General features: G+C 65.4%; 59 protein-coding genes. 36 read left to right on the top strand and 23 right to left on the bottom strand.

The window, feature by feature from the left end; genetic code table 11:
- Window positions 1-125 precede the first annotated feature (125 nt).
- The 18 genes from motA (at window position 126) to AB4Y34_RS25695 (ending at window position 21,115) form a co-directional block, all read left to right on the top strand.
- Window positions 126-986, top strand: coding sequence for a flagellar motor stator protein MotA (gene motA / locus AB4Y34_RS25780; RefSeq protein WP_176109966.1), 861 nt, complete (start codon window positions 126-128; stop codon window positions 984-986).
- Window positions 987-1,008: 22 nt separating this feature from the next.
- Entirely contained in the window at window positions 1,009-2,019 is a 1,011-nt protein-coding gene (gene motB / locus AB4Y34_RS25775; RefSeq protein ID WP_176109967.1) for a flagellar motor protein MotB, read from the top strand.
- A gap of 83 nt (window positions 2,020-2,102) precedes the next feature.
- On the top strand, window positions 2,103-2,480 hold the full coding sequence (locus AB4Y34_RS25770) for a response regulator (RefSeq protein ID WP_176380048.1): 378 nt from the start codon (window positions 2,103-2,105) through the stop codon (window positions 2,478-2,480).
- A 96-nt stretch (window positions 2,481-2,576) separates the two neighbouring features.
- Complete coding sequence (cheA, locus tag AB4Y34_RS25765; RefSeq protein ID WP_368717622.1) at window positions 2,577-4,916, top strand: chemotaxis protein CheA; 2,340 nt, start codon at window positions 2,577-2,579, stop codon at window positions 4,914-4,916.
- A gap of 78 nt (window positions 4,917-4,994) precedes the next feature.
- Window positions 4,995-5,528 (top strand): chemotaxis protein CheW, encoded by a 534-nt coding sequence (locus AB4Y34_RS25760; RefSeq protein WP_176124465.1) that lies wholly within the window; start codon window positions 4,995-4,997, stop codon window positions 5,526-5,528.
- A 39-nt stretch (window positions 5,529-5,567) separates the two neighbouring features.
- Window positions 5,568-7,430, top strand: coding sequence for a methyl-accepting chemotaxis protein (locus AB4Y34_RS25755; protein ID WP_368717621.1), 1,863 nt, complete (start codon window positions 5,568-5,570; stop codon window positions 7,428-7,430).
- A 204-nt stretch (window positions 7,431-7,634) separates the two neighbouring features.
- The gene (locus AB4Y34_RS25750) at window positions 7,635-8,597 is read left to right on the top strand and encodes a CheR family methyltransferase (protein ID WP_368717620.1); all 963 of its coding nucleotides are present in this window, start codon (window positions 7,635-7,637) and stop codon (window positions 8,595-8,597) included.
- On the top strand, window positions 8,594-9,307 hold the full coding sequence (gene cheD / locus AB4Y34_RS25745) for a chemoreceptor glutamine deamidase CheD (protein ID WP_176367764.1): 714 nt from the start codon (window positions 8,594-8,596) through the stop codon (window positions 9,305-9,307). Before AB4Y34_RS25750 ends, cheD begins: the two co-directional genes overlap by 4 nt.
- Before the next feature lie 5 nt (window positions 9,308-9,312).
- Window positions 9,313-10,401, top strand: coding sequence for a chemotaxis response regulator protein-glutamate methylesterase (locus AB4Y34_RS25740; protein ID WP_368717659.1), 1,089 nt, complete (start codon window positions 9,313-9,315; stop codon window positions 10,399-10,401).
- 61 nt (window positions 10,402-10,462) lie between these two features.
- Window positions 10,463-10,858, top strand: coding sequence for a chemotaxis response regulator CheY (gene cheY, locus AB4Y34_RS25735; RefSeq protein WP_018418782.1), 396 nt, complete (start codon window positions 10,463-10,465; stop codon window positions 10,856-10,858).
- Window position 10,859: 1 nt separating this feature from the next.
- Window positions 10,860-11,570 (top strand): protein phosphatase CheZ, encoded by a 711-nt coding sequence (gene cheZ, locus AB4Y34_RS25730; RefSeq protein ID WP_176109974.1) that lies wholly within the window; start codon window positions 10,860-10,862, stop codon window positions 11,568-11,570.
- Window positions 11,571-11,905: 335 nt separating this feature from the next.
- Complete coding sequence (locus tag AB4Y34_RS25725; protein WP_176380052.1) at window positions 11,906-12,451, top strand: DUF2844 domain-containing protein; 546 nt, start codon at window positions 11,906-11,908, stop codon at window positions 12,449-12,451.
- Between the two features lie 14 nt (window positions 12,452-12,465).
- Window positions 12,466-13,782, top strand: coding sequence for a DUF3443 domain-containing protein (locus AB4Y34_RS25720; protein ID WP_368717619.1), 1,317 nt, complete (start codon window positions 12,466-12,468; stop codon window positions 13,780-13,782).
- A gap of 175 nt (window positions 13,783-13,957) precedes the next feature.
- On the top strand, window positions 13,958-15,193 hold the full coding sequence (flhB, locus tag AB4Y34_RS25715; protein WP_368717618.1) for a flagellar biosynthesis protein FlhB: 1,236 nt from the start codon (window positions 13,958-13,960) through the stop codon (window positions 15,191-15,193).
- On the top strand, window positions 15,190-17,292 hold the full coding sequence (gene flhA, locus AB4Y34_RS25710) for a flagellar biosynthesis protein FlhA (protein WP_368717617.1): 2,103 nt from the start codon (window positions 15,190-15,192) through the stop codon (window positions 17,290-17,292). Before flhB ends, flhA begins: the two co-directional genes overlap by 4 nt.
- 249 nt (window positions 17,293-17,541) lie before the next feature.
- The gene (gene flhF / locus AB4Y34_RS25705; RefSeq protein ID WP_176380055.1) at window positions 17,542-19,488 is read left to right on the top strand and encodes a flagellar biosynthesis protein FlhF; all 1,947 of its coding nucleotides are present in this window, start codon (window positions 17,542-17,544) and stop codon (window positions 19,486-19,488) included.
- On the top strand, window positions 19,481-20,350 hold the full coding sequence (locus tag AB4Y34_RS25700; RefSeq protein ID WP_176367758.1) for an AAA family ATPase: 870 nt from the start codon (window positions 19,481-19,483) through the stop codon (window positions 20,348-20,350). The genes flhF and AB4Y34_RS25700 overlap by 8 nt, the downstream gene beginning before the upstream one ends.
- 30 nt (window positions 20,351-20,380) lie before the next feature.
- On the top strand, window positions 20,381-21,115 hold the full coding sequence (locus AB4Y34_RS25695; protein ID WP_013090888.1) for an RNA polymerase sigma factor FliA: 735 nt from the start codon (window positions 20,381-20,383) through the stop codon (window positions 21,113-21,115).
- A gap of 94 nt (window positions 21,116-21,209) precedes the next feature.
- On the opposite strand, the gene AB4Y34_RS25690 is transcribed toward AB4Y34_RS25695, so the two are convergent.
- The 5 genes from AB4Y34_RS25690 to flgA all read right to left on the bottom strand — a co-directional run bounded on the left by AB4Y34_RS25690 (window position 21,210) and on the right by flgA (window position 24,605).
- Window positions 21,210-21,620 carry a type II toxin-antitoxin system HicB family antitoxin gene (locus AB4Y34_RS25690; RefSeq protein WP_176380056.1) on the bottom strand — a complete coding sequence of 137 codons (411 nt, stop codon included), beginning with the start codon at window positions 21,618-21,620 and terminating at the stop codon, window positions 21,210-21,212.
- Window positions 21,617-21,799, bottom strand: a complete 183-nt coding sequence (locus tag AB4Y34_RS25685; protein WP_176380057.1) for a type II toxin-antitoxin system HicA family toxin — start codon at window positions 21,797-21,799, stop codon at window positions 21,617-21,619. The genes AB4Y34_RS25690 and AB4Y34_RS25685 overlap by 4 nt, the downstream gene beginning before the upstream one ends.
- A gap of 290 nt (window positions 21,800-22,089) precedes the next feature.
- Complete coding sequence (locus AB4Y34_RS25680) at window positions 22,090-22,536, bottom strand: flagella synthesis protein FlgN (RefSeq protein ID WP_176109983.1); 447 nt, start codon at window positions 22,534-22,536, stop codon at window positions 22,090-22,092.
- 94 nt (window positions 22,537-22,630) lie between these two features.
- Window positions 22,631-22,990 (bottom strand): flagellar biosynthesis anti-sigma factor FlgM, encoded by a 360-nt coding sequence (gene flgM, locus AB4Y34_RS25675; RefSeq protein WP_368717616.1) that lies wholly within the window; start codon window positions 22,988-22,990, stop codon window positions 22,631-22,633.
- A gap of 127 nt (window positions 22,991-23,117) precedes the next feature.
- Window positions 23,118-24,605, bottom strand: coding sequence for a flagellar basal body P-ring formation chaperone FlgA (gene flgA, locus AB4Y34_RS25670; protein WP_368717615.1), 1,488 nt, complete (start codon window positions 24,603-24,605; stop codon window positions 23,118-23,120).
- Between the two features lie 218 nt (window positions 24,606-24,823).
- On the opposite strand from flgA, the gene flgB reads away from it, so the two are divergent.
- The 12 genes from flgB to flgL all read left to right on the top strand — a co-directional run bounded on the left by flgB (window position 24,824) and on the right by flgL (window position 37,179).
- Window positions 24,824-25,324: a flagellar basal body rod protein FlgB gene (gene flgB, locus AB4Y34_RS25665; protein ID WP_368598766.1), complete on the top strand. Its 501-nt coding sequence runs from the start codon at window positions 24,824-24,826 to the stop codon at window positions 25,322-25,324.
- A 128-nt stretch (window positions 25,325-25,452) separates the two neighbouring features.
- Entirely contained in the window at window positions 25,453-25,878 is a 426-nt protein-coding gene (gene flgC, locus AB4Y34_RS25660; protein WP_013090881.1) for a flagellar basal body rod protein FlgC, read from the top strand.
- A gap of 10 nt (window positions 25,879-25,888) precedes the next feature.
- Window positions 25,889-26,599 (top strand): flagellar hook assembly protein FlgD, encoded by a 711-nt coding sequence (locus tag AB4Y34_RS25655; RefSeq protein WP_176109987.1) that lies wholly within the window; start codon window positions 25,889-25,891, stop codon window positions 26,597-26,599.
- A gap of 43 nt (window positions 26,600-26,642) precedes the next feature.
- Window positions 26,643-28,157: a flagellar hook protein FlgE gene (locus AB4Y34_RS25650; protein WP_176380061.1), complete on the top strand. Its 1,515-nt coding sequence runs from the start codon at window positions 26,643-26,645 to the stop codon at window positions 28,155-28,157.
- Window positions 28,158-28,174: 17 nt separating this feature from the next.
- Window positions 28,175-28,933, top strand: coding sequence for a flagellar basal-body rod protein FlgF (gene flgF / locus AB4Y34_RS25645; protein WP_176124484.1), 759 nt, complete (start codon window positions 28,175-28,177; stop codon window positions 28,931-28,933).
- Between the two features lie 54 nt (window positions 28,934-28,987).
- Window positions 28,988-29,776, top strand: a complete 789-nt coding sequence (gene flgG, locus AB4Y34_RS25640) for a flagellar basal-body rod protein FlgG (RefSeq protein ID WP_176109990.1) — start codon at window positions 28,988-28,990, stop codon at window positions 29,774-29,776.
- A 29-nt stretch (window positions 29,777-29,805) separates the two neighbouring features.
- Entirely contained in the window at window positions 29,806-30,504 is a 699-nt protein-coding gene (flgH, locus tag AB4Y34_RS25635) for a flagellar basal body L-ring protein FlgH (protein WP_176124629.1), read from the top strand.
- 2 nt (window positions 30,505-30,506) lie between these two features.
- A complete protein-coding gene (locus AB4Y34_RS25630; protein WP_368717614.1) occupies window positions 30,507-31,676 on the top strand; it encodes a flagellar basal body P-ring protein FlgI in 1,170 nt (389 codons plus the stop codon).
- 12 nt (window positions 31,677-31,688) lie between these two features.
- Complete coding sequence (flgJ, locus tag AB4Y34_RS25625) at window positions 31,689-32,705, top strand: flagellar assembly peptidoglycan hydrolase FlgJ (protein WP_176380062.1); 1,017 nt, start codon at window positions 31,689-31,691, stop codon at window positions 32,703-32,705.
- Between the two features lie 237 nt (window positions 32,706-32,942).
- Window positions 32,943-33,716 (top strand): flagellar brake protein, encoded by a 774-nt coding sequence (locus AB4Y34_RS25620; protein ID WP_176380063.1) that lies wholly within the window; start codon window positions 32,943-32,945, stop codon window positions 33,714-33,716.
- 227 nt (window positions 33,717-33,943) lie between these two features.
- Window positions 33,944-35,938 carry a flagellar hook-associated protein FlgK gene (gene flgK, locus AB4Y34_RS25615; protein ID WP_368717613.1) on the top strand — a complete coding sequence of 665 codons (1,995 nt, stop codon included), beginning with the start codon at window positions 33,944-33,946 and terminating at the stop codon, window positions 35,936-35,938.
- 11 nt (window positions 35,939-35,949) lie between these two features.
- On the top strand, window positions 35,950-37,179 hold the full coding sequence (gene flgL, locus AB4Y34_RS25610; protein ID WP_368717612.1) for a flagellar hook-associated protein FlgL: 1,230 nt from the start codon (window positions 35,950-35,952) through the stop codon (window positions 37,177-37,179).
- A gap of 76 nt (window positions 37,180-37,255) precedes the next feature.
- Here the strand turns inward: flgL and fliR are convergent, their stop codons facing one another.
- The 7 genes from fliR to fliL are packed head-to-tail and all read right to left on the bottom strand — an operon-like array spanning window position 37,256 to window position 41,709.
- Window positions 37,256-38,038, bottom strand: coding sequence for a flagellar biosynthetic protein FliR (gene fliR, locus AB4Y34_RS25605; protein ID WP_176124498.1), 783 nt, complete (start codon window positions 38,036-38,038; stop codon window positions 37,256-37,258).
- 31 nt (window positions 38,039-38,069) lie between these two features.
- Window positions 38,070-38,339: a flagellar biosynthesis protein FliQ gene (gene fliQ / locus AB4Y34_RS25600; protein ID WP_176367750.1), complete on the bottom strand. Its 270-nt coding sequence runs from the start codon at window positions 38,337-38,339 to the stop codon at window positions 38,070-38,072.
- 34 nt (window positions 38,340-38,373) lie between these two features.
- Complete coding sequence (gene fliP / locus AB4Y34_RS25595; protein ID WP_013090868.1) at window positions 38,374-39,183, bottom strand: flagellar type III secretion system pore protein FliP; 810 nt, start codon at window positions 39,181-39,183, stop codon at window positions 38,374-38,376.
- Window positions 39,183-39,698: a flagellar biosynthetic protein FliO gene (gene fliO, locus AB4Y34_RS25590; RefSeq protein ID WP_176109998.1), complete on the bottom strand. Its 516-nt coding sequence runs from the start codon at window positions 39,696-39,698 to the stop codon at window positions 39,183-39,185. Before fliO ends, fliP begins: the two co-directional genes overlap by 1 nt.
- Window positions 39,695-40,159, bottom strand: a complete 465-nt coding sequence (gene fliN, locus AB4Y34_RS25585; protein WP_176380068.1) for a flagellar motor switch protein FliN — start codon at window positions 40,157-40,159, stop codon at window positions 39,695-39,697. Before fliN ends, fliO begins: the two co-directional genes overlap by 4 nt.
- The gene (gene fliM, locus AB4Y34_RS25580) at window positions 40,152-41,150 is read right to left on the bottom strand and encodes a flagellar motor switch protein FliM (RefSeq protein WP_013090865.1); all 999 of its coding nucleotides are present in this window, start codon (window positions 41,148-41,150) and stop codon (window positions 40,152-40,154) included. Before fliM ends, fliN begins: the two co-directional genes overlap by 8 nt.
- 58 nt (window positions 41,151-41,208) lie before the next feature.
- Window positions 41,209-41,709: a flagellar basal body-associated protein FliL gene (gene fliL / locus AB4Y34_RS25575; RefSeq protein ID WP_176109999.1), complete on the bottom strand. Its 501-nt coding sequence runs from the start codon at window positions 41,707-41,709 to the stop codon at window positions 41,209-41,211.
- Between the two features lie 39 nt (window positions 41,710-41,748).
- On the opposite strand from fliL, the gene AB4Y34_RS25570 reads away from it, so the two are divergent.
- Window positions 41,749-41,967, top strand: coding sequence for a hypothetical protein (locus AB4Y34_RS25570; protein WP_176380069.1), 219 nt, complete (start codon window positions 41,749-41,751; stop codon window positions 41,965-41,967).
- A 496-nt stretch (window positions 41,968-42,463) separates the two neighbouring features.
- On the opposite strand, the gene AB4Y34_RS25565 is transcribed toward AB4Y34_RS25570, so the two are convergent.
- The 6 genes from AB4Y34_RS25565 to fliF all read right to left on the bottom strand — a co-directional run bounded on the left by AB4Y34_RS25565 (window position 42,464) and on the right by fliF (window position 49,640).
- Window positions 42,464-44,035, bottom strand: coding sequence for a flagellar hook-length control protein FliK (locus AB4Y34_RS25565; RefSeq protein WP_368717611.1), 1,572 nt, complete (start codon window positions 44,033-44,035; stop codon window positions 42,464-42,466).
- Window positions 44,036-44,096: 61 nt separating this feature from the next.
- Window positions 44,097-44,546, bottom strand: a complete 450-nt coding sequence (fliJ, locus tag AB4Y34_RS25560) for a flagellar export protein FliJ (RefSeq protein WP_176380071.1) — start codon at window positions 44,544-44,546, stop codon at window positions 44,097-44,099.
- Between the two features lie 17 nt (window positions 44,547-44,563).
- Window positions 44,564-46,189 (bottom strand): flagellar protein export ATPase FliI, encoded by a 1,626-nt coding sequence (fliI, locus tag AB4Y34_RS25555; protein WP_368717610.1) that lies wholly within the window; start codon window positions 46,187-46,189, stop codon window positions 44,564-44,566.
- Window positions 46,183-46,866, bottom strand: a complete 684-nt coding sequence (gene fliH, locus AB4Y34_RS25550) for a flagellar assembly protein FliH (protein WP_176110004.1) — start codon at window positions 46,864-46,866, stop codon at window positions 46,183-46,185. Before fliH ends, fliI begins: the two co-directional genes overlap by 7 nt.
- On the bottom strand, window positions 46,859-47,854 hold the full coding sequence (gene fliG / locus AB4Y34_RS25545; protein ID WP_176124506.1) for a flagellar motor switch protein FliG: 996 nt from the start codon (window positions 47,852-47,854) through the stop codon (window positions 46,859-46,861). Before fliG ends, fliH begins: the two co-directional genes overlap by 8 nt.
- Window positions 47,844-49,640, bottom strand: coding sequence for a flagellar basal-body MS-ring/collar protein FliF (gene fliF / locus AB4Y34_RS25540; protein ID WP_368717609.1), 1,797 nt, complete (start codon window positions 49,638-49,640; stop codon window positions 47,844-47,846). Before fliF ends, fliG begins: the two co-directional genes overlap by 11 nt.
- A gap of 237 nt (window positions 49,641-49,877) precedes the next feature.
- Between fliF and fliE the strand changes: the two genes are divergently transcribed.
- From fliE to AB4Y34_RS25515, 5 genes are all read left to right on the top strand, one after another.
- The gene (gene fliE, locus AB4Y34_RS25535; RefSeq protein ID WP_176380076.1) at window positions 49,878-50,213 is read left to right on the top strand and encodes a flagellar hook-basal body complex protein FliE; all 336 of its coding nucleotides are present in this window, start codon (window positions 49,878-49,880) and stop codon (window positions 50,211-50,213) included.
- 271 nt (window positions 50,214-50,484) lie between these two features.
- Complete coding sequence (fliS, locus tag AB4Y34_RS25530; RefSeq protein ID WP_368717608.1) at window positions 50,485-50,919, top strand: flagellar export chaperone FliS; 435 nt, start codon at window positions 50,485-50,487, stop codon at window positions 50,917-50,919.
- On the top strand, window positions 50,916-51,242 hold the full coding sequence (locus tag AB4Y34_RS25525) for a flagellar protein FliT (RefSeq protein ID WP_368717607.1): 327 nt from the start codon (window positions 50,916-50,918) through the stop codon (window positions 51,240-51,242). Before fliS ends, AB4Y34_RS25525 begins: the two co-directional genes overlap by 4 nt.
- A gap of 106 nt (window positions 51,243-51,348) precedes the next feature.
- The gene (locus AB4Y34_RS25520; protein WP_368717606.1) at window positions 51,349-52,776 is read left to right on the top strand and encodes a flagellar hook-length control protein FliK; all 1,428 of its coding nucleotides are present in this window, start codon (window positions 51,349-51,351) and stop codon (window positions 52,774-52,776) included.
- Window positions 52,776-53,144 (top strand): EscU/YscU/HrcU family type III secretion system export apparatus switch protein, encoded by a 369-nt coding sequence (locus AB4Y34_RS25515; protein WP_176380078.1) that lies wholly within the window; start codon window positions 52,776-52,778, stop codon window positions 53,142-53,144. Before AB4Y34_RS25520 ends, AB4Y34_RS25515 begins: the two co-directional genes overlap by 1 nt.
- Window positions 53,145-53,346: 202 nt before the next feature.
- On the opposite strand, the gene AB4Y34_RS25510 is transcribed toward AB4Y34_RS25515, so the two are convergent.
- From AB4Y34_RS25510 to AB4Y34_RS25490, 5 genes are read right to left on the bottom strand one after another with little or no spacing between them, the layout of a single operon-like run.
- Entirely contained in the window at window positions 53,347-54,075 is a 729-nt protein-coding gene (locus AB4Y34_RS25510; protein ID WP_368717605.1) for an immunity 52 family protein, read from the bottom strand.
- A gap of 6 nt (window positions 54,076-54,081) precedes the next feature.
- Complete coding sequence (locus AB4Y34_RS25505) at window positions 54,082-54,705, bottom strand: restriction endonuclease fold toxin 5 domain-containing protein (protein ID WP_368717604.1); 624 nt, start codon at window positions 54,703-54,705, stop codon at window positions 54,082-54,084.
- Window positions 54,705-55,049: a hypothetical protein gene (locus AB4Y34_RS25500; RefSeq protein WP_368717603.1), complete on the bottom strand. Its 345-nt coding sequence runs from the start codon at window positions 55,047-55,049 to the stop codon at window positions 54,705-54,707. The genes AB4Y34_RS25505 and AB4Y34_RS25500 overlap by 1 nt, the downstream gene beginning before the upstream one ends.
- A complete protein-coding gene (locus tag AB4Y34_RS25495; RefSeq protein ID WP_368717602.1) occupies window positions 55,006-55,539 on the bottom strand; it encodes a DUF4123 domain-containing protein in 534 nt (177 codons plus the stop codon). Before AB4Y34_RS25495 ends, AB4Y34_RS25500 begins: the two co-directional genes overlap by 44 nt.
- Complete coding sequence (locus AB4Y34_RS25490) at window positions 55,539-55,898, bottom strand: hypothetical protein (RefSeq protein WP_368717601.1); 360 nt, start codon at window positions 55,896-55,898, stop codon at window positions 55,539-55,541. Before AB4Y34_RS25490 ends, AB4Y34_RS25495 begins: the two co-directional genes overlap by 1 nt.
- Window positions 55,899-56,127: the final 229 nt, after the last annotated feature.

Genomic DNA, 56,127 nt, shown 5'->3' with positions numbered 1-56,127 from the left:
TGAGGCAGCGCAAGCCTCTGGTTTACACCGGACGCGAGCGCCGTCTTTTTCCCCAAAGTTTTCCGCCTCGGTGCCGTAAACCTGACTAACGACGGTGACCGTCGCATTTTTGTGAGGGCTCGGCAGTGCTGATATTCGTGGGAACACTCGTGACGCTGTTGTCCGTCTTCGGCGGTTACGCGCTGGAAGGGGGCCATCTCGGCGCGCTGCTGCAACCCGTTGAGGTGCTGATGATCGCCGGCGCCGGACTTGGCGCGTTCATTCTCGGTAACGGGATGAAGACGATCCGGGCGACACTGCGCGTCATTCCGACCCTGTTCAAGGGCGCGAAGTACAACAAGGACGTCTACATGGAGCTGATGGGGCTCCTGTACGTGCTGCTCGCGAAAGCGCGCAAGGAAGGCACGCTGACGCTCGAGGCCGACATCGACGATCCGTCGAAGAGCCCGATCTTCACGCAGTACCCGAAGATCCTCGCCGACAAGCACATCATCGAGTTCCTGACCGACTACCTGCGGCTGATGGTCGGCGGCAACATGAATGCGTTCGAGATCGAAAGCCTGATGGACGAGGAGATCGAGACGCACCACCAGGAAGGCGAGGCGCCCGCCCAGGCGCTGAGCAAGGTTGGCGACGCGATGCCGGCGTTCGGTATCGTCGCCGCGGTGATGGGCGTCGTGCACACGATGGCCTCGGCCGACAGGCCGCCCGCGGTGCTCGGCGAGATGATCGCGCAGGCGCTGGTCGGCACCTTCCTCGGCATTCTGCTTTCGTACGGGCTGATCGGACCGCTCGCGAGCGTCGCCGAACAGCGCGTGACCGAGTCCACCAAGATGTTCCAGTGCATCAAGGTGACGATCCTCGCGAGCCTGAACGGCTATGCGCCGGCGATCGCGGTCGAGTTCGGCCGCAAGGTGCTGTTCTCGACCGAGCGCCCGTCGTTCGCCGAGCTCGAAGAGCACGTGCGCCGCGTCAAGGCGAAATAAGGCGGCGACGGGAACCGAATCGATGAGCAGCAAGGACAAAGACCGCGCAATCGTTGTCAAGCGCTCGGCGCCGAAGAAGCATGGTCATCACGGTGGCGCATGGAAGCTCGCCTACGCGGACTTCATGACCGCCATGATGGCGTTCTTCCTGCTGATGTGGCTGCTGAGCTCGGCCTCCACCGTGCAGTTGAAGGGCATCGCCGAGTACTTCAACCAACCGCTGAAGATCACGCTGTGGGGCGGCGACCGCAGCGCCGAAGACTCGAGCATCCTGAAGGGCGGCGGGCGCGACATCTCGACCGACGCGCAGGGCGTGACCCGCTCGACCGACGGCAGCAGCAACCGCGCCGAGCGCACCGCGTCGCGCAACAACGAGGAAGCGGTGAAGCAGTTGCAGGGCGAGCTCGAACGCCGCGAGCAGGTGCGCCTGCACGATCTGCAGGTCAAGCTGATGGCCGCGATCGAGGCGAACCCGGTGCTGCGCCAGTTCAAGCAGCAGATCCGTATCGACTCGACCCTGACCGGCCTGCGCATCGAGATCGTCGACTCGCAGAAGCGGCCGATGTTCGCGACGGCGCGCGACGTCGTCGAACCGTACATGCGCGACATTCTGCGCGAGATCGGCCACACGCTGAACGACGTGCCGAACCGCATCATCGTCCAGGGCCACACCGACGCCGTGCCGTACGCGGGCGGCGAGAAGGGCTATAGCAACTGGGAGCTGTCCGCCGACCGCGCGAACGCGTCGCGGCGCGAGCTGGTCGCGGGTGGCATGGACGAAGCGAAGGTGATGCGCGTGCTCGGTCTCGCGTCGACGCAGAATCTGAACAAGGCGGACCCGCTCGATCCGGAGAACCGTCGCATCAGCATCATCGTGTTGAACAAGAAGTCCGAGGCGGCGCTCGATCACGACGATTCGACGACCACCACGCTGTCGGACGACGCAGCCGGCTCGAAGCCGCTGCTGCAAAAACTTGCGCAGCCGGTGACGGTTGCACCGAAGTTGCCGGCGGCGGCGCCGCCGGCAAAGTAACAGACCGCGGCCGCCGGGCCGGGGCCCGCGCCCGAGCGGCGCACCCCGGCAGGCGGCCCAGTGTTTAGCGCAGCGAGGTTTTCATGATCAGGCACATCCTGGCAGTCGACGATTCGGCATCGATGCGGCAGATCCTCGCCGCGACGCTGACGGGCGCCGGCTATGAGGTCACGCTCGCGGCGGACGGTAACGAAGGGCTCGAAAACGCGCTCGCGATGGCGTTCGATCTCGTGTTGACCGACCAGCACATGCCCGGCAAGACCGGTCTCGATCTGATCACCGCGTTGCGCGGAAATCCGGCCTATCAGGCGACGCCCATCCTCGTCCTCACGACGGAATCGGGCGAACCCTTCAAAGAGGCGGCGCGCGCAGCGGGCGCGACCGGCTGGATCGAAAAGCCGCTCGACCCGGACATGCTGACCGAGCTGGTGGCGGCGCTGGCCGAACCGGAGCCGGATTGATCCGCGCAATCAATACCTTTAGACCCAGTACAGATAGCTCTCGACGCGCCTCTCCGGCAACTCACGCCAGACAGGCACTCTCGCGGTGAACCAGGCATGACACTCGACATCACACAGTTCTATCAGACGTTCTTCGACGAAGCGGACGAACTGCTCGCGCAGATGGAGCAATTGCTGCTCAATCTCGACGTGGCCCGCCCGGACCCCGAAGACCTCGCGGCGATCTTTCGCGCCGCGCATTCGATCAAGGGCGGCGCGGCGACGTTCGGCTTCACCGCGCTCACCGAGACCACGCACATTCTCGAGTCGCTGCTCGATCGCGCGCGCAACAACGAGCTGGTGCTGCGCAAGGACATGATCGACACGTTCCTCGAGACCAAGGACGTGCTGTCCGGCCAGCTCGCCGACTACCGCGCGAGCGCCGAGCCCGACGCCGAGGTGGCGCGTGCGATCTGCGCGAAGCTCGAGCAGCTGCACGCGGAAAGCCGCATGGGCGGAGCGCCGGCAGCGGCAGCCGTCCAGACCGCGCCGGCCGCGGCGCAGCCGCCGGCAACGCAAACAACAACAGCAACAACCGCGGTACAGCAGCAAGGCGGCACCCCGCCCGAGCACGTCGTCGAACAGGCGGTGCAAATGGCGGGCGAATGGATGGACGGCGAACCGGCACAGACCGGGCAGGCCGCGGGCACGGACGACAGCGCCGGCCCACATCTGAAAATTACGCTACGGGGCGTGGGAGAGAAAGACCAGGAACTGCTCGCCGAAGAGCTGGGCAACCTGGGCAATATCGTCGGGCAGGTCAAGAGCGGCGGCGATCTGATGCTGTGGCTCTCGAGCGACGTACCCTCCGACGACATCATCGCCGTGTGCTGCTTCGTGATCGACGAAAGTCAGATCACGATCGGCCGTGGCACCGCGCCGGCGGACGACGCGCAGCAGGGCGAACCTGGAACGCCCGCCGCTGCCGCCGTTCCGACGCCGGCGCAAAGCGCGCCTGTCGCCCCCGCCGCTCCCGCGGCGCAAGCGCAGGCGCAGCCGGTGGTTCATGCGGAGCAGGCGGCATCGTCGGCTCCGGCGGCTCACGCCGCTGCGCCGGCAAGCGCGGCCAGTCACACCGACAGCATCGAGCCGCCGCCAGCGCCGCCCGCGGCGGCTCCGGCGGCAGCCAAACCGGCTTCGGCCGGGTCCGCCGAACACGACCGCAAGGCGACCCGCCCGGCCGCCGCGGCGGCGGCCGGCGAAGGCAGCTCGATTCGCGTCGGCGTCGAGAAGGTCGATCAGCTGATCAACCTGGTCGGCGAGCTGGTGATCACGCAGGCGATGCTCGCGGAGACCACCAGCACGTTCGATCCGGCGCTGCACGACCGGCTCTTCAACGGCATGGCGCAGCTCGAGCGCAACGCGCGCGATCTGCAGGAAGCGGTGATGTCGATCCGCATGATGCCGATGGATTACGTGTTCAGCCGCTTCCCGCGTCTGGTGCGCGATCTCGCGGCGAAACTCGGCAAGGAGGTCGAACTCGTCACCTTCGGTCAGGCGACCGAACTCGACAAGAGCCTCATCGAACGGATCATCGATCCGTTGACGCACCTCGTGCGCAACAGCCTCGACCACGGCATCGAAACCGTCGAGGCACGGCGCGCGGCGGGCAAGGATTCGACCGGTCAGCTGGTGCTGTCGGCCGCGCACCACGGCGGCAACATCGTCATCGAGGTCAGCGACGACGGCGCGGGCCTGCGTCGCGACAAGATTCTCGCGAAGGCGGCCAAGCAGGGCATGCAGGTCAGCGAAACGATGACCGACGAGGAAGTCTGGAACCTGATCTTCCTGCCGGGCTTCTCGACCGCCGAGCAGGTCACCGACGTGTCCGGCCGCGGCGTCGGCATGGACGTGGTGAAGCGCAACATCCAGTCGATGGGCGGTCACGTCGAAATCACGTCGCACGCGGGCAAGGGCAGCACCACGCGGATCGTGTTGCCGCTCACGCTGGCGATTCTCGACGGCATGTCGGTGAAGGTCGGCAACGAGATCTTCATCCTGCCGCTGAACTTCGTGATGGAGTCGCTGCAGCCGCAAGCCGAAGACATCTACACGGTCGCCAACGGCGAGCGCGTGGTGCGCGTGCGCGGCGAATACCTGCCGCTCGTCGCGTTGCATGAAGTGTTCAACGTGTCGGAGGCGAAGCAGGAGCCGACCCAGGGCATCGTCACGATCATGCAGACCGAGGGACGGCGCTTCGCGATGCTGATCGACGAACTCGTCGGCCAGCAGCAGGTGGTCGTGAAGAATCTGGAAACGAATTACCGCAAGGTGCACGGCATTTCCGCGGCGACCATTCTGGGCGACGGCAGCGTCGCGCTGATCGTGGACGTCGCGGCGCTGAACCGCGAATCGCGTCATGCGCATGGGCATGCGCAGGCGATGAGCCTCGCGTGACGCATGCAGCAAACGCCTCAATGACAGACATCGCAACACAACTTCAACTCAATTTATCCCAACCGTTTGGGGGCTAACGTGGCAGAAGTCCAATCCATCAATTCGAGCGTCGCAAATGCGAGCGGTACGAATGGCCGCCGCGACGCGCAGGCGGACGCCGGCGGTCAGGAATTCCTCGTCTTCACGCTCGGCGCGGAAGAGTACGGCATCGACATCCTGAAGGTGCAGGAAATCCGCGGCTACGACAACGTGACGCGCATCGCCAATGCGCCCGAGTTCATCAAGGGCGTGATCAACCTGCGCGGCATCATCGTGCCGATCGTCGACATGCGGATCAAATTCCATCTGGGCCGCGTCGAGTACGACCATCAGACCGTCGTGATCATCCTGAACGTCGCGCATCGCGTGGTCGGGATGGTCGTGGACGGCGTCTCGGATGTGCTGACGCTGGCGGTCGACCAGATCATGCCGGCGCCGGAATTCGGCGCGACGCTGACGACCGAATACCTGACCGGCCTCGGCACGGTCGACGGCCGCATGCTGATCCTGATGGACATCGAGAAGCTGATGACCAGCTCCGAGATGGCGCTGACCGAGACGCTCGGCATCTGACGGCAGGCAGTAACGGAACCCGGCACAAGGAGCATCAACATGCTGAGCAGGTGGTCGATCCGCACATCGCTGACGATGGTGGGGATTCTTCTGGTGACGCTGACCGTGGCGGTCGGCGCGCTCGGGCTGACCGCGCTGAATCGCGCGAGCGGCTCGCTCGATCGCATCGCGCGCGGCGAACTGGTCGCGATTCATGCGCTCGACGACGCGTCAGCGTATCTGCTGCGCTCGCGCATCGCGATCGAACGCTTCAACACACTGACGGCGGCCGGCAACGCGGACGAGGCGAAGAAGGCACTCGATCGTGCGCAGGAGCTGCTCGGCAAGAGCAATCAGAGCTGGCAGGCGTATCTCGACGCACCGAAGCACGGCGTCGAGCAGCCCTTGCTCGACGATGTGCTCGCGAGGCATACGACGGTGATGCACGACGGCGTCGACGTCGAATTCGCCGCATTGAACGCGAACAATCTCGACGCATATCACGCGGTCGCGGACACCAGGATCAGCCCGATGTTCATCGCCTACGACGCGGCGGCGGCCGCGGTGATCCAGGCGCTGCAGCAGAGCGTGGCCGATCAGGAGGCGAGCGCGCAGTCGAATACATCGCTGATGATCACGCTGATCAGCGTGATCACGGCGTTCGCGCTGCTGGTGGTGGTCGGCATCAGCTTCGCGCTGCGCGGGCTCATCGTGCAGCCGCTGAAAGACGCGACCGCATGCTTCGAGCGGATCGCCGCGGGCGACCTGTCCACCCCGGTCGAGGCATTCAGCAACAACGAAATCGGCCGCCTGTTCGCGGGCATCAAGCGGATGCAGGAAAGCCTCGCGACGATGCTGCGCGCGGTGCGCAGCGGCACCGAATCGATCGACACCGGCGCACGCGAAATCGCAATGGGCAACACCGATCTGTCGCAGCGCACCGAGCAGCAGGCGGCGTCGCTGCAGGAAACCGCGTCGAGCATGGATCAGCTGACCGGCACCGTGCGGCAGAACACCGAGAACGCGCGCCAGGCGAGCCAGCTCGCCGTCAACGCGTCGGACATCGCGACCCGCGGCGGCGAGGTGGTGAGCCAGGTCGTCACGACGATGCAGGAGATCGCGACCAGTTCGAACAAGGTCGTCGACATCATCGGCGTAATCGAGGGCATCGCGTTCCAGACCAACATCCTCGCGCTGAACGCGGCGGTCGAAGCCGCGCGGGCCGGCGAACAGGGCCGCGGCTTCGCGGTGGTCGCGGGCGAAGTGCGCAGCCTCGCGCAGCGCAGCGCGAGCGCCGCCAAGGAGATCAAGGAGCTGATCGGCGATTCGGCCGACAAGGTGAAGAGCGGCTCCGAGCTGGTCGGCCGCGCCGGCACGACGATGGACGAAATCGTCCAGGCGGTGCGTCGCGTGACCGACATCATGGGCGAGATCAGCGCGGCGTCGGAAGAGCAGTCGAGCGGCATCGAGCAGGTCAATCGCGCGGTCGTGCAAATGGATTCGGTCACGCAGCAGAACGCGGCGCTGGTCGAACAGGCGGCCGCCGCGGCGGCGTCGCTCGAAGATCAGACGCGGCAGTTGCAAGCGGTGCTGAGTGGCTGGAAGGTGGCCGGCGGCACACCGGCGCGTCAGAGCGCACCGGCGACACCGCGTTCGCAAGCCTCCGCGCAGGTCGCCAAGGCGGCACGGCAAGCAGCGAGCGCGGCGACTCCGGTGCACCCGGCCGGCGCGAGCAGCGAAGTGAAGGCAACTGCTGCGGTCCCGGCGGCCCCGAGCCAGCACGATGCAGCCGCACGCGTCGAACCGGCCTTGAAGTCCAGGCCGGCCGCAGCAGCGGCTCGCGCGACGACCGACACGCCCGCGCGCGCCGCTCCGGCGAGCACGGCGAAGGCAAGCTCGGACGCGGACTGGGAAACGTTTTAGGCAACGGCAGAGTGATATGTGGTCAACCGGCATCGCGCCCGCGGATGGGCGAAGCATCGAAGCACGCGCAGCACGCGTGTCGCGAGCCGGCCGTATGTCGATGGTACTTGCGGGAGGGCGCGACCCCGCGAAGACAATTCCTACCACCCAGCCAGTGCGGCTGGGCGGCGAGCGTGATGGCTCATATCGCAGACAGGAATTTTGATGATGGCAACGCGCGCAACACAACGCCCCGTGCGGGCGGCACCTGACGGCATGGAGCCGGCCAGGTCCGTCGAGACGGGACGCGATTTCGAATTCACGGCGGCGGATTTCGCCCGCATCCGCGATCTGATTCATCGCGTGGCGGGCATCTCGCTGTCGGACCACAAGCGCGACATGGCGTATAGCCGCCTCGCGCGACGCTTGCGGGCGCGCGGCATCGATACGTTCCGCCAGTATCTCGATCTGCTCGAAGCGGAAAACGATCCGGCCGAGTGGGAAGCGTTCACCAATGCGCTGACCACCAACCTGACCGCGTTCTTCCGCGAAGCCCATCACTTTCCGATCCTCGCCGAGTTCGTGCCGCGCCGTTCGCAACCGGTGTCCGTGTGGTGCTCGGCGGCATCGACCGGCGAGGAGCCGTACTCGATCGCGATGACGCTGATCGAAGCGCTCGGCGAGACCGGCGCGCGCCAGGCATCGGTGCTCGCGACGGACATCGACACCCAGGTGCTCGCGAAGGCCGAGGCCGGCGTCTACCAGTTCGATCAGGTCAAGCACCTGTCGCCCGAGCGCCTGAAGCGCTTCTTCCTGAAGGGCACGGGCGCGCACGCGGGGATGGTCAAGGTGCGTCCCGAGGTGCGCGCGCTCGTGCGCTTCGAGCAACTAAATCTGACCGATCGCGATTACCAGTTGCGCACGCAGTTCGACGCGATCTTCTGCCGCAACGTGATGATCTATTTCGACAAGCCGACGCAGGCGCAGGTGCTGGCGCGCTTCGAGCCGCTGGTGAAGCCGGGCGGCCTGCTGTTCGCCGGCCATTCGGAAAACTTCACGTACGTGACGCAGGCGTTCCGCCTGCGCGGCCAGACCGTCTATGAACTGACGCGGGACGCCAGCGGCGCGCGCGCGCCGTCGCGCGCCCACGCGCATGACGCGCTTCAATCGAGCGGGGTGGCCGCATGAGCAGCACGCTGCCGATCGCTACCAACCTGTACTACGACAACCACTTCCAGCGCCCCGGCGTGAAGCTGTTGCCCAACGAGTTCTACACGACGAGCGAAGACATGGTGCTCGTGACCGTGCTCGGCTCGTGCGTCGCGGCCTGCATTCAGGACCGCACCGCGGGCATCGGCGGCATGAATCACTTCATGCTGCCCGACGACGGCGCCGATCTCGCGCAGGCCGCGTCGGACTCGATGCGCTACGGCGCCTACGCGATGGAAGTGCTGATCAACGAACTGATCAAGGCGGGCGGCCGGCGCGAGCGCTTCGAGGCCAAGGTGTTCGGCGGCGGCGCGGTGCTCGCGGGTATGACGACGATGAACATCGGCGATCGCAATTCGGAGTTCGTGCGCCGCTATCTGGCCACCGAAAAGATCCGCATCGTCGCCGAGGACCTGCAGGGCTCGCATCCGCGCAAGGTCGCGTTCATGCCGCGCACCGGTCAGGTGATGGTGAAGAAATTGCGCTTGCAACAGGAAGCGGGCGTCGCCGAGCGCGAACAGGCGCTCGTGCGGCAGAGCGCCGAAGCGCGCGCCGAGCGGCTCGCCGCGGCGCGCAGCCGGGTCGAGCTGTTCGCGAAGCCGGCCGCCGCGCGGCCGAAAATCGAACTGTTCGGCGCGAGCCCGCGCCCGACTTATTCCAACAACGCCAGAACCACAGAGGAGGCGTGAGCGCTGTGCAAAAGATCAAGGTATTGTGCGTCGACGATTCGGCGCTGATCCGCAGCCTGATGACCGAGATCATCAATGGCCAGCCGGACATGACGGTGGTGGCGACGGCGCCCGATCCGCTCGTCGCGCGCGAGCTCATCAAGCAGCACAACCCGGACGTGTTGACGCTCGACGTCGAAATGCCGCGCATGGACGGCCTCGATTTTCTCGAGAAGCTGATGCGTCTGCGGCCGATGCCGGTCGTGATGGTGTCGTCGCTGACCGAGCGCGGCAACGAAATCACGCTGCGCGCGCTCGAACTCGGCGCGGTCGATTTCGTGACCAAGCCGAAGGTCGGTATTCGCGACGGCATGCTCGACTACGCTGAAAAGCTCGCCGACAAGGTTCGCGCGGCGGCCCGCGCACGCGTGCGCCAGGCCGCGCCCGCGCAGCAGGCGGCTGCGCAGGCGACGCATGCGCCGGTCGGCTCGGCGCCGCTCTTCAACAACCCGCTGCTCAGTACCGAGAAGCTGGTCATCGTCGGTGCGTCGACGGGCGGCACCGAGGCGATTCGCGAAGTGCTGGTGCCGCTGCCGCCCGATGCGCCGGCGGTGCTGATCGCGCAGCACATGCCGCCGGGCTTTACGAAATCTTTTGCGCAACGCCTCAATGGTTTGTGCCGGATTACCGTTAAAGAAGCAGAGCACGGCGAGCGGGTGCTGCCGGGGCACGCGTACATCGCGCCTGGCCACGCGCACCTGTTGCTCGCGAGGAGCGGTGCGAACTATATTGCGCATCTGTCCGACGACCCGCCGGTGAATCGGCATCGTCCGTCGGTCGATGTGCTGTTCCGCTCGGCCGCGCAGCATGCGGGCAAGAACGCGGTCGGCGTGATTCTGACCGGCATGGGGCGCGACGGCGCGGCCGGTCTGCTGGAGATGAGAAAGGCCGGTGCCTACACGCTGGCGCAGGACGAGGCGAGCTGCATCGTGTTCGGCATGCCGCGCGAGGCGATCGCTCTCGGTGCGGCCGACGAAATCGCCTCGCTGCCGGACATGAGCCGGCGCGTGATGGCGCGTTTGTCGTCGATGGGTGACCGCGTTCAGCGGGTATGATGCGTGCCGGATGGAATGACGCGGTTCAACGCCGCAACATGGATCAAGCAAAGGGAAAGAAATGGACAAGGGAATGAAGATTCTGGTGGTTGACGATTTTCCGACGATGCGCCGGATCGTCCGCAACCTGCTGAAGGAACTGGGCTACTCGAACGTCGACGAGGCGGAAGACGGCGCGGCCGGTCTCGCGCGTCTGCGCAGCGGCAGCTACGAGTTCGTGATCTCGGACTGGAACATGCCGAACCTCGACGGCCTCGCGATGCTGAAGGAAATTCGCGCCGACGCGAGCCTCGCGCATCTGCCGGTGCTGATGGTGACGGCCGAGTCGAAGAAGGAAAACATCATCGCGGCGGCGCAGGCCGGCGCGAGCGGTTACGTCGTCAAGCCGTTCACGGCCGCGACGCTCGACGAGAAGCTCAACAAGATCCTCGAGAAGATGGCGAAAGCCGGGAGCTGACGTGACGCCGCCGACCCAAACGCCTGGCGCCGAAGCGGGCAGCGATAGCGGCGACTTCGCGTCGGACCGCATCCTTGCTCGCATCGGTCAACTGACGCGCACGTTGCGCGATTCGATGCGCGAACTCGGGCTCGACAAGCACGTCGAGCGAGCGGCCGAAGCCGTGCCCGACGCGCGCGACCGGCTGAAGTACATCGCCAACATGACCGAGCAGGCCGCCGAGCGCGTGCTGTCGGCGATCGACATCGCGAAGCCGATCCAGGAGCAGTTGCAGAAAGATGCATGCACGCTCGACGCGCGCTGGGAGCAGTGGTACGCGGCGCCGATCGAACGCGAGGAAGTGCGCGCGCTGATGAACGACACGCGCACCTTCCTGCGCGGCGTGCCCGACTCGACCAGCGCGACCAACTCGCAGCTGATGGAGATCATGCTCGCGCAGGACTTCCAGGATCTGACTGGCCAGGTGATCAAGAAGATCACCGAGGTCGTCTATCTGATCGAGCAGCAACTGCTCGGCGTGCTGGTCGAGAACATCGCGCTCGAACGGCGCGAGCAGTTCGCGGCGCACGCGGCGGCTCTGAAGGCCGAGGTGTCGTCGACGGGCAGCCCCGAGCATCTGCTCAACGGTCCGCAGATCAATCCGGAAGGCAAGACGGACGTGGTCCAGGATCAATCGCAGGTCGACGATCTGCTCGCGAGCCTCGGTTTCTGAGTAAACGATTCGGCCCGGCAGGCGCCGGGCTGGTGCTTTCTCCGCGATTTACGCCAAACACGCGGTCAATCGGCACCGACTCCCCATCTTCCTTACGATTTCCTGCTAGTAGTAGGCGGTAAGTCGCACGTGCGGGCGCACCTTGCGCCGGCTGTAAGAATCCGCAGGCATACTACGAGGTCAAAGCGGTACGGCACCCGGCCCGCGCAACGCCGGGCAGTCGCGTGGCGAGGAGATCCCTCGGCATTGCGGCCGCGGTGGCGCCGTATCATCTGCCTATAAGCGGCCGCTTCGTGTAACCGGCGAAGCGTGCCGCGGCCCGGAAGGAGCTTCTCATGTGGAGTCGTATTGGTCGCGCCGGAATCACGGCGCTCGTGTTGCCATGTTCGTTACTGGCCCTGACGGCCGCGCAATCAGCCCATGCGGCGCTGGGCAGCGCGCCGCTTACCCCCCCGTCCGACGCGTCGGTGTCGTCCCGCGTGGTGCAGCCCGCCAGCGGATCATCGCAAAGTGTGATGCGTTCTCAAGCGAGCGGGGCATCTTCCACCTCTTCCACACCCGCTTCCTACACGGTACGCGAGACCACGTTCGGCAACGGCACCGTGGTGCGCGAATATCTGAGCACGAGTGGCGCGGTATTCGGCATTGCGTGGCGTGGTCCGCAAATGCCCGATCTCACTGATCTGCTCGGCAGTTATTTCCCGCAGTACGTGGCCGGCGTGAAGGCCGCTCGGGCCGCGCGCGGCAACGCGCGGGGGCCGGTCGCCGTGAACGACGGCAACATCGTGGTGCATTCGGGCGGCCACATGGGCGCGTTCAGCGGCGTCGCGTGGCTCCCGTCAGCGCTGCCGGCCGGCGTCAGCGGTTCCGACATCCAGTAACGGCGAGGACGACGATGCGAATCATGCTCACGACCGCGAATCTGAAAGGCTGGATGCAGGCCATGCTTGCCGTGCTGCTGGCGGCGACGCTCGTCGCCTGCGGTGGAGGCGGCAGTGATGACAACTCCAGTTCCAACAATGGCGGCGGCACGTCGAACGGACTGAACGGCGGTTCGCTGCCGCCCAGCCCGACCCAGCAGCCGATTGCCGCGAACGCGTCGAACACGGTGCCGATCACGGTCGGCCGGGGCGTGGCCGGCGTCATCAACATTCCGACCGTCAGCGTGACGATCTGCGCGCCGGGCTCGACCACCAACTGCCAGACCATCAACAACATCCAGCTCGACACCGGCTCGTTCGGCTTGCGCGTGGTCAGCTCGGTGCTCAATTCGACGCTGCTGGGCGCGCTGCCAAACAGCACACTCGGCAGCGGCGGCCCGCAGCTCGCCGAGTGCGCGACGTTCGCGGACGGCTTCACGTGGGGCTCGGTGCGCACCGCGCTCGTGACGATCGGCGGTGAAACGACGACCGGCGCCATCCCGCTGCAGATCATCGGCGACAAGCCCACGAGCACGGTACCCACGAGCGGCTGCGGCAGCGGTTCGCCCCAAAACACGGTCAGCGATCTGGGCGCCAACGGCATTCTCGGCGTCGGCACCGCGCTGACCGATTGCGGCGCGACTTGTGCGAACCCGGCGACCGCGGCGACCTACAGCAACTACTTCGCCTGCCCGAACGGCACGTCGTGCACGCGCACCGCGGTGCCGCTCAACCAACAGGTGGCCAACCCGGTCGCGAACTTCCCGCTCGACAACAACGGCGTGATCGTACAGATGGCACCCGTGTCGAACTTCGGGCAGGCGTCGGCGACCGGCACGCTGGTGTTCGGCATCGGCACGCAGGGGAACAACTCGCTTGCGGCCGCGCAGGTCTTCACGACCGGCCCATTCGGCGATCTCGACAACAGCAGCTTCAACGGCACGACGGTCCAGGCGTTCCTCGATTCCGGCTCGAACGGCTATTTCTTCACCGATGGCTCGATCACGCTGTGCGGCAGCCAGTTCCCGGGCTTCTATTGCCCGTCGTCGGCGCAAACCCGCACGGTCACGCTGGTGGGATTGAACAAGGTATCGGCGGTCGCGAGCATCGGCATTCTGAGTGCGCAGACGCTGTTCGCGAACGGCAGCAACTTCGCGTTCAACAACCTCGCCGGTCAGATCAGCGGCAACGCCAGCTTCGACCTCGGTCTGCCGTTCTTCTACGGCCGCCACGTCTACTACCACCTCGATCAGACCGCGAGCGGCGGTCCCTCCCCGTTCGTCGGCTACTGAAGCCGCACGTCTATCCAATGCCGGACGGCGCGCGTGAGATACGCGCGAGCCGTCCGGTCATCTGTCGAAATACCCCGGTTTCTCCTTCTTTATCCGCCGATCGGCGCTTGCGTCGAGCAGGAATAATCGCTCTCACTGGAAAGAGGCGCCGTGCCTCGGCCGACTGGAGAGCTTTGTGGCAGAGGACAGCGACCTCGAAAAAACCGAATCAGCCACCCCTCGGCGCCTGCAGAAGGCGCGCGAGGAGGGGCAGATCGTGCGTTCTCGGGAGCTGTCGACCTTCGCGCTGCTCGCGGCCGGGTTCTACGGTGTATGGGGCATGTCGGGCAACATCGGCGACCATCTGCAGAACATGGTGCGGGCGTCGCTGATGTTCAATCATGCGAGCGTGTTCGACACCAACCGCATGCTGATTGGCGCGGGCACTGCGGGTCGCGAAGGGCTGTACGCGCTCGTGCCGGTCCTCGGCGTCACCGGACTGGCCGCGCTGCTCGCACCAATGGCGCTGGGCGGCTGGCAGCTGTCGGCGAAGGGGCTCGAGCCCAAGTTCAACCGTCTCAACCCGATCGAGGGCTTCGGCCGCATGTTTTCGATCAACGGACCGATCCAGCTCGGCATGTCGCTCGCGAAGACGCTGGTGGTGGGCCTGATCGGCGGCACGGCGATCTGGAATCGCCACGAGGAATTTCTCGCGCTCGCGACGCAGCCGCTCGAAGTCGCGCTCGCCAACTCCATGCATCTGATCGCGGTGTGCTGCGGCATGACGGTGGCCGGCATGTTCGCGGTGGCCGCACTCGACGTGCCGTATCAGCTGTGGTCGTTCCACAAGAAGCTGCGCATGACGAAGGAAGAAGTGAAGCGCGAGCATCGCGAGAGCGAAGGCGATCCGCACATCAAGGGCAAGATTCGCCAGCAGCAGCGCGCGATCGCGCGGCGCCGCATGATGGCGCAAGTGCCGAAGGCCGACGTGGTCGTGACGAACCCGACGCACTTCGCGGTCGCGCTGCAATACACGGACGGCGAGATGCGCGCGCCGAAGGTGGTCGCCAAGGGCGTGAACCTCGTGGCCGTGCGGATTCGCGAGGTCGCCACCGAAAACAACGTGCCGCTGCTCGAAGCGCCGCCGCTCGCGCGGGCGCTTTATCACAACGTCGATCTGAATCGCGAGATTCCGGGGCCGCTCTATGGCGCGGTCGCCGAAGTGCTCGCATGGGTCTATCAGCTGCGCCGCTTCAAGGCCGAAGGCGGCGACGTGCCACTCGCGCCGACCGAACTCGACGTGCCGCCGGAACTCGACAAGGGCGGCGTGTCGGACCAGGACGCCGCCGAAGAAGCCGCCGACACGCTGAACCCGACCGCCGACAACGCCAACGATGCCACTAGCGGCGACAACAACGGAGCCTCCGCATGAACGCTCGCGCCGGTTTCCTCGCCCGACGGCCGGATGCGCTGAGCAGCACCAACCTGCGCGCCCTCGCCGGGCCGGTGCTGATCTGCATGATCCTCGGCATGATGATTCTGCCGTTGCCGCCGTTCCTGCTTGATCTGCTGTTCACGTTCAACATCGCGCTGTCGGTGATGGTGCTGCTCGTCAGCATGTACACGATGAAGCCGCTCGACTTCGCGGCGTTCCCGAGCGTGCTGCTGTTCTCGACGCTGCTGCGGCTGTCGCTGAACGTCGCCTCGACGCGGATCGTGCTGCTCGAAGGCCATACCGGTCCCGATGCGGCCGGCCAGGTGATCGAGTCGTTCGGCCACTTCCTCGTGGGCGGCAACTTCGCGGTCGGTATCGTCGTGTTCGTGATCCTGATGGTGATCAACTTCATGGTGATCACGAAGGGCGCGGGGCGGATCGCCGAAGTGTCCGCGCGCTTCACGCTCGACGCGATGCCCGGCAAGCAGATGGCGATCGACGCCGATCTGAACGCCGGCCTCATCAACGAAGAGCAGGCACGCAAGCGTCGCACGGAAATCTCGCAGGAAGCCGAGTTCTACGGCTCGATGGACGGTGCGAGCAAGTTCGTGCGCGGCGATGCGATCGCCGGTCTGCTGATCATGGTGATCAACATCATCGGCGGACTGATCGTCGGGATGGTCCAGCACGACATGAGCTTTGCCGCGGCGGGCAAGAACTACACCCTGCTGACGATCGGCGACGGCCTCGTCGCGCAGATTCCGTCGCTGGTGATTTCGACGGCGGCCGGCGTGATCGTGTCCCGCGTCGCGACCAACGAGGACATCGGCACGCAGCTGACCGGGCAGCTCTTCACGAACCCGCGCGTGCTGATGATCACGGGCTGCATTCTCGTGCTGATGGGCCTGATCCCGGGCATGCCGCACTTCGCTTTCCTGATCCTGGGCGGCGGCCTGATCCAGCTCGGCCGCACGATGAAGAAGCGCAACGAGGAGCGCAAGAACGCGCCGGCGCTCGTCGACGTCGCGCCGGCCGCGCTCGCGCCGGTCGAAAACGCCGAGGCGAGCTGGGACGACGTGACGATGATCGACACGCTCGGCCTCGAAGTCGGCTACCGGCTGATCCCGCTCGTCGACAAGAACTCGGACGGCGAGCTGCTCAAGCGCATCAAGAGCATCCGCAAGAAGTTCGCGCAGGAAATCGGCTTCTTGCCGCCGGTCATTCATATCCGCGACAACCTCGAATTGCGGCCGAACGGTTATCGGATCGCGTTGAAGGGCGTCGAGGTCGGTTCGGGCGAGGCGTACCCGGGCCAGTGGCTCGCGATCAACCCGGGCCAGGTATCGGCCGCGCTGCCGGGCACGCCGACCCAGGACCCGGCGTTCGGCCTGCCCGCGATCTGGATCGATACGAACCTGCGCGAGCAGGCGCAGGTATACGGCTACACGGTCGTCGATTCGAGCACGGTGGTCGCGACGCACCTGAATCACCTCGTCGTCACGCACGCGTCGGAGCTGCTCGGCCGCCGCGAGGTGCAGTCGCTGGTCGAGCGGATGCAGAAGGACACGGCGTCGCTGGTCGACGATCTGGTGCCGAAGATGCTGCCGCTCACCACGCTGCAAAAGGTGTTGCAGAACCTGCTCGAAGAAGGCGTGCCGATCCGCGACATGCGCACGATCCTCGAAGCGCTCGCCGAGCACGCGACCAAGATCACCGACCCGCACGACCTGACCGCCGCGGTGCGCCTCGCGCTGGGTCGCGCGATCACGCAGCAGTGGTTCCCCGGCACCGCCGACATGCAGGTGATGGGCCTCGACGCGAACCTCGAACGGGTGCTGTCGCAGGCGCTCTCGACCGGACCGAACCCGGGTCTCGAACCGGGTCTCGCGAACACGCTGCTTACCGAAACGCAGAAGGCGATGATGCGTCAGCAGAATCTCGGCCTCGCTCCGGTGCTGCTCGTGCAGCACGCGCTGCGGCCCATGCTCGCGCGCTTCCTGCGCCGCAGCCTGCCGCAGCTGAAGGTGCTGTCGTATGCGGAAGTGCCCGATACGCGCAACGTCAAGGTGGTGAACCTGATCGGCGCCCGGGGCTGACGCAGGCCGCTCGCTCGTGACTGTCGATACGACGAAAACCGGCGCTCCAATGGGGCGCCGGTTTTCGTTTGCACGCGCCTTTCAGCGCTCGTTGAACGATGCGTCCGCCGTGTGTCCATCGCGCGAATTGCCCGCCTTTAACGGTCTTTATCCATCGATCGTGGCCCGACGCGTTTCGCAATAATTGATCGCAATGGGAAGCGGTGTATTGCCGGTCCTTCAGTCCGTATACCTCATCGGGGGTCCAGCTTGAACATTCGTAAATTTGTCGGTGCTACCAGTCGCGATGCGTTGCGTCTCGTTCGCGAAGCACTTGGCCCCGATGCGGTCGTGCTGTCGAATCGCACGATGGACGACGGCAGCGTCGAAATCGTCGCGCTCGCGGATAGCGATCTCGCCGCCATCACGCCGAAAGCGCGCGAAGGCGCGGCATCGACGGCGGGGCCGCGCGGTTTGTCCACAGCGCCGATGAATCCATATGCGAGCGCCATGCCGGACGTGTTTTCGTCGGTGTTCGGCGCGAGCCCGGAAGCGGGTGCCGAAGCGATGCCGGCGATCGTGCCGGCGAATGCGGCCGCGGATTCGGTGGCCGGCTCGCCGAACAAGACGGCGCTCGATTCTGCGGTCGGCCAGGCGGTCGACATGCAGTCCGCGAGTGAAGCAGCGCCGGCCTCGTTGCCGGCCGGTTCGCAAGTTGGTCCGGCGATGCTGGCTGCGAGCGGCGCGTCCGCGGCCATCGCCACAGGCGCCGCGCCCGTCGCAAGCCAGCCCGCTTCCGCCGCGCCTTCCGGCGCGAGCGCCCGCGCCGCATCCACGCGCCTGTCGAAAGACATCCGCGCGGATCTGCTGAAAGCCGCCGGCGTGCCGGTACCGCCGGCCGTCGCATCGAGCGAGGCCGCCGCGCCGCGCACGATGGCCGAATCGAATCCGTGGCTCATCGATCACGCGCGCCGCATCGCGGCCGAGCAGCAGCAACAACAAGACGGCCAATACAGCGCGCGTCCCGCCGCCATGACACCCGCCGTCGCGACCGCCAAAGGCCTCGGCAACGCGGTCGACGCGCGGCCGGTGATGGACACGCCCGACTGGGCGCGCGAAGCCGCCGAAGTCGCCGCGCGCCGCAGCGCGCAGAAGATCGCGCCGGCGTCCTCCAGCGACGAGGGCCGCACGCCGGCCGCCGTCGCGGAAGCAATCAAGGGGCGCATGGAGCAGGTCGTCAGGGACACCGTGATGAACGAGCTGTCGTCGATCCGCGACATGATGGAAGAGCAATTCGCGGGTCTGCTGTGGGGCGATCGACAGCGCCGCAGTCCGGCACGCGCCGCACTCACCAAGCATCTGTTCGCCGCGGGCTTTTCCGCGCAGCTCGTGCAGATGCTGGTCGACAACATGCCCGAAGCCGTCGACACGATGGACGGCGGCATGGACTGGGTGCGCTCGGTGCTCGAATCGAACCTCCCGGTGATGGAGAACGAAGACGCGCTGATGGAGCGCGGCGGCGTGTTCGCGCTGATGGGGCCGACCGGCGTCGGCAAGACGACGACCACCGCGAAGCTCGCCGCGCGCTGCGTGATGCGCTTCGGCGCGAGCAAGGTAGCGCTGCTGACGACCGACAGCTACCGCATCGGCGGTCATGAACAGCTGCGCATCTTCGGCAAGATTCTCGGTGTTTCGGTGCACGCGGTGAAGGACAGCGCCGATCTGCAACTCGCGCTCTCGGAATTGCGCAACAAGCACATCGTGCTGATCGACACGATCGGCATGAGCCAGCGCGACCGCCTCGTGTCGGAGCAGATCGCGATGCTGAGTCGCGCCGGCCAGCCGGTGCAGCGTCTGTTGCTGCTCAACGCGACGAGCCACGGCGACACGTTGAACGAAGTCGTGCAGGCCTATCAGCGCGCGCCGGACCAGCAGCCGCTCGCCGGCTGCATCCTGACCAAGCTCGACGAAGCGACCAACCTCGGCGGCGTGCTGGATACGGTGATCCGCTACAAGCTGCCGGTGCATTACGTATCGACCGGACAGAAGGTGCCGGAGAACCTGTACGTCGCGACGAAGAAATTCCTGATCAAGAGCACCTTCTGCATTCCGCGCGACAACTCGCCGTTCGTGCCGCACGACGACGACATCCCCGCTTTGCTGTCCTCGCTTTCCGCACGTTCGACGGCCGAGCTGCACGAGGTTCGCTTTGGATAAGTTCGGTTCAGATCAAGCCGAAGGGTTACGGCGGCTGCTCGCGCGCGGCGGTGCGCGCGTGATCGCGTTGGCGGGTGCATCGTCGGGCGTCGGCAATACGACCGCGGCGGTCAACCTCGCCGCGGCGCTCGCGCAGCAGGGCAAGGACGTGCTGGTGATCGACGAATGCGTCGGTGAGAACTCGGTCAGCGCGATGCTTGGCGGCTTGCGCGGCGCCGGCAATTTCGCGGCGGTGATGCGCGGCGACACCCCGGTCGACTTCGCCGCCGCGCGTCACGCGCTCGGCTTTTCGGTGCTGGCCGCGTCGCGCAACAACCGCGAGGGGCACACGGAAGCCGAGCTCAGCGTGCTGCTCGGCGGCTCGGCCGACATCGTGCTGATCGACGCGCAGCTCGACGTCGAAGGGCATCTGTCGCCGCTCGCGAAGCAGGCGCACGACGTGATGATCGTCGCGCGCATGTCGGGCGAGGCGATCACCGACGCGTATGCGTGCATCAAGCGCTTGCACTACGCGCACGCGATCGCGCAGTTGCGCGTGCTCGCCAATCACGTGCAAAGCGCCAACGACGCGCAAGCCGCGTTCGCGAAGCTCGCCGGCGTGGCCGGCCGTTACCTGACCGTCGCGTTGGAATGCGCCGGCTGCATCGCGGCCGACGTGCGCATGGCGCGGGCGCTGGAGCTGTCGCGCTGTGTGGTCGACGCGTTTCCGTCGACACCGGCCGCGCGCGACTTCCGCCATCTCGCCGCCGAATTGCAGTACTGGCCGATGCGGCCAGCGATGTCGTCGCAAACGCCCTGGCGGGCGCCTGCGACAGTTACAGCGGCGCACCACGCCGACCAACCGTCCGCGCATCACGCTTAAAAGGCGTGCACGAAGGATAAGGGGAGCACGATGTACAACGCTCAGGGAAAGATTTCTCAGGCCGACGTTCTGACGAAGTACGCACCGCTCGTGCGTCGACTCGGTTTGCAGCTCGTCGCGAAAATGCCGGCGAGCGTCGATCTCGACGACCTGATCCAGGCCGGCATGATCGGCTTGCTGGACGCCGCCGGCCGCTATAAGGAAGACCAGGGCGCGCAGTTCGAGACCTATGCCAGCCAGCGGATTCGCGGCGCGATGCTCGACGAGCTGCGCAGCAACGACTGGTTGCCGCGCAGCCTGCGCCGCACCTCGCGCGAAGTGGAAACCGCGGTGCACAAGGTGGAGCAGAACCTCGGCCGCTCGGCGAGCGAGGCGGAGGTCGCCGAGCACCTGCAGATGCCGCTCGACGAATATCAGTCGATGCTGCAAGACCTGCACGGCAGCCAACTGATCTACTACGAAGACTTCGACCGCTCCGCCGACGATGAACCTTTTCTGGACCGCTACTGCGTCGATCATTCCGATCCGCTGTCGGCGCTGCTCGACGACAGCTTGCGCTCAGCGCTCATCGAAGCGATCGACCGCTTGCCGGAGCGTGAGAAGCTGCTGATGTCGCTCTACTACGAGCGCGGCATGAATCTGCGCGAGATCGGCGCGGTGATGGAAGTCAGCGAATCGCGCGTATGCCAGTTGCACAGCCAGGCGGTGGCACGCCTGCGCGCCCGGCTGCGCGAAATGGCCTGGGCGAACGCCGAAACGAACTGACGCCACCGCGGGGCAGGCCGCCGATCTTCAAGCGCTGCCGTTCACATGCGGCGGTGCGGCGATGCCGATGCACGCCGGTGCCGCCCGCCGTTGCTCAAGCGTCCGCCATCTCATGCTCGGCGGCGAGCGCGAGAAACGCCGAGCGCGACATGCCGCGCGCCTGTGCATACGCGTCGATCTCCTGCACCAGCACCTCAGGCAGCGAGATATTGATGCGAACCGCCTTCTTCAACGCCGGAATATTGCGCGTTGTCACGAAACCCCATGTGAACCCCTCGAACTCGGGATTGCGCCGATGCTCGCCGAGCGTGAGCGGCTCGGGCAGCGGCAACCCTTCGTCGAGCAAGGTTTCGAGATGCGATTCGATTGCTTCCTTCGCGTTCGCATACGCTTCTTCGAGCGTGTCGCCCGCGGAGTAGCAGCCCGGGATATCGGGCACCACGACGCCGAACGCGTGCGTGTTGTCTCCGGGTTCGATGGCGATCGGAAAGATCAGATGCTTCATTTGAGCCCCGTCTGTTTCAGAATGCTGTTCAGGGTGCCGGCCGGCAAATCTTTTTTCGGATGGGGGACGGTGACGAGCCCCCGTTTTCCCGCGTGCCTGAAATGATGGTGACTGCCCGCTATGCGGACGAGCTGCCAGCCATTTGCTTGAATCAATTTGACGACCTCGGCACTGTTCATACATCACACCCTCCATTATACACACGCATACACAATCCAGCCAGCAAACAAGATTTCGCCTGTCGATGCGCGGCCCCGTCGAAGTCGCGGCGTCAGTGAAACCTTGAACGAAGTCATCATTTCAACGTGATGAGGTGGATTAGCGCCAGCTAGCCGAACGGCTAACGCGGCGTGGAATGCGGAGGGACGTGGATGAAAAAGCTGTGGCGAAAAATGAAAAGGCCCGTCGTCGACGGGCCCGTTCATTCATTTCGGATATTGCTGGATTGCGGGCCAGACAGGCGGGCCGATCAAAGTCCCGAATAAGCCGGAATTCGTCCGTCCGGCCCATACAGATTCGTCTTGCGCGGCACGTTGACTTGCAGCGCTTTTAGCGCGCGCTGGTTGTAGTCCATCCGCACGCGGATCAGCTCGCCGTTGTTGGTGTTGACGCGCCGAGCGCGATCCGCGGCTTTCTGCAGCAGCTTCCATTGCGTCGCGACGCGCGCGTCGGTGCTCGCCGCGAGTTCCATGCCGGACCAACCGGTCGGAAAGCCGAGTTCGGTCAGATGCGCATCACGCGCGGCTTCGAGCCTCGCGAGCACGCCGATGAGTTCGGTTTTCTTCTCGACGATCGCTGGCAACTGCTCCATTGGCGAGACCGCCGTCAGTGCTTTGGTTTCGAGAGTGAGGATCGAGGCGAATGCCTCGACGGTCGAATATTCTTCGATCAGGGTAGCAACCAGGGCGTCTTTCATGTCAACAACTCGCTACGCACACCGGCTCGCGAACGACGCGCGAACCGCGTTGGTCGAACGCCGCCCGGCAGGTCACCGCGCGGCGCAATGCCGATCAGTGGCCGGTCGACGAGGTTTTGTCCCGCAACAGATCGCGCGCCGTCTGCAGTACGCCGTCGGCGATCTTGCCGGAGTCGATCTGCAGCGTGCCGTCCTTGATCGCCTGCTTGATCGACTCGACGTGCGCGGTGTCGATGTCGGCCGAGCCGGAGGCCGCGAGGCTGCGCAGATGCTGCGACAGACCCGACAGGCTGACGCTCGTGTCGCCCGACGCGCTGCTCGGGGCCGGCGCGGCCGTGCCAGTCGCGCCCTGCGTGGCGCTGGATGCCGGCGTGGCTTCACCGCTCTGCTGCGAACGGGACAAAGCGTCTTTCAACGACGGCAGATTCGAAGAGGTGGTGGGATCGACTTTCACGATTGGCTTCCCTTACGATTTGATCCTGATAACGGCAACTGCTGATCAAAACTTTAGCGCAATCGCTCGACCCCGGCCCGCCGGCGGGCGGCCATCTGCCCCTTTCAATATCCGTTTGTCATTCCGCTCACATCTGGATCTCGACCGTACCGCCGTCCTTGACGATGCCGGAGATGATCTGGCCGTTTGCGGTCTTCACACGCACCTGCTGGCCCGGCGACGCGCTGTTCATCGCGCTGCCCTCGGACGAAATCGAGAACCCGTCGCCGGCCGCGACGACCCGCACGGTCTGGCCGAACACCACCGCCGACGCGCTCTTCAGCATGTCGCGGCGCAGCGGCATGCCGCCCGAGATCCGCACTAGCGAGACCGAACCGACCGCCTGCGACGAGTCGGTGACGATCGCCTGCGGCAGGCCGGTCAGGTCGCCTTCGCGCGCGACGAGGTCGGCGGCCGTGAGCACTTCGCCCGGCGCCATCGCGCGGGCGGCGAGGTAGTAGGTTGCATGCAGCGAGATGCGCGCCTGCAGATAGATGGTCCACGGCCGCTCGCCCGCGCAGCGCACACCGACAGTGAGCCGCCCCCACAAGCGTGCGCCGCTCGGCATGAACGGTTCGAGCGACGTGCACGCGGCGAGGCCGCGCGGAAACGCGGACGCGACCGTGATGTCGGCCTTGCCGGGCAGGCCGACGGCCTGCTGTTTCAGGAACGCGAGCGCGGCTGCGTGAATCGCTTCCGGGTCCTGCTGGCCTGGCAGCGGCGCGGGTTGGGCGGGCGTCGCGGCGGCAGCGGTCTGCGGCGTTCTCTGTGCGACGGCGGTGGCGGTGTTGGCAACTGGTTGGCGCGCCCCGGGCGACGTCGCGGGCACTTTCACACTGGGCAGACGCGGCGGCTGTGCGGCAGCCGCCGCGAGCGGCTTACCATTCGCGCCGAACTCGGGTGGCTCGCCGCGAGCCGCGAGACTGTCGAAGCCATCGCTTTGCGATGCATTTGCGGCGACCGCGGGCGAATTCGCGGCGCCGGCGGCCGCGCCCGCTTCGACATTGACGCGCGCGACGCCCGATGCTCCCGTGCTGGCCGCCGGCGGAATCGTGACGACGCCGTTGGCGTCCGGTTTGAAGTTGGTGCGGATGATGGCCGGCGCGGCGGCTGCGGGCTCGCCCGCGCCCGGAATGACGATCGCGCCGCTTACGCTCGCCGCACGCCCGAAGGTATCGGTGTCGCGCGACGCCGATGCGCGGCCGAGCGACTGCGCGGTCGCCGCCGCGAGCGACGCCGCCGACGCGCTGCGCTGTGCTGGCGTCTGAATCCGCTGCGCAAGATCGTTCAGCGCGGCGGGGTTTTTCTCGGCGGGCCCTGGAATCACGATCGGGCCACCCGCGTCCTGCGCCTTGGTCGTAGCCGGCAGCAACACGATGCCGCCCGCAACCCATACGGCGACGTTGATCACCACCCGCGTCAGGCAACGCGCCACGCACCGCGAGATAGAGCGCGGCAGCGGTTGCGCGAGCACGCCCTCCGAACCATCGACACGCTCATCGGCCCCGCCGCCACCCGCGCGACGCCTCGTCGTGCCGCCCGCAAGCTGCGGCAAGGGGTTGGTGGGCTGGTCCATCGCGGGTCTCCATCGAATGCATCGGTACGCCTTGCATTCTAGTGAGCACCCCTTTCGCGCAAACGTTGAATAGAAGCCCCCTTTCCCGGTTATTCGTCCGATTGCCGCTTGCGCCCGGCCAATAAGATGCATCACATGCAAAAAGGCCTTTGCACCCACTGCGTGTCTTTCACGATGCGCACACGGGACGGCCTTGGAAACGTTCTCGGGAGATTCCGATGCTGGACAAACTCGATGCCGAATTCGCGTTCGGCCGGCAGGCGATGGATGTGCGCGCATACCGGCAGGAACTGTTGTCGTCGAATATCGCGAACGCCGACACGCCCGGCTATAAGGCGCGCGATATCGACTTCGCGTCGTCGCTCGCCGGCGCGCTGAAGAAGACGGGCGGCAGCACCGCCGGGCAGGGCGCATCGAACAACTCGACGCTCGCGATGGCGCAGCCCGCCGGTGTGACGAGCGGCATGTCGATGAACACGACCGAGGCCGGCCACATGAGCGGCAAGGCCAGGCTGAGCGCGACGGGCGGCAGCCCGGACGACTACGGCAACCTGCAATACCGCATGCCGCTGCAACCGGCGCTCGACGGCAACACGGTCGACGTAGACGTCGAGCGTGTGCAGTTCGCCGACAACACGGTGCACTTCCAGTCGGGTATGACGGTCGTGTCGAGCCAGATCAAGACGATGCTGTCGGCGATCACGTCGGGCTCGTCGTAAGCCGGGCACGAGTACGCCGCGCGAGCAGGGCGCATAGCGGCTGAACACAGGCAGCATGCACGCACGAACAGAAACGCTACGGGACTTAACGTGAAGCCGGTGCGAACCGGCAGGAGAGGTCAGGAAACATGCCATCCCTGATGAATATTTTTGGTGTCGCGGGTTCCGCGATGTCGGCGCAGTCGGAGCGGCTCAACGTGACGGCGTCGAACCTCGCCAACGCGGACAGTACGACGGGCCCCGACGGCCAGCCGTACAAGGCCAAGCAGGTCATATTCGCGGTGAACCCGATCGGCGGCGCGCGCACGCGCTCCGGCCAGCAGGTCGGCGGCGTGCGGGTGACCGGCGTGGTCGACGATCCGTCGCCGATGAAGACCGCGTACGACCCCGGCAATCCGGCCGCCGACGCGAACGGCTACGTGACGCTGCCCAACGTCGACCCGGTGCAGGAGATGGTCAACATGATCTCGGCCTCGCGCTCGTACCAGGCCAACGTCGAAACGCTGAACACGGCCAAAACCCTGATGCTGAAAACGCTCACGATCGGAACCTGAGGAGAGAGTCTTGACCACCAACACCACGATCGGCAGCAACGGCACGACCGTTTCGCAGACGCTGCTCGACACGATGAACGGCACGAGCAGCACGAGCTCGACGAGCGGCACCTCGGGCACTTCGGCCTCGGACCTGCAGAACACCTTCCTGCAACTGCTCGTCGCGCAGCTGAAGAACCAGGACCCGACCAATCCGATGGACAGCTCGCAGATGACCTCGCAGCTTGCCCAGATCAGCACGGTGCAGGGCATCAGCAACCTCAATACCTCGCTGACCTCGCTGTCGACGCAGCTGTCGGCCAGCCAGCAGGCGCAGTCCGCGCTGCTGATCGGCTCGACCGTGCTCGCACCGGGCAACTCGGTCACCGTGTCGAGCGGCAAGGCGAACGAGTTCGGCGTCACGCTCGCGAATGCCGTCAGCGACCTGCAGATCGTCGTGAAGAACTCGGCCGGCACGATCGTCAACACGCTGGATCTCGGCAAGCAGTCAGCCGGCACGATTCCGGTTGGCTGGACGCCGACCGACTCGGCAGGCAACACGCTGCCCGACGGCACCTACACGATTAGCGCGACCGGCACGATCAATGGCCAGCAGGCGACGGCCACCACGCTCACCAGCGCGACGGTCCAAAGCATCGTCCAGCAGAGCAGCGGCACGCCGGGCCTCGTGCTGTCGAACGGCACGACGGTCGGCCTGACCAGCGTCGCCGCGATCCTGTAGTCCGGATCCATCCAGTTACGACTTTCCAGATACGGAGTACGTCATGAGTTATCAAACAGGTTTGAGCGGGCTGTCGGCGTCGTCGAGCGATCTCGACGTGATCGGCAACAACATCGCCAACGCCAACACCGTCGGCTTCAAGAGCGGCACCGCGGAATTCGCCGACATGTACGCCAATTCAGTCGCGACCGCGACGAGCCAGCAGATCGGCATCGGTACGAAGCTCTCCGAAGTGCAGCAGCAGTTCTCGCAAGGCACGATCACGACGACGAATCAGGCGCTGAACGTCGCGATCAACGGTAACGGCTTCTACCAGCTGTCGGACAACGGCACGCTGGTCTATTCGCGCAACGGCGTGTTCCAGCTCGACAAGAACGGCTTCATCACGAACGCGCAGGGCTTGCAGCTGATGGGCTACGCGGCCAGTAGCTCGGGCATCATCAACACCGCGCAGACCGTGCCGCTGACCGTGCCGACCGCGAACATCGCGCCGCAGGCGACCACCTCGATCACCGCGGGCCTGAACCTGAACGCGCAGGGCGACATCATGCTCGGCGCGCCGATCGTGACGCCCGGCGCCACGAACTCTAAACCAGGGGTGAGCACGACCGGCGCGACGATTACTGACGCGAGCGCGGGCACCAACACGGACACGTACACGATTAACTTCACCGACGCTACCCACTACACGGTCACGGTCGGGGCCGGCACGCCCGGCGCCGCGCAGCCCTTCACTGCGGGCACCGCGATCACGCTCGGCAACGGCGAGAGCATCACTTTCAGCGGCACGCCGACTGCGGGTGACAGCTATACAGTTGCGCCGAACCCAACCACGTTCAACCAGGCCAGCTCGACGACCTACAACTACTCGACGAGCACGACCGTCTACGATACGCTCGGCGGCTCCCAGACCGTCAACATGTATTTCGCGAAGACGGGCTCGGGCACGTGGAACGTGTACGCGGGCCCGTCGAACGGCACCGCGACGCTGATCGGCACGGCGAACTTCAATTCGTCGGGCACGCTGGTCAGCACGACCGACGCGACGACCGGCCTCGCCACCGCGACGCTCGGCGCGTTCACCATGTCGCTGCCGAACACCGACGGTTCGAGCACGCCGCAGAGCGTCACGCTGAACATGGCCGGCACCACGCAGTACGGCGGCAAGAACGGCGTGAACAGCCTGTCCACCAACGGCTACGCGGCGGGCCAGCTGACCAGCTTCACGGTTGGCTCTGACGGCACGCTGACCGGCAACTACTCGAACGGCCAGACCGCGGCGCTCGGCCAGATCGTGCTCGCGAACTTCGCGAACCAGAATGGCCTCGTCAACCTCGGCAACAACGAGTACGGCCAGACGTCGGCCTCCGGCGTCGCGCAGATCTCGACGCCGGGCTCGACCAATCACGGTGTGCTGCAAGGCGGCGCGGTCGAGAACTCGAACGTCGATCTGACGAGCGAGCTGGTCAACCTGATCACCGCGCAGCGCAACTATCAGGCGAACGCGCAGACGATCAAGACCCAGCAGGCCGTCGACCAGACCCTGATCAACCTGTAAGCCAACGGGACCTCTTCATGGATCGGCTGATCTACACCGCGATGTCGGGCAGCGCGCAAGCGCTCGAACAGCAGGCGATCGTCGCGAACAACCTCGCGAACGCGTCGACCACGGGCTTTCGCGCGCAGCTCGAAACCTACCGCGCCGTGCCGATGTCGTTCGGCGACGGCAGCACGATCAACGACAACACGACCCGCACCTTCGTGCTGTCGTCGACACCGGGCGCCGACTACACGCCGGGGCCGATCCAGCAGACCGGCAATCCGCTCGACGTCGCGATTCAGGGGGCCGGCTGGCTGTCGGTGCAGACCGCCGACGGCAACGAGGCCTACACGCGTGCGGGCAATCTGCACATCGACGAAAACGGCCAGCTCGTGAACGCGACCAATCAGGTCGTGCTCGGCAACGGCGGGCCGGTATCGGTGCCGCCGGGCGCGCAGATCACGATCGGCAAGGATGGGACGGTGTCGGCATTGACGCCCGGCGATCCGCCCACCGCGGTCGTCACCATCGATCAGCTGAAGCTCGTCAATCCCGATCCGCAGTCGATCACGCGCGGCGATGACGGACTGTTCCGCACCGCCGACGGCAACCCCGCCGACGCCGATCCGACCGTAATGCTCGCGCCGGCGTCGCTCGAAGGCAGCAACGTGAATCCGGTCAGCGCGATGGTCTCGATGATCACCAACGCGCGCCAGTTCCAGATGCAGACGCAGTTGCTGCAAAACGCCGACAAGAACGATCAGTCCGCCAACCAGATTCTCAGCTTCAGTTAACGGATTGCCACGGGGCGCCCTACGAGGCTCGCCCCGAGACCAGGAGAACCATAAGTGAACCGCTCACTCTATATCGCCGCGACCGGCATGAACGCGCAACAGGCGCAGATGGACGTGATTTCGAACAACCTCGCGAACGTCAGCACCAACGGCTTCAAGGGCTCGCGCGCGGTGTTCGAGGATCTGCTGTACCAGACCATCCGCCAGCCGGGCGCGAACTCGACGCAGCAAACCGAGCTGCCGTCCGGCATTCAGCTCGGCACCGGCGTGCAACAGGTCGCGACCGAGCGTCTGTACACGCAGGGCAACCTGCAGCAGACCGGCAACTCGAAGGACGTCGCGATCAACGGCGCGGGCTTCTTCCAGGTGCAGATGCCCGACGGCCAGACTGCCTACACGCGCGACGGCTCGTTCCAGACCAATGCGCAGGGTCAGCTCGTCACGTCGAGCGGCTACCAGGTGATACCGGCGATCACGATCCCGAGCAATGCGACCTCGCTGACGATCGGCAGCGACGGCGCGGTGTCGATCACCGTGGCCGGCTCGAGCAATACGCAGCAGCTCGGCACGATGCAGCTCGCGACCTTCATCAACCCGGCCGGCCTCGACTCGAAGGGCGAGAACCTGTTCGCGGAGACGGCTTCGTCGGGCGCGCCGAACGTGGCGCAACCGGGTCTGAACGGCGCGGGCACGCTCAACCAGGGTTACGTGGAAGCGTCGAACGTGAACGTCGTGCAGGAGCTGGTGAACATGATTCAGACGCAGCGCGCGTACGAAATCAACAGCAAGGCCGTGACGACCTCCGACCAGATGCTGCAGACCTTGAGCCAGATGCCGGTTTGAGGACTGGAAATTTAAGGCGGTAAACGATGATGTCGCATTCCACTCGCACTCCGGTTCATTCGCGCACGGCCGTGGCGCTCGTGCAGCTCACGCTGCTCGCCGCGCTCGGCGGCTGCGCGCTCGTGCCGAAGCAACCGATCATCCAGCAGCCGATGACCGCGCTGCCGCCGGTGCCGCCGCAGGCGCAGGCGCCGGGCTCGATTTACAACCCGGGCTTCGCGGGCCGTCCGCTCTTCGAAGATCAGCGGCCGCGCAACGTGGGCGACATCATCACGATCGTGATCGCCGAGAACATCAACGCGACCAAGAACTCGGGCGCGAATGCGAGTCGCAATGGCAGCACGAACTTCAACGTGCCGACCGCGGGCTTCCTCGGCGGACTGTTCGCCAAGACCAACCTGAGCGCGACCGGCACCAACGGCTTTGCCGGCACCGGCGGCGCGAATGCGTCGAATACCTTCAACGGCACGATCACCGTGACCGTGACCGGCGTGCAGGCAAACGGCAACCTGATCGTGAGCGGTGAGAAGCAGATGCTGATCAATCAGGGCAACGAGTTCGTGCGCTTCTCGGGTGTCGTCAATCCCAACACGATTTCCAGCCTGAATGCCGTGTACTCGACCCAGGTCGCCGACGCGAAAATCGAATACTCCGCGAAGGGCTACATCAACGAAGCGGAGACCATGGGCTGGCTGCAGCGGTTCTTCCTCAACGTGGCGCCGTGGTGATCATGGGTACTGTTTTCAACTCGCTGTCGCGCGCGGGGCGCGCACTGATGTTCGTCGCGCTCGCCTGCGCGGCGCTGCCGGCCGCGACGCCCGCGCATGCCGAGCGCCTGAAGGACCTCGCGCAGATCCAGGGCGTGCGCGACAACCCGCTGATCGGCTACGGCCTCGTGGTCGGCCTCGACGGCACCGGCGACCAGACCACGCAGACGCCGTTCACGACGCAGACGCTCGCGAATATGCTCGCGAACCTCGGCATCTCGATCAACAACCAGGCGGCGGGCTCGAGCAACTCGCAATCGTCGCTGTCGAACATCCAGTTGAAGAACGTCGCCGCCGTGATGGTGACCGCGGTGCTGCCGCCGTTCGCGCGGCCGGGCGAAGCGATCGACATCACCGTGTCGTCGCTCGGCAATGCGAAGAGCCTGCGCGGCGGCACGCTGCTGCTCACGCCGCTCAAGGGCGCCGACGGCCAGGTGTATGCGCTCGGCCAGGGCAACGTCGCCGTGGGCGGCGCGGGCGCGAGCGCGAACGGCAGCAAGGTGCAGGTCAATCAGCTGGCCGCGGGGCGCGTCACCGGCGGCGCGATCGTCGAGCGCGCGGTGCCGACCGCGGTGTCGCAGGCGGGCATGATGCAGCTCGACCTGAACGACATGGACTACGACACCACGCAGCGCGTCGTCGCGGCGATCGACAGCGCGTTCGGCAGCGGCACCGCGACCGCGCTCGACGGCCGCACGATCCAGCTGCGCGCGCCGGCCGATCCGCAGCAGCAGGTCTCGTTCATGGCGCAATTGCAGAACCTCGAAGTGCGCCCCGGGCAGGCGGCCGCGAAGGTGATCCTGAACGCGCGCACCGGCTCGATCGTGATGAACCAGATGGTCACGCTGCAGAGCTGCGCGGTCGCGCACGGCAATCTGTCGGTCGTAATCAACACGCAGCCGGTGGTGAGCCAGCCGGGCGCGTTCTCGAACGGCCGCACCGTGGTCGCGCAGCAGTCGCAGATCCAGATGAAGCAGGACAACGGCGCGCTGAAACTCGTGAATGCCGGAGCGAACCTCGCCGAAGTGGTGAAGGCGCTCAACGCGCTCGGCGCGACGCCCGCGGATCTGATGTCGATCCTGCAAGCCATGAAAGCAGCCGGTGCCTTGCGCGCCGACCTTGAAATCATCTAAGGAGCACACGAGATGAATTCCGATCCGACCAATGGCGTCAACTCCGCCGGCGACCTGACCAGCCGGTTCGCGCTCGACGTCCAGGGCTTCGGCGCACTGAGCGCGCAGGCGAAGGCCTCGCCGCAAGCCGGTATGAAGATGGCCGCACAGCAGTTCGACGCCGTGTTCACGCAGATGATGTTGAAGAGCATGCGCGATGCGACGCCGCAGGACAGTCCGTTCGATTCCCACGACACGGCGACATTTACGTCGATGATGGACCAGCAGATGGCGCAACAGCTGTCGAAGCGAGGCATCGGCGTCGCCGACGCGATGCTCAAGCAGTTGATGCGCAACCAGGGCATGCAGGTGGGTGGCGCGAACGGCGCGGGCGCGGCGGGCGGTCTCGCCGGCATGGCCAACGCGCTCGGCGGCGGCAGCGGCGGCAGCGGCGGCGGCGACGAAGGCCAGAGCGCCGCGCTCAACGCGCTCGCGCGCGCCTACGGCAACGCCCAGGCCAACGGCCAGCTCGCGCTGGGCCGCGGCTATTCGGCCAATAGCGCGCTGACGCCGCCGACGCGCGGCGACGGCAGCTCGCCGAAGGTCGATGCGTTCGTCGACAAGCTCGCCGCGCCGGCGCAGGCCGCGAGCGCGGCGACCGGCATTCCGGCGCGCTTCATCATTGGTCAGGCCGCGCTCGAATCGGGCTGGGGCAAGAGCGAGATCAAGAAGGCCGACGGCTCGACCAGCCACAACGTGTTCGGCATCAAGGCGGGCAACGACTGGACCGGCAAGACCGTGTCGACGGTCACGACCGAATACGTGAACGGCAAGCCGCATCGCACGGTCGAGAAATTCCGCGCTTACGACTCGTACGAGGAAGCGATGACCGATTACGCGAGCCTGTTGAAGAACAATCCGCGTTATGCCCAGGTGATCAATTCGTCGCGCGACGTGAACGGTTTTGCGAACGGCATGCAGCGCGCCGGTTATGCGACCGACCCGCATTACGCGAAAAAGCTGCTGTCGATCATGCAGAAAATGGGCTGATCGAACGCGGGAAATGGGGCGGATACGCTTTTAACGTTTGCGCGACATTTTCCGGCGAATATTTAAATTGAGCCCCTAAATTTTGGCTCGATGCTGCCGCTAACGAGTTAGACCCGATACCGGAACAGCGCTGCAAGGTCCGGTCGAACGCGTGTGTTGCGGCTTTGCATGAAGACCCTCAGAGTCGATGGCTAGGCCCTGGCACGTGCCCGCAAGAACATGCTTACCGGCAAGCCCATGGATATGAACCAGTCGAACGGCCTGATTGACACGAACGGTCAGCCGCACGTCCCGCAAGACGAGAGCCCTTCCGATTTCGGCCGCCGCAATCCGCTGGAAATCGGCGTGCAGCTGCGCAATATCGTCAATCGCGGCGATTTCCTCACGGTCGAATATGCGGGCGGGCAGCTCGTCACGCGCCTGCTCGACGTCGACGTGCGCGAGCGCACTTTCACCTTCGATTGGGGCGCGCTCGCCGAGCAGAACAAGGGGCTGCTCAGCGCCCCGCGTTGCCAGTTCCACGCGTCGCCCGACGGTGTGCGCGTCGAGTTCACGACGCCGACGCCGCGCGAGACGCGCTTCGAGGGAATGCCGGCGTTCGAGGCCGACTTCCCCGAGGTGCTGTTCTACGTGCAGCGCCGCGAGTACTTCCGCGTCGCCGCGCCGATTCTCGACCCGTTCATGTGTACGGGCCGGCTGCCCGACGGCGACACGTTCCGCTTCGAAGTGCACGACCTGTCGCTCGGCGGCGTCGGCATGCGCACGTCCGACCTGCGTGTCGCCGAGCTGCCGATGGGCGCCCGCCTGATGGACTGCGAGCTCACGCTCGGCGCGCTCGGCCGTCTGTCGCTCGATCTGCAGCTCGTGTCGCATCGCTCGCTCGCGATGCCGAATGGCACGCAGCGCTATCAGCTCGGCTTCCGTTTCCTGTCGCTGCCCGGCAGCGCGGAAAACACGCTGCAGCGGCTGATCACGCAGCTCGAAATGAAGCGCCGCTCGCTGGCGCGCTGAGTCGCGAACCAAACGCGCGGCGGCCGTGCGCGAGACGCGCGGCACCGCGCGAACGTTTTCGGCCGGCGAAGCAAACGTTGCACAAGCAGTGGACGCAATCGCGCGGCAACATCGCGGCGAGCGCAAACGAGGTGGAATGGCCCTCAATTTTTCGCACCACGGGCCGTTAAAGAGGATGTTCCACTAACACGGTGGCATGTCTGCGATGCCGCCCTTCAGGATGACGCATGTCCAGCAATCTGTTGAATATCGGCCTTAGCGGACTCAACGCGGCCCAATGGGGTTTGACGACGACTGGTGAGAACATCAGCAACGCGTCGACGCCCGGCTATACGATGGAAACTCCGGTGTATTCGGAGGTGGGCGGCAACTATACGGGCTCCGGCTACATGCCGATGGGCGTGTCCACCGACACCATCACGCGCGCGTATAGCCAGTACCTGACGACCGAGCTCAACACCGCGCAATCGTGGAGCAGCTCGCTCAGCACGTACAACACGATGATCAGCCAGCTCAACAACCTCGTCGGCAGTCCGACTGGGGGGATTGCGAGCGCGATCAGCGGTTACTTCACGGGGCTGCAGAACGTCGCCAACGACGCGTCGAGCGTGGCGACGAGACAAACCGCGATCAGCGACGCACAGACGCTCGCGAACCAGATCAATGCGGCTGGCCAGCAATACGACCAGTTGCGCGCGAGCGTCAACACGCAGATGAGCGACGCGGTCACGAAGATCAACACCTTCACGGCGCAGATCGCGTCGCTGAATACGCAGATCACGCAGGCGAGCAGCCAGGGCCAACCGCCGAACCAGCTGCTCGACCAACGCGACCTGGCGGTGTCGAACCTGTCGCAGCTGATTGGCGTGTCGGTCGTGCAGGACAACGGCAGCTATAGCCTGTTCATGTCGAACGGACAGCCGCTCGTGCTGGCCGGCAACAGCTTCAACCTCGGCACGGCGACTTCGTCGGCCGATCCGACCGAGCTGTCGGTCCAGTATCTCGGCCAGGTTGGCGCGAAGCCGACCCCCACTCCGCAGACGCTGTCCGACAGCAGCGTGTCCGGCGGCACGCTGGGCGGCCTGCTGCAATTCCGCTCACAAACGCTCGATCCGGCCGAGGCGCAACTCGGTGCGATCGCGACCAGCTTCGCCGCGCAGGTCAATGCGCAGAACGAACTTGGCCTGACGCTGAACGGCACCGCGGGCGGCGCGCTGTTCACCGTCGGCTCGCCGACCGTGTACGCGAACTCGCAGAACAGCGGCACCGCGACGCTCGGCGTCTCGTTCGCCGACGCGAGCCAGCCGACCACGGGCGACTACACGCTGTCGTACAACGGCAGCGCCTACACGCTGACCGACAACCAGACCGGCAGCATCGTCGGCTCGGCGGCGGACCTGACCAAGCCGATCGGCGGCCTGCAGTTCTCGGTCGCGAGCGGCACGATGAACGCCGGCGACTCGTTCACTGTCGAGCCGACCCGCGGCGCGCTGAACGGCTTCGCGCTGACCACCACGGCGGGCTCGGCGATCGCGGCCGCGGCGCCGGTGCTCGCGTCGGCGTCGACGTCGAACACCGGCAGCGCGACGATCACGCAAGGTACGGTATCGGCCGGCTACAGCGCGCCGACCAGCGCGTCGAAGATCATCTACACCGCGGGCACCGGGCTCACCGGTTTCCCGATCGGCTCGGTGGTGACGGTCGCGGGCTCGCCGTCCTCGTCGTACACGATCAACACGGCGGCGGACGCAGTGCCGTACTCGCCGAATTCGGGCGCGACGCTGACCATCACCAACCCGACCAACTCGACGAACGCGGGCGTGATGAACAACGTGACGGTCACGATCAGCGGCACGCCAGCCAACGGCGACTCGTTCACGATCGGACCGAACACCGGCGCGACCAACGACGGCCGCAACGCGCAGCTGCTGTCGAACCTGACCTCGGCGAAGGTGCTGGCAGGAGGCACCGCGACCCTGACGAGCGCGTACGCGAGCTACGTCAACAACATCGGCAACCAGGCCACGCAGATCCAGGCGATGGCGACGACGCAAAGCTCGCTCGTCACGCAGATCACGTCGGCGCAGCAGTCGGTGTCGGGCGTCAATATCAATGAGGAAGCGGCTAACCTGCTTCAATACCAGCAGCTCTATCAGGCCAACAGCAAGGTCATCCAGACCGCGCAGACGCTGTTCCAGACTTTGCTTGGCATCTTCTCGTAAGGCGTTGAACCATGCGAATTTCTTCCCAGCAGTACTTCAGCATGAACGTCGCGAACATGAGCAATCAGCAGGCTCAGTTGTCGCAGATCTACCAGGAAATCTCGAGCGGCCAGAGCCTCACCACGCCCGCAGACAATCCGCTCGGCGCCGCGCAGGCCGTGCAGCTCAGCTCGACGGCGGCCGCGCTGTCGCAGTACACGACGAACCAGACCGCGGCGCTCACGTCGTTGCAGGCCGAGGACTCGACGCTGTCCACCGTCATTACGACGTTGCAAAGCGCGAACACGCTGGGCCTGCGCGCCGGCAACGGCGGATTGAACGACGCCGACCGCACGGCGATCGCCGCGCAGCTGACCACGCTGCGCGACCAGCTCCTCAGCTACGCGAATGCCACCGACGGCTCCGGCAATGCGCTGTTCGCCGGCTTCCAGAATTCGACCCAGGCTTTCTCGACCGATGCGGCCGGCAACGTCACCTATACGGGCGACACCGGCTCGCGCACCGTGCAGGTCACCGATAGCAACGCGGTCGCGACGGGTGACAATGGGCTGGCGGTGTTCATGAGCGTCGGCGCGACCAACGCGCAGTCGATTGCCTCGGGCAATGCGGCCAATACGGGCAGCGGCGTGATCGGCGCGGTGTCGGTCAACGATCCGACCAACGCGGGGAACGCGCACTCGTACCAGATCCAGTTCAGCGGCAGCGGCAGCTCGCTCACGTACACGATCACCGACACGACCACCAACGCCCCGGTTGCTACGGCCCAGCCATACACGTCAGGCTCGGACATCACGATCGCCGGCCAAAAGGTCCAGATCACAGGCACACCGGCCGCCAACGACACATTCACCGTACAGCCGGCCAACAAGGCGGGCACCAATGTCTTCGCGAACCTGAACGCGATGATCACCGCGCTCCAGCAGCCGGTGAGTGGCAACCCCGCGGCCGCGGCGACGCTGCAGAACGCGTTGAACACGGGCCTGTCGCAGCTGGGCAACACGCTGGACAACATCACCGCGGTGCAGGCATCGGTGGGCGGCCGCGAGCAGGAAGTCAAGGCGCTGCAAACGGTCACGCAGACCAACTCGCTGCAAACGCAAAGCAATCTCGCGGACCTGACGCAGACCGACATGGTCTCGACGATCAGCAAGTACACGATGCAGCAGGCGGCCTTGCAGGCTTCGCAGCAAGCGTTCGTGAAGATCCAGAACATGTCGCTGTTCCAGTACATCGGCAGCTGATGCCGCTTCGGCGGCGCGATAAAAAAACCGGCGCGATGAACTCGAGCCGGTTTTTTTATGTTCGCGATTTTCAGGGTTATTTCAGCGCCGCCGCGACCCGTCCCATCTCGTCGATGCCGCTGTCGAACAGCCGCACGAAGAACGGGATCATGTTCGGCAGCATCAGTTGCACGAGCAGCAGGCCGACCAGCATAGTCAGCGGAAAGCCGATCTGGAATACGCCGATCTGCGGCGCCGCACGATTGAGAATGCCGAGCGCCAGATTGGCGATCAGCAGGGCGACGACGACCGGCAACGACAGCAGCAGCCCCGCCGAAAAGATCGAGCTGCCCCAGTTCGCGAGCGTCTGCCAGCCGTGCGGCGCGAGCAGGTTGGCCGACACCGGCACCGACTGGAACGTCGTGACGAGCGCGGCGATCATCTGCAGATGACCATCGACGGCGAGAAACGCCAGCGTCGCGATCGTCGTCATATAGCGCGAGATCACGACGCCCGAGCCGGTCGCCTGCTGGTCGAAGAAGGTCGCGAAGCCGAGACCCATGCCGAGGCCGATGAAATAGCCGGTCGCGTCGATCGCCTGGAACACGATCTGCATCGTCACGCCGAGCGCGATGCCGATCAGGAACTGGTTGGCGAGAATCCACACGCCGTCCGCCGAAAACACGGTGACCTGCGGCAGCGCGCCGATGGTCGGCGCGACGATGATCGTCGTGAACGCTGCGAGGCCGATCTTCACCCGCGAGGGCAGCGACGAATTGCCGAACACCGGCGCGGTCGCGATCAGCGCGGCGATGCGCGCGAACGGCCACAGGAACGCGGTCAGCCAGACGTTCAGTTGCGCGTAGGTGACCGTGAACATGGAGCGGGGAGGGCGGACGTGCGAGCAGCGCTCAGTTGACGAGCGTCGGAATGCTGGTGAGCGTGTGGCGCAGATAGTCGAGCATCGTGGTCAGCATCCACGGCCCCGCGATCACCAGCGTGGCTGCGATCGCGAGCAGCTTCGGGATGAACGACAAGGTGCTCTCGTTGATCTGCGTGGCCGCCTGGAACAGGCTCACGACCAGACCGACGACGAGCGCGACGAGCAGCAGCGGGGCGGCCATCAAGAGGCCGACATACATGGCCTGGTGGGCCAGCGTCATGACTGCTTCGGGTGTCATCGTGAGTACCTGAAGAACGAGGAGTCGAAAATAATCAGACGAAGCTCTGCGCGAGCGAGCCGAGCAGCAACTGCCAGCCGTCGACGAGCACGAACAGCATCAGCTTGAACGGCAGCGAAATCGTCGCCGGCGACACCATCATCATACCCATCGACATCAGCACGCTCGCGACCACCATGTCGATGATCAGGAACGGAATGAAGATCGTGAAGCCGATCGTGAAGCCGGTCTTCAACTCGCTCGTCACGAACGACGGCACCAGCAGCGACAGCGGCACGTCTTCAGGCCCCTGCATCGGCGCCGCGTGCGAGATGCGCGCGAACAGTGCCAGGTCGCTTTCGCGGGTCTGACGCAGCATGAAGGTCTTGAACGGCGCGACGCCGCGCGACACCGCCTGGTCCATCGGCAGCGTGCCTTCGGAAAACGGCTTGTAGCCTTCGTTATAGGCCTTATCGAGCACCGGCGACATCACGAAAAACGTCAGAAACAGCGCAAGACCGACGAGCACCTGGTTCGGCGGCGTCGTGGTCGTGCCGAGCGCCTGGCGCAGCAGCGACAACACGATCACGATGCGCGTGAAGCTCGTCATCATCAGCACCATCGCGGGCAGGAACGACAGCATCGTGAGCAGCAGCATCGTCTGCACGCTCAGCGAGTAGGTCGTGCCGCCGTTCGGGCCGGGGCTCGTCGTGAAGGCCGGCAGGCCGGCGGTTTGCGCGAACGACAGCGTCGGCAGCGCGACCAGCAGTGCCGGCAGCGCGAGTCGAAGCACTGCGGGGAGCGAGCGCGCCGCACGGCGCGATAGCGTGAAGAACCAACCTGACTGCCTGAAACTGACCTGCATTACCGATCCCCGCCGCGGTGCGCGTTGAAACGTTTGCCCACTTCGCCCTTCATGGCGTCGCGAAAGCGTTGACCAAAGGTGCCGGAAAGCGGTGCGGGCGAAGCAGCAACCGTATCGGCCGCGACGGAACCCGCCGGCATCGTATGCAGCAGCCGCACGTTGCCGGGCGCAGCGCCGAGCACGAGCCACGTATCGCCGATCTCGACGACCGCGACGCGCTCCTTGCCGCCGAGCGAAGCGCCGCCCACGGTCTTCACGAGGCCGCCGCGCTGGCCCGGTTGCAGGCCGAAGCGTCGCGCGAGCCATGCGCAGCCGAACACGAGGCCGATCACGACCGCGAGCCCGACGAAGGTTTGCAGCACCGCGCCGACGCCGAGCGCCGGCACCGCGCTACCCGCGCCGACCCCCGAGGCGATCTTCGCGGCGTTGTTGACCGCGTTCATGTCGGCGGCGTGAGCGACGCTGGACGCGATGAGCGGCGCGAGCAACACGCCGCGACCTGCCAAACGTTTCATCGATTGAGTTTCCGGATGCGTTCGGACGGCGTGATGATGTCGGTCAGCCGGATACCGAACTTGTCGTTGACGACCACCACTTCGCCCTGCGCGATCAGACAGCCGTTGACGAGCACGTCCATCGGCTCGCCGGCCATGCCGTCGAGTTCGACGACCGAGCCCTGCGCGAGCTGCAGCAGATTGCGGATCGCGATCTTGGTGCGGCCGAGCTCGACCGTCATCTGGACGGGGATGTCCAGGATCATGTCGATATCGTTGTGCGTCGCCGTCGGCTCGACCTTCGACAGCGGCTGGAACACACCGGCCGCGGCCGGGTTGACCTCGTCGTTGCCGTTCTGCTCGGCGAGCGCGCTCGCCCAGTCGTCCATCGCCGCGTCGTCTTCCGCGGCGGACAGCCCGCCGGCGGCGAGTTGCTCGGCTGCCTCGAGATCGCTCTCGGGCTTTGCGTTCAGGTCACTCATATCCACCTTCCTTCATCGTGTCGGCTGCGCTGATCATCTTCTGGACCCGCAACGCGTACTGACCATTGAAAATTCCGTAGCCGCATTCCATCACCGGCACGCCGTCGACTTTCGCGGTGATGTGCTCGGGGATGTTGATCGGCAGAACATCGCCTTTGCGCATGTTCAGGATCTGTTCGAACGTGACCGGCACCTGCGCGAGGTCGGCGGTCAGCTGCACTTCGGCAGCCTGCACCTGCTGCGACAGCACGCGCACCCAGCGCCGATCGACGTCCATCGCTTCGCCCTGGATCGGCGATGAGAGCACGTCGCGGATCGGCTCGATCATCGAGTACGGCATGCAGATGTGCAGCGTGCCGCCCGTCGAGCCGAACTCGATCGAAAACTGGGTGACGATGACGATTTCGTTCGGCGTCGCGACGTTGGCGAACTGCGTGTGCATTTCCGAGCGCACGTATTCGAACTGCAGCGGGCGCACGCTCTTCCACGACGCGGTGTAGTGCTCGAATGTCAGATTGAGCAGCTTCGTGATGATGCGCTGCTCGGTCTGCGTGAAATCGCGTCCTTCGACGCGCGTATGGAAACGCCCGTCGCCGCCGAACAGGTTGTCGACCACGAAGAACACGAGGTTCGGATCGAACACGAACAGCGACGTGCCGCGCAGCGGCTTCACGTGGACCAGGTTCAGATTGGTCGGGATCGGCAGGTTGCGCGTGAATTCGCTGTACTTCTGCACCTTCACCGGGCCGACGGAGATTTCCGCCGAGCGCCGCATGAAGTTGAAAATGCCGACGCGCAACAGGCGCGCGAAGCGGTCGTTGATGATTTCGAGGCCCGGCATCCGGCCACGGACGATGCGTTCCTGCGTCGCGATGTTGTACGGGCGTACGCCCGTGCGGTCGTTTTGCTCGGATTCCGTGTCGGATTCGCCGGTGACGCCCTTCAGAAGGGCATCGACCTCCTCCTGGGACATGAACTCTTCATGGCTCATTGCTTATTCCTCGTGCGTCCCTTGGCGATTGATGATGGCAGTGCTGGACAAGGTCACGTCACTGCACGACGAACTCGGTGAACAGCACGTCCTGCACGCGGATCGGTGCGGCGCCCCGCTCGGTCGGCTCGGTGATCAGCGTCTTCAGCTCTTCGGCGAGCGCGCGCTTGCCTTCGAGCGGCGCGAGTTCTTCGGGGTGCTTGTTCGACAGCGCGAGCAGGATGCGGCTGCGCACTTCCGGCATGTGATCGGTGAGCGCCTGCTGGGTGCCGGCGTCGCCGAGCTTCAGCGTGAGGCCGATGCGCAGGAAGTGTTGCTGGCCGTCGTCCGATTGCAGGTTGACGGTCATCGATTCGAGCGGGAAGAACAGCGGCACGGCGGACTGCGCCGGCGCGGCTTCGGCCGATACGGCGACGGGTGCGCGCTTTGACATGAAGAACCACACGCCGGCACCGGCAGCGCCCGCGGCGATCAGCGCAATGAGGCCGATCAGGATGATGCGCTTCATGGGGCCCGGCGAGGCGGGCGCGGCTTGTTGCGGGGCGGTCGTAGTTGCCATTTGGGTTGCCAGCCTGGTGCTGGCGTAGTAAGGGTTAGGGTGATTGTTGTTGATTTGCCTGCGGCGCTATGGGTCGAAAAGAAGGGCTATTTCTGGCTATTTCTGGCTGTTTCTGGTTTTTGGTTGTTTTTCTGGTCTTTATTCTTGGCGGTGTTGGCCTTTCCTTGCTTTCTTATCGGTCTATTAGCGTTGCCCCTGTGCGGGGCGGCACCTACTTTCTTTGCTGCTGCAAAGAAAGTAGGCAAAGAAGACAGCTAAAACCGCCAGCTCATAAGCGGGTCCCGTGGCTTGGTTGGGGCAGTGGTGCATCTGGAATCCGTGCCCCCGCACATTCCCCGTTCGTGACAAAGCCATCATCCATCCCACTCCGCACTACGTGCGTCGCGGACGGGTCTGCCCGGGAAACCGGCGGGCTCGCCCGGGCAGCGGGAGCCCTCGGCTGCGCCTCGGCGACACGCCGAAATGACCAATGGTTTGAGAACAGTGCTTCGGCGCGCGTAGCGCCGCCGGAAGGATGACTGCCTTGTCACTGACGCGGACTGTGCGGGAGCACGGATTCCAGATGCACCACTACCTTGTGTGGACCGAGGGACCCGCTTAAGAGTTAGCGGTTTTAGCTGTCTTCTTTGCCTACTTTCTTTGCAGCAGCAAAGAAAGTAGGTGCCGCCCCGCATAGGGGCAACGCTAATAGACCGACAACACAACAAGGAAAGGCCAACAAAGCCAGAACAACGAAAAAAGAAGCCCGCCTGGCTCAGGCAAACGTATCGACTAATCCAACCTGCTGCCGCACGGCAACATTAGCGATGGCATCGCCAGAGTCCCCCGAGCCGTCCCCTGCAAGGGAGCCACCACTACCACTACCGCCGCCCTTCCCATTCGACCCACCCGCGCCAGCGCTCTGCTGCTGTTGTCCGCTCTGCCGGGCAAACCCATCACTCACACTCGCGCTGCCAAGCCCAATCCCATTGGACTCCATCGCCTCGCGAAGCTTCGGCAACGCCGCCTCGACCGCCTCCCGCACCGACTGGTGCTGCGACACGAACAGCGCATGCGCATGGTTATCCGCAACCTGCAACACGACCTGCAACGGCCCCAGATCCTTCGGATTGAGCGTCAGCTCAGCACTCTGCGAATGCGCATTCGACAAAAACACCACCTTCTGGCTCAACGCTTCTTCCCACGCGCTCGTGCCGACCTGCGGCGTCAACGCATTCGCGGCGGCGGCAGCACTCGCGTTGCCGGTGCTCTGCACCGCCGCCGTCGTACTCGCAGCGTTCGCTGCCGCCTGCGCCGCGGCCAGCGCGCTGTTCGCCGCCTCGGACGCGCTGCGCGCCGATGCGACGTTGTCAGCCTGGCCGCTCGTCGCGGCCGCGGCGCTCATTGCGTCGGCGGCCGACTTCGCTGTCGATGGATCGGCCAGCGCGGTCGCGGCGGCCGTTGCGGTCGTCGGCGTCGTGTGGATGGTCGAGGTGCCCTTGCCGGTGCCGGTGCCCGTGCCGTTGCCGACCGTCTTGTCGTCCGAGGTGCCGTTCAGGTCATTTTTCGTGTTGCTAAGGCCGCGCACCGCGCTCGATACGCTCGCGGCTTTCGCAGCCGCGCCGCTGGCGAGCGCGGCCGCAGGCACCGCGCCCTGGCCGCTCGATAGCGCGGACAGCGCACTCTGCAGCGCATCCTGCAGCGACTTCGGATCGACCGCGCCTTTCCTGCTCGCCGCGGCGGCCGTGAGCGCGCTCGTGGCGGTGCCGGCCAGCGCGCTCACCGCGTTGGCCGCGGAGCTTGCGGCATCGGTCACGGTGGTCGCGTTCGCATCGGCGGCGTTATTGACGGCGGCGTGTGCCTGCGCTTGCGCCTGGGCCTGGGCGGCAGCCGCCGCGGCGGCGAGCGCGCCAGCGTCGGTCTGCGCCTTGGTGTCTTGCTGCCTGGTTTGCGTCGTGGTCGACTGGCTGTTCGATGCCTGCTGCGTGGGTGTCGCCGGCGTTGCGGACGACGATGAAGCGCTGCTGCTCGCCGCGTTGCTCGGCGCGTTGCTCGGCGCGTTGCTCGTCGTGCCGCTGGCGCTCTGGCCGCTGCTCGCGCTCTGCTGCGACGGAGCGGGCGCCGGCGCGGGTGCGGGTGCGCTGGGCGTGCTCGGTGCCGAGGCTTGCGTCGCCTTCGCTGAACCGGTCTGCTGTTGATTCGCGCTGTTCTGCTGGTCGATGCTTTGCTGCAAGGTCTGCGCGAACGGAGTCGAGCTCGCGGCGTTCGCGGCCGCGCTGCTCGACCCATTGCTGCTCGCGTCGAGCAGCGTGCTCAGTTGCGAGCCGATCTGTGAAAGAAGCGACATAAAGAATCCTGTGAATCGGTCAAACGGGTGTGTCGTCAGGCATTAACCGTGAGGCAAGGCCTCACGCGCCGTCGGCTCGCATGCGCAGACTTCGCGCCGCGAATTCGTCGGCGTCGCGCTGTTCGCGCCGCGCCGCAACCTTCGCCTCGGCCGCCTCGCCGCGCGCCTGCAGCACTTCATACGAGCCGAGCTTCTGCTTCTGGCGCTGCCAGTCGGGCTTCGCCGCCTCGACGCGCGCGCTCGCCGCCGCGAGCAGGTTGCGCTGCTGCTCGATCGCGGCGTCGAGCGTGTCGAGGAACGCCTGGAAGTTGCGCATGTTGCCGGCGGGCATGCCCGACTGCGCGCTCGCCGTGAAGCGTGCGTAGTATTCGTTGCGGTACTGCACGAGTGCATCGAGTTGCGCCTCTACGTCGTTGCGCTCGCGCTGCGCGCGGCCGAGCCGCTGCGCGGCGGCGTCCACGTCGTCCTGCGCGAGACCGATCAGCGTCTTGATCGGAAAGTGTTTCGACATCGTCAGCCTCCTCGGCCCTAAGCAAACAGCGCGTTGAGCATGTCGATGCTCGGCTGGAAGTTCGCGCACTCGCGAAAGCCTTGCTGCAGGAACGCTTCCATCCGCGGGTACAGCGCGATCGCGCGATCGAGCAGCGCGTCGCGCCCGGCCGAATAGGCGCCGACGTTGATCAGATCGCGGTTGCGCTGGTAGCGCGACAGCATCTGCTTGAACATACGCGTTTTATTCAGATGGTTATCGTCGATCAACGCGGTCATTGCCCGGCTAATCGACGCTTCGATATCGATCGCGGGGTAGTGGCCGGCTTCGGCGAGCGAGCGCGACAGCACGATGTGGCCGTCGAGAATCGCGCGCGCCGAGTCGGCGATCGGGTCCTGCTGGTCGTCGCCTTCGGTGAGCACAGTGTAGAACGCGGTGATCGAGCCGCCGCCCGCCGGTCCGTTGCCGGTGCGCTCGACCAGCGCCGGCAGCTTCGCGAACACAGACGGCGGATAGCCCTTGGTGGCGGGCGGCTCGCCGATCGCCAGCGCGATCTCGCGCTGCGCCATCGCGTAACGGGTCAGCGAATCCATCAGCAGCAGCACGTGCTTGCCCTGGTCGCGGAAGTATTCGGCGAGCGAGGTCGAGTACGCGGCGGCCTGCATCCGCAGCAGCGGCGACACGTCGGCCGGCGCGGCGATCACGACCGAGCGCGCCAAGCCTTCCTCGCCGAGAATCTGTTCGATGAACTCCTTCACTTCGCGGCCGCGTTCGCCGATCAGGCCGATCACGATCACCTCGGCGCTGGTGTAGCGCGCCATCGTGCCCAGCAGCACCGATTTACCGACGCCCGAACCCGCGAACAGCCCCATGCGTTGACCACGGCCGACGGTCAGCAGCGAGTTGATCGCGCGCACGCCGACGTCGAGCACCTTGTGAATCGGCTCGCGATTGAGCGGATTGATGACCGGCGCGGACAGCGGCGCATCGGTTTGCGTGCCGAGCGGGCCGAGCCCGTCGAGCGGACGGCCCGATGCGTCGAGCACGCGGCCGAGCAATTCCCAGCCGACCGGCAGACGCTTCGCGCCGGCGAGCGGATCGGCGATCGGCGCGCTTTCGAGCGGAAAGACGCGCGCGCCGGGCAACAGGCCGATCACTTCGGTGGTCGGCATCAGGAACAGTTTGTCGCCGGAGAAGCCGACCACTTCGGCCTCGGCCATCGGCAGCGAACTGCCGGGCGGCAGCTCGATCATCACTTCGGCGCCGACCGACAGGCGCAGCCCGACCGCTTCGAGCACCAGACCGGCCGCGCGCGTCAGACGTCCGCACGCGCGCAGCGGCTTTGCGATCGCGTTGCGCGCGCGCAGCGCGTCGAGCTGGCCGCGCCATGCCTGCATATGCGGATTGATGTCGAGCGCGGGATCGTAGGACGGTGCATGCGGCGCGTGAGCGGCGTGGTCCTGCGCGGCGGACGGGCGGCTCACCGCCGCGCCTGTCGCCGGATGCTCACTCGCGGGAGCGCGCCATCCCGCATCCGGTGGCTCCGGAAAACCGGACGACTCGACATCGGCCAGCGCCTCGGCGCCGAACGACGCCAACGCGAGTTCGCGTTCGAGCGGCGTCAGATCGCTCGCGCGGATCTCGTCGAGGGTCGGCTTCACCACGTGCTCACCTTGCCGAGCGCGGCGGCGACGCGCTGCCAGCGCGTGTCGATGCCCGCGTCGACCTCACCGGTGCCGGCCTGCGCGCGGCAACCGCCACGCTCCACCGATGCATCGGTACGCACGGTCCAGCCGCGCGTTTGCAATTCTTCGAGCAGATACGCCTCGACGACCGGCAGATCGGCGGGACTCACGATCAGCGCCGGCGCCCCGGAGAGCGCGGGCTCAGCCGCGAGCACCTCGCGCGCGGCCGCGATCAGCGCGGTCGGGTCGTGCTGCACGTGCTGGCGCACGACCTGTTGCGCGATGTCGAGCGCGAGTGCGATCAGCGTTTCGGAGATCGCGTGCTGCGCGCCATCGAGCGCGGTCTTGAAGGTTTCGGCCAGCGCGGCGAGCCGCATCGCTTCCTCGCGCGCCTCGGTCTGGCCCTGCGCGAAACCCTGCGCGCGCCCCTGGTCGTAGCCCGCCTGATAGCCGAGCGCCTGGCCGGCCACATGACCGGATGCGACGCCCTGCGCATGCGCGGCTTCGCGGCGGCGCTCGAGTTCGGCTTCGAACGCGCGCTCGTCGAACTCGGGTTCGGCCGGCGGGGGCGGCGGCGGGGCCGGGTCGAACGACGCCATCTCCCAGCGCTGGTAAGCCGAGAGGCCGTCCTTTGCCGGGGCGTTCGAATCAGACATATGCGTCTTCCGCCTTGCCGCCGATCACGATCTGGCCGCTCTCGGCCAGGTTGCGCACGATCTGCAGGATGCGGCGCTGCTGCGTCTCGACTTCGGACACGCGCACCGGGCCGCGTGCGTCGAGGTCTTCGGCGAGCAGCTCGGCCGCGCGCTGCGACATGTTCGACAGGAACTTCTGACGCAGCGCGGGCGGCGCGCCCTTCAGCGAGATGATCAGCGCCTCGGATTCGACTTCCTTCAGCAGCAGCTGGATCGCGCGGTCTTCGAGGTCGAGCAGGTTCTCGAACACGAACATCTGGTCGATGATCTTTTGCGCGAGCTCGGCGTCGTACTGGCGCACGTTTTCGATCACGCCTTCCTCGTGGTTGCTCGACATGAAGTTCAGAATTTCGGCCGCCGTGCGGATGCCGCCCATCGGGCTGCGCTTCAGGTTGTCGCTGCCCGACAGCAGGCCGGTCAGCACGTCGTCGAGCTCGCGCAGCGCGGCCGGCTGGATGCCGTCGAGCGTCGCGATCCGCAGCAGCACGTCGTTGCGCAGGCGCTCCGCGAAGCACGACACGATCTCCGAGGCCTGATCGCGGTCCAGATGTACGAGGATCGTCGCGATGATCTGCGGATGCTCGTTCTTGATCAGTTCCGCGACCGCCGACGAGTCCATCCACTTCAGGCCTTCGATGCCGCTCGTGTCGCTGCCCTGCAGGATCCGGTCGATGATCGCGCCGGCCTTGTCGTCGCCGAGCGCCTTGGTCAGCACCGAGCGGATGTAATCGCTCGAATCGAGCGACATGCCGGTGTGCTGCTCGGCCTCGCGCACGAACTCCTGCAGCACCTCGTCGATCTGCTCGCGGGTGACGTTTTTCAGCGCGGCCATCGCGACGCCGATTTTCTGAACCTCACGCGGGCCCAGAAACTTGAACACCTGCGCCGCCTCTTCCTCGCCGATCGACATCAGCAGCAGCGCGCTCTTCACTACGCCTTCAGCGCTCATCGGACACCCAGTTCTTGACGACGGTTGCTACGATCTTCGGATCCTGACGCGCGATGTTGCGCGCGAACTCCAGGTTCCGCTCGTACTTGTGCTTCGCGTTTTCGAGCGCGAGCTTCTCGCTATCCGCTTCGATTTCGACCACCGCGCCATCGCGTTCCTCGGCCGGTATGCCGTCGAGCAGCACCGGTTCGTCGGGCGACATCAGCGCGGGCACCGGCTCGGGCGGCGGCGGGAAGGCGCGGCGCAGCGCGGGCTTCACCATCACGAAGTAGAGGAACAGGGCCACCGCGCCGATGCCGAGGTACGTCGCGATCTGCTTGTACAGCGCGAGCATGTCCGGGGTGCGCCACCATGGCAGGTCGGCGTTCGGATCGAGATCGGTGGTGAACGCGCTGTTGACCACGTTGACCGAGTCGCCGCGCGACGCGTCGTAGCCCATCGCGTCCTTCACGAGCTGCGTGATCTGCGCGAGCTTGTCGGCGCTGACCGGTTGCATCGTCACATGGCCCTTCGGATCGACGACCCGCAGATAGTTGACGACCACCGCGACCGTCAGCCTGCGGATGCCGCCCATCGGCTGGTCGATGTGGCGCACGGTCTTGTCGAGCTCGTAGTTGGTGGTCGAATCCTTGTGATCGCTGATCGGCGTCGTGCTCACCGAGCTCGCGCCGTTGCCGGCCACGATCGGCGCGGAGGCAGGCTGCGGCGGCTGATTCGACAACGCGCCCGGCACCCCCGAGGCGCCCCCCTGCGACATTTCGGTGGCGCTGCTCGTCTGCTGGCTGCGGATCGCGGCGTCCTGCGGATTGGCGTTCGGGCCGTACTTCTCCGAAGTCTGCTCGCTGTGCGAGAAGTCGATGTCGGCGCTGACCTGCGAGCGCGCGTTGCCGGCGCCGAACAGCGGCGCGAGGATCGTGTCGATGCGCTGCTGCGTGTTGCGTTCGATCTGCTGGCGGAACTTCAGCTGGGTTGCATCGAGGCCGCTGCCGTTGCTTGGCTGCGTGAGCAGATTGCCGTCCTGGTCGAGGATCGTCACGCCGTGCACCGGCATTTGCGGCACCGCCGACGCCACCATATGCGTAATCGCGACCACTTGCGCTTCGTCGAGCACGCGGCCAGGGTACAGGTTCACGAGCACCGACGCCGATGGCGGTTCCTTGTCGCGCACGAATACGCTCGGCTTCGGAATCGCGAGGTGCACACGCGCCGATTTGACGCTCGAGATCGATCCGATCGTGCGTTCGAGTTCGCCTTCGAGCGCGCGCTGATAGTTGACCTGTTCGTCGAACTGGCTGATGCCGAATTTCTGGTTGTCCATCAGCTCGAAGCCGACCGAGCCGCTCTTCGGCAGTCCCTGCGAGGCGAGGCGCAAGCGGGTCTCGTGGACCTGCTCGGCGGGCACGAGGACCGCGGTGCCGCTTTCGGACAGCTTGTATGGGATATTGGCCTGCTGCAGCGCGGTGATGATCGAGCCGCCGTCGCGGTCGGACAGATTGCTGTAGAGCACTTTGTAGCTAGGCGCGCGCGACCACAGGAACAGGCCGGCGACGACCGCCACCAGCAGCGCGACCGCGAACACGAGCGGCGCGCGCGGGTTGCCGCGCATCTGCGCGAGTCCGGACAGACGCTGGCCGAAATTGCCGCCGAGACCTCCGAGGCCGCCGAGGCCGCCGAGGTCGGCCGTGCCGCCGGCCTGGCCGCTCGCGGCCTGAGCGGCCGCGGGCTGCGCGCCGGCGAGCCCCATGCGGGCGTCGGGGTTGATCAAAGAGTTGGCTGACGAATCCATGCGTCGGGTTTCTCCGGGGAATGCTTTGGCGTTCTGCCGTGATGCCGCGCCGGGGCTCGGCGGACGGACAGATACTTTCACCTTTGAAATTATCCGCAGCGCCGCTCAACCCGATTGCTTGAATAGAGCCGGGTTTCCCCCCTAGTTTCGGGACTTTCCGCGTGGGGCCGCTGCTATGCTTTCGTCCAGATCGGTACACCTTCCGGTGCTCCGATCGCCTATCCAACGGAGAAGAAGATGATCATGCCCGTGAACGCGCTATCGTCGGCGCTGCAACAGATGCAGGCGATGGCGGCGCAGGCGGCCGGCGGCTCGACCGCAGTGGCGGAGCAATCCGGCGCGGCGACGCCGACCAACTTCGCGGCGGCGCTGAAGGCCTCGCTCGACAAGATCAGCAGCGACCAGCAGAAGGCGATCGGTGAGTCGCAGGCGTTCGAACTCGGCGCGTCGAACGTGTCGCTGAACGACGTGATGGTCGATATGCAGAAGGCCAACATCGGCTTCCAGTTCGGCCTGCAGGTGCGCAACAAGCTGGTCGCCGCGTACAACGACATCGCGCAGATGTCGATCTGAGAGGGATCGCGCGGGACTGCCTGAAGGACTTGCCCGAAGGTCCGCTGGAGTCCCGTCCGACGATCCGGCAAGCCGCTGCCGGTGCTTGCCCCGGCGGCTCGCGCCGCGTCTTCCGTGCCCGCCCAGCGGCGCTTTCGATCCTCCTGACACCGGACTAAAGCTTTGTCGTCGCGCATCCGATAACCAAAGTACATGTCAGCGATTGGCGCGGCGACGCGCCGCGCGGCTACGCCACGACTTAACCGCAGCCAGTATCAGAGGAGGAGCGCCGATGTTTTCCCAAGGACACGCTGGAGCCAACGCGTATGCGCGTGTCGGTATCGAGACATCCGTGATGGGCGCAAGTCCGCATCGTCTGATCGTGTTGCTGTACCAGGGTGCACGCCAGGCGATCGCGCAAAGCCGCCTGCATTTGCAGCAGGGCAACGTGGCCGAGCGTGGCATGGCGATCAGCAAGGCGATCCGGATCATCGAAAGCGGGCTGCAGGCGTCGCTCAACCTCGAGGCAGGCGGCGAAATCGCCGAACGGCTCAATGCGTTGTACGACTATATGGCGCGTCGGCTGTTGGAGGCCAATATCAATCAGAGCGACGCGATGCTCGTGGAAGTGGACCGACTGCTCGCGACGCTCGAAGAGGCATGGATCGGGATTGCCCCGGAGATCGCGCGGATGGCGGCACAGCCAGCCGCGGAAAGCCTGAGATGACATCGAACGCAGACTATTTTGCCCGCTATGAAGCGGTCGCCGCGCTGTCCTGCCGCATGCTGATCGCGGCCCGCCGTGCACTGTGGAGCGACCTGGTGCACTTGCAGGAAGAGTATCGGCATCTGGTCGAAGCGCTGCGCGAGGCCGACGTGGGCGTCAAGCTCGACGAGGCCGAGCGCCTGCGCAAGTACGCGCTGATCCGCCAGATCCTCGCCGACGACGCCGCGATCCGCGACCTCGCGAATCCGAGCATGGCGCATCTGTCGGCGCTGTTCGCCGGCCGGCCGACGCGTGTGCTCAAGGAGTTGTACGGGGCGCGCTGAGTGCGGGCGGGCGCGCGGGTGAACTGGCGTCACGCCGTGCGCGTCTGAAGGATCGCAGCAATCAGAGCATCGCGCGCATTGCCGCCGATGCGACCAAGGAACCGGCATGAACGGAATCGATTCGGCCCTCGCTTCGGTGCTGTCGAGCCGGATCGACAGCCTGCTCAACATTGCGCCGGGAACCGCGACCACCTCGCAGACCGGCGCGGCCGGCGTCGATACCAAGGTTCCCGCGGCGCCTGCGAACGCGACGCCAGAGCCGCAGTCGTCCGCGCAAACCGCGCTGTCGGCCGTCGCGCTGACGCTGAACGCGATCGCGCACTCGGGCGGCGAGGCGACACCGGCGGTGCTCGGCCGCGCGCCGATCTGGGCGGCCGCGCCGGCGCTCGACGTCGCCATCGAGAGCTTGCCGCTGACGAATGCGGGCGCCGCTACTGGCGATTCCGCCGCTTCTGCGAATCTCAATACCGATCCCAACGCTGCTGCCCACGCTACCGCGGCTACCACCGCGAGCGTGGCGGCGACCGAAGTGCCCGTCGCGGCGCTCGCGGCTGCGCTGCAAAAGACAGTGGCCGACAGCGGCCTGTTCTACGAGGCGCATCTCGCGGCGTGGCTGGTCGGCCAGCGTTCGCCGGCTCAACTGGCGAACGAGGCACACAATCAGCTCGTCGCAGATTCTCAATTGCCCCCCGGCTGGAGCGCCGACGTTGGCGACGCGAGCACGCGGTCCGCTTCGGCGAACAGAGCCGCCGAGGCGACGCCACGCGGCGCGCCCAACGGCACACCGAATGGCACGCCGGCTGGCACGCCGAACGCCGCCGACAACAACCCTGCCTCGCACGCGATGCCGTCGATCCTGACCGCGCAGGCCGCGCGCCTCGTCGCGGGCGAGCTGCTGGCCAGTTCGGTGTCCGATCTGAACGGGCAGTCCACACATGCGGGGCCGCACGGCGCGGCGTCGCAGGCGGCCGATGCGGGTCCATCGCAGAGCGCGCAGGCAATGGCGGCGGCGGTGCATCCGGCGACGGTACCGCTCGTGCGCCAGCAGCTCGATCTGCTCGCGACCGGACAGTTTCGCTGGACCGGCGAGGCGTGGCCCGGCGCGCGTCTGGACTGGACCATCGAGCAGGATGGCGACGAATGGGACCGCAGCGGCGGCGGCCTCGCGAGCGAGGACGACCAGCCGTGGCGCACGCGCCTGACGCTGTCGCTGCCGACGCTCGGCACCGTCGATGCCGAACTGACGCTGACCGGCACGCGGCTGAGCGCGCGCGTGCAGGCGAGCCCGCGGGGCGCCGCGCGGCTCGCGAATCAGGGGGACGGTTTCCGTCAGCGGCTCGCGGCGGCGGGGATCGAGCTGCAGGGCTTGACGATTCGGGAGATTGGCGGCGGTGCACCGGCGTCTGCTGTGGCTGGCGCATCGGCGGCGGGGGCGCAGGCGGCGGGCGCGTATGCACGGTCGGCGTCGGCGGCTGCAACCGAGTCGGCGGCGGCGAGCACCGCGTCGCGCGACGACTTCGATTGGGATATCTGATGAGCCGCACCCATCGTCGCAGCGCGGCTGCGCTCGTTTATGACGCTCATGGCGGGGAACCCGCGCCGCGTGTGGTCGCGAAGGGGTATGGGCTGCTTGCCGACATGATCGTGCAGCGCGCGAAGGAAGCAGGGCTGTATGTGCACGAGGCGCCCGAGATGGTGTCGCTGTTGATGCAAGTCGATCTGGATGCGCGGATTCCTCCCGAGCTTTATCAGGCTGTTGCCGAGTTGTTGGCCTGGTTGCATCGGCTCGAGAGTGGGGCTGATGTTGAGCCGGCTCATGAGGGGGAGAGCGCTGGCGCGCAGGATGTGGTGGATGTTGTTGCTACTGATGTGCCTGCCGGCACGGGGGCTGTGGATCATTGACGGTGCGGGCTTGCCCTTTTGCAGGACGGAGTTCTTTTTTGTCTTTGTTCTTGCGGTGTTGGTCTTTCCTTGCTTGTCGGTCTAATGGCGTTGACCCTGCGCCATCGCAATCGGTGCCTCGCGTGACGTAGAAAAGGCCTCGCTGCGGCGCGGGCCTTTTCGCAGGAAAAAACCCCGCAAAAGCGGGAATAGCGAGCCGAACTCAGAGATCAACGAAACGTGGCAACAGGTCCTGATCGGCGAGGCGGATTTCGATATCATTTGCCGCCTTGACGTGCTCCCGGTTGTGCACATCGAAGACTTCATCCGTCACGCTGACGACGATCGTGCCTTGCTGCTTGCCATTGCGCATGACAGGGATAAGGTCGCGCGCTTCGGGCACTTGGGCCTGCGTGAGAACGTGCGGCAGGTAGAGCATCCAGCTAACGCCTAAACGATCGTCGAAGACCTGTTGATCTTGATAGGCTCGTGGCCCGAACGTTACGTACAACGCCTCGTAGATAATGGCGACTTCGGAGACGAATTCTCCAATCGCGTCATAGAGTCCAAGCCGCGAACTATCGTCACTCTTTTCGCCAAGGGAAATTTCGAAAATATCGGACAATTCATCACTATCGAACGATACCGAAATCAACGCATTGTGATAGACGGACTGTTGACCGTTCCAGCAGAGGACCGATTTCGGATCTTTTTCACGCCCATCATATTCTTTGGAAAGAAGGGCTAGTGCGGTTGCCGAGGGCTCGGAATTTGCAAACACAGGCCGCTGCAGTGACTCAGAAATCGAATCGGCACTCAGATACCAGCTTCCACCTAGCGTTTCGTCCTTGTTTGCGAGCCGCTTGATAATGCGGCGAAGTCTGCGAAGATGGAATTCAAAATCTCCCCGCCGAATGCCGGACTTATCACGATACTGTGAAAATAGATGCATGTTGACTCACGGTTGATATACGGAAGGGACGCTGGCGGCTCGAAGAGCTGACATCATGTAAGTTCTTGTTCGAGGTGTTTCGAAATACCACATGAGCTTTGATGGCGGATTTGCACGAACCAGCATACTCTGTTTCCGAATCGTTTCCCCCATCACCTTGAAACCTTGAAAGGGGAATATTGGCATATTCTGATGATTCAAAAACTGATCATAGTTTCCCTTGGCTTCCTGCAAGAGGCATTGGGAAGGCTGAAATCCATCAAAGTCTGTGCCAAGCCACGCCCACTCCATATTCCAGCCTTGGCTGGTTTCCCTGCCCTTCCCGTCCGTCACAATTCCATACTCAAATCCTGTAATACGGGCTTGGTAGCGTCGCGGTTCAGGATTCATTCCGTGATTCCTTCGCACCTTTTCGCCACCCTTCTCGGGCGGGCACTTGCACGGCCTCTCACGTTCGCGGGACCTGTCGCGCGACAGGTCGCCCCATCCGCCATCTACACCCGTACCCGTGCCGCTGCTGCCCGTGGCACCAGCAGACGGTGCGACAGCGGGGACCGGAACAGGCATCGGCGTTGCCTGCGCCATCGCGTTTGCTGCGCGTGCGAGCGTCGCCGGGAATGGAATACCCATCAGCGTTTCTCCTTCATTTCCTGTTGTCTTTTTCGCGTTGCCTGCATCAGCATTTCGAATCGCTGTTCAGCCGGAACCCCGGGCTTGTGCAGCCATGCGATGACCTCTGGAATCCAGTAAAACCCCGGCGTGGTTGCTTCCACATACAGGAAATCGACTATCGCCCCGTCATGTGTAAAACGGAGCATCCTTGTCTGCGCAAAGGCCCCATCAAGCCGGTCGCGCAAGGTCGGATCATTGGCCAGCGCGGGATAGTCGCGCACGATATGTCCGCGGATAAAGTCCACGTAGTTGCGGTCTTCATAGACTTTCAGAAGCGCCCATTGTCCTTCGGTAAATTCCATTGTCGTCGATGGTGAATCGTCGTCCTTCGTTGAGGTAGTGCCACGCGTCGGCAGCCCTGAAAAGCTCACGCCCGCTCTTGCCGCGGCATGCCGCATCGAGCGCATGCAACACCCTCGGGTCCCAGAAGCGCAGCAGGGCCGAGCGTCCTTTTGGTATTCGGGTATGCAGGTGCGGGCGCAGCTTTTCGGCCTGCCGCTCAAGGCTCTCCGAGGTGCTCAGCCAGATCACGCCAGGGCGGGCCTGTTCGAGTTCACGCAGGTCCCCCAGAAAATCGCGCGCCGTCTTCGGATCAACCAGCCACGGCCCCGCGTGTGCGAGTGCCATCTCGTGCGTTCCCGCGAACAGCGAGACCGTCCGATCGGTTTCGGCCGTGAGTTGCTGGCCGGTATGCTGCTGGTACTGGATACCGTCCACCAGCGCCAGCACGTGGCCGCTGTAGCGCCGTTGCCCGTACTGGCGAAGCGGTTCATTGACAGAGGCGGGAATCATCAGCGCTCCAGGGTCATCGCACCTTGCCCGGCAGCGCGGATCATGCAATCGAGACAGATAGACGACTGCGGAAGCACCGGCCGGGGCGTTGCGCCGTAGACCGATGACGGACCTTTTTTCAGTGGAGTATCCGGGGAGCGTCCGCGACAATTGCACGCCCATGCGTAACCTAGGGCTTCGGCCATCTCATAGCCGGTTGCATACGACTTCAAACTATCGAACGGAAACCATTCGCCGGTTTCAGCGTTCAGCGCCTTTGCCGACGGCATTGGCGGGAAGTTTGAGTAGAGGGAATAGGTGATACGACAAAGCTGGCACTCTTCCATGCCCCGGGTTTCATCCTGCTTCTGTTTTTCCATCTGACCTCTGCTGTTTTTCCAGAATACACCCGACGAATTAACCATCGAAAACGCAACACGGTCAACGGCTTTAAATTGAGATAAAACCTTTTTGACAACTATTTAGTCGAACCTGAACAATCCGGAGAGCCTTTTGCAGCAAGGGTTTGAAGCGGAAAGTTGTTGATGCATTTGCAGGAACCTGGCAGATTATGGGTAGTTTCCTGCAAATTCTGTCGAGGTCTGGATG

The organism is Paraburkholderia sp. BR10954 (genome assembly GCF_040965775.1).
In the GTDB taxonomy this organism is placed as follows: domain Bacteria; phylum Pseudomonadota; class Gammaproteobacteria; order Burkholderiales; family Burkholderiaceae; genus Paraburkholderia; species Paraburkholderia youngii.
This window is presented reverse-complemented; position numbering and strand designations above follow the sequence as displayed.

Bases quoted from the DNA above. Each gene is read 5' to 3' on its own strand.
- motB (WP_176109967.1), top strand. From the start codon at position 1,009: ATGAGCAGCAAGGACAAAGACCGCGCAATCGTTGTCAAGCGCTCGGCG.
- AB4Y34_RS25770 (WP_176380048.1), top strand. From the start codon at position 2,103: ATGATCAGGCACATCCTGGCAGTCGACGATTCGGCATCGATGCGGCAG.
- cheA (WP_368717622.1), top strand. From the start codon at position 2,577: ATGACACTCGACATCACACAGTTCTATCAGACGTTCTTCGACGAAGCG.
- AB4Y34_RS25755 (WP_368717621.1), top strand. From the start codon at position 5,568: ATGCTGAGCAGGTGGTCGATCCGCACATCGCTGACGATGGTGGGGATT.
- AB4Y34_RS25750 (WP_368717620.1), top strand. From the start codon at position 7,635: ATGATGGCAACGCGCGCAACACAACGCCCCGTGCGGGCGGCACCTGAC.
- cheD (WP_176367764.1), top strand. From the start codon at position 8,594: ATGAGCAGCACGCTGCCGATCGCTACCAACCTGTACTACGACAACCAC.
- cheY (WP_018418782.1), top strand. From the start codon at position 10,463: ATGGACAAGGGAATGAAGATTCTGGTGGTTGACGATTTTCCGACGATG.
- AB4Y34_RS25725 (WP_176380052.1), top strand. From the start codon at position 11,906: ATGTGGAGTCGTATTGGTCGCGCCGGAATCACGGCGCTCGTGTTGCCA.
- AB4Y34_RS25720 (WP_368717619.1), top strand. From the start codon at position 12,466: ATGCGAATCATGCTCACGACCGCGAATCTGAAAGGCTGGATGCAGGCC.
- flhA (WP_368717617.1), top strand. From the start codon at position 15,190: ATGAACGCTCGCGCCGGTTTCCTCGCCCGACGGCCGGATGCGCTGAGC.
- AB4Y34_RS25695 (WP_013090888.1), top strand. From the start codon at position 20,381: ATGTACAACGCTCAGGGAAAGATTTCTCAGGCCGACGTTCTGACGAAG.
- AB4Y34_RS25690 (WP_176380056.1), bottom strand. From the start codon at position 21,620: ATGAAGCATCTGATCTTTCCGATCGCCATCGAACCCGGAGACAACACG.
- AB4Y34_RS25685 (WP_176380057.1), bottom strand. From the start codon at position 21,799: ATGAACAGTGCCGAGGTCGTCAAATTGATTCAAGCAAATGGCTGGCAG.
- AB4Y34_RS25680 (WP_176109983.1), bottom strand. From the start codon at position 22,536: ATGAAAGACGCCCTGGTTGCTACCCTGATCGAAGAATATTCGACCGTC.
- flgA (WP_368717615.1), bottom strand. From the start codon at position 24,605: ATGGACCAGCCCACCAACCCCTTGCCGCAGCTTGCGGGCGGCACGACG.
- flgB (WP_368598766.1), top strand. From the start codon at position 24,824: ATGCTGGACAAACTCGATGCCGAATTCGCGTTCGGCCGGCAGGCGATG.
- flgC (WP_013090881.1), top strand. From the start codon at position 25,453: ATGCCATCCCTGATGAATATTTTTGGTGTCGCGGGTTCCGCGATGTCG.
- AB4Y34_RS25650 (WP_176380061.1), top strand. From the start codon at position 26,643: ATGAGTTATCAAACAGGTTTGAGCGGGCTGTCGGCGTCGTCGAGCGAT.
- flgF (WP_176124484.1), top strand. From the start codon at position 28,175: ATGGATCGGCTGATCTACACCGCGATGTCGGGCAGCGCGCAAGCGCTC.
- flgH (WP_176124629.1), top strand. From the start codon at position 29,806: ATGTCGCATTCCACTCGCACTCCGGTTCATTCGCGCACGGCCGTGGCG.
- AB4Y34_RS25630 (WP_368717614.1), top strand. From the start codon at position 30,507: ATGGGTACTGTTTTCAACTCGCTGTCGCGCGCGGGGCGCGCACTGATG.
- flgJ (WP_176380062.1), top strand. From the start codon at position 31,689: ATGAATTCCGATCCGACCAATGGCGTCAACTCCGCCGGCGACCTGACC.
- AB4Y34_RS25620 (WP_176380063.1), top strand. From the start codon at position 32,943: ATGGATATGAACCAGTCGAACGGCCTGATTGACACGAACGGTCAGCCG.
- flgK (WP_368717613.1), top strand. From the start codon at position 33,944: ATGTCCAGCAATCTGTTGAATATCGGCCTTAGCGGACTCAACGCGGCC.
- flgL (WP_368717612.1), top strand. From the start codon at position 35,950: ATGCGAATTTCTTCCCAGCAGTACTTCAGCATGAACGTCGCGAACATG.
- fliR (WP_176124498.1), bottom strand. From the start codon at position 38,038: ATGTTCACGGTCACCTACGCGCAACTGAACGTCTGGCTGACCGCGTTC.
- fliQ (WP_176367750.1), bottom strand. From the start codon at position 38,339: ATGACACCCGAAGCAGTCATGACGCTGGCCCACCAGGCCATGTATGTC.
- fliP (WP_013090868.1), bottom strand. From the start codon at position 39,183: ATGCAGGTCAGTTTCAGGCAGTCAGGTTGGTTCTTCACGCTATCGCGC.
- fliO (WP_176109998.1), bottom strand. From the start codon at position 39,698: ATGAAACGTTTGGCAGGTCGCGGCGTGTTGCTCGCGCCGCTCATCGCG.
- fliN (WP_176380068.1), bottom strand. From the start codon at position 40,159: ATGAGTGACCTGAACGCAAAGCCCGAGAGCGATCTCGAGGCAGCCGAG.
- fliM (WP_013090865.1), bottom strand. From the start codon at position 41,150: ATGAGCCATGAAGAGTTCATGTCCCAGGAGGAGGTCGATGCCCTTCTG.
- fliL (WP_176109999.1), bottom strand. From the start codon at position 41,709: ATGGCAACTACGACCGCCCCGCAACAAGCCGCGCCCGCCTCGCCGGGC.
- AB4Y34_RS25565 (WP_368717611.1), bottom strand. From the start codon at position 44,035: ATGTCGCTTCTTTCACAGATCGGCTCGCAACTGAGCACGCTGCTCGAC.
- fliJ (WP_176380071.1), bottom strand. From the start codon at position 44,546: ATGTCGAAACACTTTCCGATCAAGACGCTGATCGGTCTCGCGCAGGAC.
- fliH (WP_176110004.1), bottom strand. From the start codon at position 46,866: ATGTCTGATTCGAACGCCCCGGCAAAGGACGGCCTCTCGGCTTACCAG.
- fliG (WP_176124506.1), bottom strand. From the start codon at position 47,854: ATGAGCGCTGAAGGCGTAGTGAAGAGCGCGCTGCTGCTGATGTCGATC.
- fliF (WP_368717609.1), bottom strand. From the start codon at position 49,640: ATGGATTCGTCAGCCAACTCTTTGATCAACCCCGACGCCCGCATGGGG.
- fliE (WP_176380076.1), top strand. From the start codon at position 49,878: ATGATCATGCCCGTGAACGCGCTATCGTCGGCGCTGCAACAGATGCAG.
- fliS (WP_368717608.1), top strand. From the start codon at position 50,485: ATGTTTTCCCAAGGACACGCTGGAGCCAACGCGTATGCGCGTGTCGGT.
- AB4Y34_RS25525 (WP_368717607.1), top strand. From the start codon at position 50,916: ATGACATCGAACGCAGACTATTTTGCCCGCTATGAAGCGGTCGCCGCG.
- AB4Y34_RS25520 (WP_368717606.1), top strand. From the start codon at position 51,349: ATGAACGGAATCGATTCGGCCCTCGCTTCGGTGCTGTCGAGCCGGATC.
- AB4Y34_RS25515 (WP_176380078.1), top strand. From the start codon at position 52,776: ATGAGCCGCACCCATCGTCGCAGCGCGGCTGCGCTCGTTTATGACGCT.
- AB4Y34_RS25510 (WP_368717605.1), bottom strand. From the start codon at position 54,075: ATGCATCTATTTTCACAGTATCGTGATAAGTCCGGCATTCGGCGGGGA.
- AB4Y34_RS25505 (WP_368717604.1), bottom strand. From the start codon at position 54,705: ATGGGTATTCCATTCCCGGCGACGCTCGCACGCGCAGCAAACGCGATG.
- AB4Y34_RS25500 (WP_368717603.1), bottom strand. From the start codon at position 55,049: ATGGAATTTACCGAAGGACAATGGGCGCTTCTGAAAGTCTATGAAGAC.
- AB4Y34_RS25495 (WP_368717602.1), bottom strand. From the start codon at position 55,539: ATGATTCCCGCCTCTGTCAATGAACCGCTTCGCCAGTACGGGCAACGG.
- AB4Y34_RS25490 (WP_368717601.1), bottom strand. From the start codon at position 55,898: ATGGAAAAACAGAAGCAGGATGAAACCCGGGGCATGGAAGAGTGCCAG.